The organism is Sphingomonas sp. 3-13AW (genome assembly GCF_049311085.1).
Classification (GTDB): domain Bacteria; phylum Pseudomonadota; class Alphaproteobacteria; order Sphingomonadales; family Sphingomonadaceae; genus Sphingomonas.
The window spans coordinates 113,841-161,480 of the sequence record NZ_JASNVZ010000008.1 but is presented as its reverse complement, the minus strand read 5'-3'; the positions used below and the strand labels follow the sequence as shown (position 1 = coordinate 161,480).

The following is a 47,640-nucleotide window of genomic DNA, read 5'->3' as shown; positions in this document are numbered from 1 at the left end:
CCCCCAGGGTGTCGCGGACATAATCCCCCGCCCGATCCCGCAGGATCGCCATGCCGCCATCGGGCGTGCGCACCGCGAGGTGGCGGCCGTCGCCGGTCACGAGCAGATCCGGAGCCGAGGTCGCGAGCGCCCAGAGCGCCCCGAGCGCGAACGGGGCGAAGCCCAGCAGCCGCAGCCGCGTGCGCCAGAGCGCGAGCCACAAGCCGCCTGCCACCATCAGCCCGAATGCGCCCGCCGGCATGGAGGGCAGCGCCGCGACCGATCCGGGAGCAGCTGCGGTGATCGCGGCGATCCACAGCAGCAGCCCGAGCGCCTGTTCGACCACCCACCAGGCGGGGCCGCCAAGCCCTATGGCGTCGAGCAGCAGCGCGATCGCCTCTGCAGGCATGACGATGAAGGTCGTGAGCGGAATGGCGACGATGTTGGCGAGCGCGCCATAGAGCCCGGCCTTGTGGAAGTGGAACAGGCCGATCGGCATCAGCACCGCCTCGACCGCGATGCCGGTCAGGAGCAGCGAGCCGAGGTTGCGGAGCAGCCGCAGCCCCACTCCCTCGTCCCGCGCCAGGAACCAGCTGCGCACGCGGGGGTGTTCGTGGAGCGCCACGATCGCCGTGACGGCGGCGAAGCTCAGCTGGAAGCTGGGACCGGCAAGCGACTCCGGCAGGACCAGCAGCACCAGGAACGCGCCGGTCGCGACCAGCCGCAGCGTGATCGCCTCCCGCCCCATCGCTAGCGCGGCGAGCACCAGCAGGGCAGCGACGCAGGACCGGATCGTCGGCACCTCCGCGCCCGACAGCCAGGTATAGCCGATCGCCGCCAGCGCCGCTCCGGACGCGGCCACGAGCGGCAACCGCACCCGCAACGCCAGCGCCGGCACGAGCGCGAGGAGGCGCAGCAGCAGCAACATCGTCGCGCCGACCACCGCGGTGACGTGCAGGCCGCTGATCGACAGCAGGTGGGCAAGTCCCGCGCGGCGCATCGCCTCGTCCTCCGCTGCACCGATCGCCCCGCGGTCGCCGGTCACGAACGCGGCCGCGACTCCGCCCGCGCTTCCGGGCACGCGCGACTGGATGTGCGCGGTCAGGCGGTTGCGGAGGTCGGCGCCTGCCCGGGTGGCGGGGCGCACCAATTCGACGGGCGCAAAGCCGCGCCCGGTCGCGCCGATCCCGTCGAACCAGGCGACGCGGGCAAAGTCATAGGCGCCGGGCACGGCGGCCGAGGGCGGCGGCACCAGCCGGGCGCGCAGCCGCAGCACCGCGCCTGGCGCCACGCCCTGCGGCACCGCCTCTTGCGGCAGGTTCACGCGGATCACCGGCGGAAGCTCCGGCGCGTCGAGCGGCGCCAGGCGGAGGCGGACGAGGTCGCGCGCCGGCAACTGCTCGACCCGCAGCACCCGGCCCGTGAGCGCAAAGACGCCGGGTCGCGCGAGTACCGGCGCCGCGACGCGCTCCGCCCGCCACCAGACCAGCGAGCATCCCACCGCCGCAAGCAGGCCCGCCGCCGCGATCAGACGGCCGAGCCTGCCCCCCAGCGGAAGAACGAAGCCGGCAGCCGCGACGGCCAGCGCGACCAGCAGGAACGCCACCCAGCCGGAGACGTTGGGCAACACGAACCAGGCGGCGATGCCAGCGCCCAGCCCGACCGGCATCCACAGCGGCAGTTGATCGCGCTCGGCTTCCAGCCAGCGCTCGACCATTTGCAGAAATAGCACCCGTCGGTTGATTTGAAGCCTCGGGGGGGCCGTGCTAGGGGCGGGCGCGGCTGATGTGGCCATCATTGTTCGAGCTTGGGAGCAGGCGCAGTTGCGCGCAAGTATGGATACCGGAACCTCGCCTGAAGGCGCTGTCGTCACCCGTTTTGCGCCCTCTCCCACGGGGTTCCTGCATATCGGCGGCGCGCGCACCGCGCTCTTCAACTGGCTCTATGCCCGCCACACCGGCGGCAAGTTCCTGCTGCGGATCGAGGATACCGATCGCGCGCGTTCCACCCAGCCCGCGATCGACGCGATTCTGGACGGCATGCGCTGGCTCGGCCTCGACTGGGACGGCGACGTCGTGTTCCAGTTCGCCCGCGCCGATCGGCACGCGGAGGTTGCGAACCAGCTGCTCGAGGCGGGCCACGCCTACAAATGCTACGCCACCGCCGAAGAACTGGCCGCGCTGCGCGAACAGCAGCGCGCCGAGGGCAAGCCGATCCGCTATGACGGCCGCTGGCGTGACTGCGACCCCGCAACCGCCCCGGAAGGCGCGCCCTATGTGGTGCGGCTGAAGGCGCCCAAGGAAGGCTCGGTCACGATCGCAGACCGGGTGCAGGGCGAAGTCACCGTCGCCAACGCCGAACTCGACGATTTCGTGCTGCTGCGCTCCGACGGGACGCCCACCTACATGCTGGCGGTGGTGGTCGACGACCACGACATGGGCGTGACCCATGTGATCCGCGGCGACGATCACCTCAACAACGCCTTCCGCCAGCTCGCGCTGATCCGCGCGATGAACGAGGTCGAGGGCGGCTGGCCGGACCCGGTCTATGCGCACGTCCCGCTGATCCACGGTGCGGACGGCGCGAAGCTGTCCAAGCGCCACGGTGCGCTGGGCGTCGACGCCTATCGCGACGAACTCGGCATCCTGCCCGAAGCGCTCAACAACTATCTGCTGCGCCTGGGCTGGGGCCATGGCGACGAGGAAATCATCAGCCGCGACCGCGCGGTCGAGGTGTTCGACCTCTCGGGCGTCGGCCGCTCGCCGGCGCGCTTCGACCTCAAGAAGCTCGCCCACGTCAACGGCCACTATATCCGGGAGGCCGATGACGCCCGACTCGCCGACCTCGTCGCCGCGCGCCTGCCCAAGGCACCGGATGCCGCCGGTCTCGACCTGCTGCGCCGCGCCATGCCCGCGCTGAAGCCGCGGGCCTCGGACCTCAACGAGCTTGCCGAGAACACCGCCTTCCTGTTCGCCACCCGGCCCCTTCCTATCGAGGAATCGGCAGCCCCCCTGCTGGCCGGTGACGCCCCCGCCCTCCTTTCGCAGTTGCACACGGCGCTTGACGCCGTCGAGCGGTGGGATACGGAGACGACAGAACATGCGGTACGCAGCGTGGCGGACGCAGCCGGAGTGAAGCTGGGTGCAGTCGCACAGCCGCTTCGCGCCGCACTGACCGGTCGCCGCACCTCACCGGGCATCTTCGACGTACTGGAGCTGCTCGGTCGCGAGGAAAGCCTCGGCCGCATCGCCGACCAGATGGCCGTTTCGGCCAACCACTGAACGAAAAGGACGACACCCGATGAGCGAGACCGCAAAGTTGCAGGTAGCGGGCAAGGACGGTGAATATCCGGTGCTCTCGGGCACGGTCGGGCCGGATGTCATCGACATCCGCAAGCTCTATGCACAGACCGGTGCCTTCACCTACGACCCCGGCTTCACCTCGACGGCGAGCTGCGAGTCGGCGCTGACCTACATCGACGGCGACCAGGGCGTGCTGCTCCACCGGGGCTACCCGATCGACCAGCTGGCCGAACAGTCCAGCTTCATGGAAGTCAGCTACCTGATGCTGAACGGCGAGCTGCCGAGCAAGGAAGCGCTCGACAAGTTCACCACCACCATCACGCGCCACACCATGGTGCACGAGCAGCTGGCGAACTTCTATCGCGGCTTCCGTCGCGATGCGCACCCGATGGCCATCCTGTGCGGCGTGGTCGGCGCGCTTTCCGCCTTCTACCACGACTCGACCGACATCACCGATCCGGTGCAGCGCCAGATCGCCAGCCACCGCCTGATCGCCAAGATGCCGACGATCGCGGCGATGGCGTACAAATATTCGGTGGGCCAGCCGTTCCTCTACCCGGACAACAAGCTGTCCTACACCGGCAACTTCCTGCGCATGACGTTCGGGGTTCCGGCCGAGGAATATGAAGTCGACCCGATCATCGAGTCGGCGATGGACAAGATCTTCATCCTCCACGCCGATCACGAGCAGAACGCGTCGACCTCGACCGTGCGTCTCGCCGGTTCGTCGGGCGCCAATCCGTTCGCGTGCATCGCGGCCGGCATCGCCTGCCTGTGGGGTCCGGCACATGGCGGCGCCAACGAAGCGGCGCTCAACATGCTGCGCGAGATCGGCACCCCGGATCGCATCCCCGAGTACATCGCCCGCGCGAAGAACAAGGACGATCCGTTCCGCCTGATGGGCTTCGGCCACCGCGTCTACAAGAACTTCGACCCGCGCGCGAAGGTGCTGTCGAAGGCCGCGACCGAGGTGCTCGACAAGCTGGGCATCAACGATCCGGTGCTGGATACCGCCCGCGAGCTTGAGCAGATCGCGCTCAAGGACCAGTATTTCATCGACAAGAAGCTCTATCCGAACGTCGACTTCTATTCGGGCGTCATCCTGTCGGCGATCGGCTTCCCGACCGAGATGTTCACCGTGCTGTTCGCCCTGGCCCGCACTGTCGGCTGGGTCGCGCAGTGGAACGAGATGATCTCTGACCCCGCGCAGAAGATCGGCCGTCCGCGTCAGCTCTACACCGGCCCGACGCAGCGCGACTATGTCGCGATCGGCCAGCGCTGATGCGCCTCTCCCGACGATTGCTGATGATCGCGGGCGCGATTGCGGCCTTCGTCGGGCTGTTCTGGATCGGCCAGGGGGTGGGGATCATCCGCTGGCCGTCCTCCAGCTTCATGATCGGCCAGTATGACTGGGTGCTGATCGGCACCATCACCGCAGTTGCTGGCCTTGTCGCGATCCTGATCGCGCGACGGATGCGCCGCTAGGGCATCCGAAGCCGGCCGGCGCCCTGCCCGGTCGCACTGTGGAGTTGGGCAAGGTGGCGCACCTTGCCCAAGCTCCCGTCCTTACCAGCGATAATCGCGGCGGTCGCCGCCCTGACGATAATAGCGGTCGTCACGATGGTGGCGGCCACCCCGCCAGTCGCGGCGGCTGTCGCGACGCGCCTCGGCGATCTCGCGGCGGCACTCGCGCTGCTCGCGGCGATATTCGCGGCGGCTGTCGGCCCGGCGCAATTCACGACGGCATTCCTGGATTTCCCGCCGCACCTCACGGTCGTAACGCGGAGCGTAGCGCTGCGCGGAAGCGACGCTGGGGATCAAGGTCATGGTTGCAGCAGCAGCAGCAGCCCAGACGATCAACTTACGCATGTTGCTCTCCTTCGCGTTCCTGATGAGGAGAAGCTAGGCCGCCCCGTCTGAACGAACCCAAACCGCAACATTCATCCAGTAGACAGTGTTCGAGTGAGCGAGAGCATTGTCCCGGGGGGAGAGGCCGTCTTTCTGCGATCGGCCGCCGAGTATAAGTGCTTACTTCCCAAGCCACGCGTGGGAATTACTGTCTGCCATGAAAGCAGAGTGAATACCCGCCAGATTCCGAGGCCGCCGGAGCACCGCAGAATGGGACAGTAGATGGTAACTGGAACCGAGCCGACCCCCGCCCCCCCTCCGTCCGGCTGGAGCGAACTGTGGCGCAAGGAGGATTGGTGGGCGATCTGGATCGGGCTCACAATCATCCTGGCAGCCTGCTTCCTGTTCTGGGGCGGCAGCAGCCTACGCTGGCTTGCGGTCGTGCCGCCGCGATGGAGCCATATCTCACAAGTGGCCGACGACCTTGCCCGCAACTGGGTGCGCTACCTGACATTATACCTGTTCTGGCTGGGCGCATTCTCCCTCGCGCTTTCCGCGGTCGGGCAGAAGATGCGCGCGTTCGTGCCGGCGTTCACCCTTCTCTACATCGCTGCCTATGTAATCTTCGTGATCGGCCAGTGGGAGGGCGCAGTCCGATACAATATGGAGGCACCACTCGTGGCGCTGCTGCTGGGCCTCGTCCTTGCGAACACGATCGGATTGCCGCGCCAGCTTGATGCCGGGTTCCGCGGCGAGTTCTACGTCAAGACCGGGATCGTGCTGCTCGGCGCGACGTTGCCGCTTTCGCTGATCGTGCGGGCCGGACCGGTCGCGATCCTGCAGGCGTCGGTCGTTTCCATCCTGACCTTCGGCGTCATCTACTGGACGGCGAAACGCCTGGGGCTGGACCGCCGCTTTGCAGCGACGCTGGGCGTCGGTGGTGCCGCCTGCGGGGTCTCGGCCGCGATCGCCATTGCTGGCGCCGTCGGCGGGAAGAAGGAGGATACCGCCGTCACGATTACGATCGTCGTCCTCTGGGCATTGGTGATGATCTTCGTTCTCCCGCTCGTCGGCCGGGCGCTCGAACTGCCGACCGGCGTCGCCGGTGCATGGATCGGGACGTCCGAATTTGCCGATGCAGCCGGCATCGCCGCGGCACAGGCCTATGGGGGATACGCCGGCAAGGTCCCGGGAATCACCGGCACCGCGGACCAGGCGTTGCAGGCCTTTACCCTGATGAAGGTGGTGGGGCGCGACCTGTGGATCGGCATCTGGGCCGTAGGGCTCGCCATCGTGGCGACGACTCGCTGGGAAACACAGCCGGCAGGCAGCGCCCCGGACGCGCGCGAGGTATGGCGCCGCTTTCCGAAGTTCGTGATCGGCCTGTTCGTGGCGTCCGCGATCATCACCGCGATCACGGCGTCCTACAGCCTCGAAGACTATGATCGAGTCGTCGCGCCGGGCCTGACGGGGCCGATCAAGGACCTGCGCACCTGGACCTTCATCTTCTGCTTCTTCAGCATCGGCCTCACGACTCGCTTCCGCGACCTCGCCGCCGCCGGGCCCCGGCCGCTCGGGGCGTTCACCACGGGCGTCGCGGCCAATGTGACGATCGGCTTCGTCCTCTCGGTCTATGTCTTCGGCAACTATTGGGCGACGCTGGGACAATGAGCCTATGGGCCACCCTGCGACAGGCACTCGGCACGCGCCCCGACAGCCAGCAGGGCTGCTTTCCCTGCGCGCACTTCTGTCATGATCCCGCGCATCTGGAACGCGCGCTGCCCGGGCTGACGACTTTATCCTCCGGTACGGCGTCGGTCCGCGCGCAGGACGGGCTCTGCCTGCATCACGACCGGATCATCAACGGCCGGCAGCGGTGCGCGGCGTTCGCGGCCGGCCGTACGCCCGGGAGTAGCTAGCCCTCCAGCGGCAGGGTCAAGACAAAGCGGGCGCCCTCGCCCAGCGCGCTGTCGACGACGACGTCGCCACCCATCGCCCGGGCCAGGCGGCGGGCAATGTAGAGGCCAAGGCCGCTGCCGCCCTGCTCGCTCGGGTCGACTCGCTCGAATTTCTCAAAGATCCGCGCCTGGTCTTCGGGGGCGATCCCTTTGCCCTGGTCGGCGACGATCACGCAGGCGATCTGCCCCTCGCGCTCCAGCCGCACCCAGACGGTGGCGCCGGGCGGGGAATAGCGCACGGCATTGCCGATCAGGTTGACGAGGATCTGGAGCGCGCGCCGGAATTCGCCGCGGGCGGGCAGCGTTTCCTCCGGGCCCGGCCGGTCGAGGGTGACGCCGGCACGCTCGGCCCGCACCGCGAGCAGCCCGGCGGCGCGGCGCGTGACATCGGCAAGATCCAGCGCCTCTACCTGGACGGCAAAGTCGGGCGCCTCGACCGCCTGGACATCCTCCAGGTCGTTGACGAGGCCGATCAGGTGGCGGCCGGCGGTCGCGATGTCGCCGGCATAATCGGCATAATCCTGCAGCAGCGGCCCGTCGGCCTGGGCGTTGATGCTGTCGGCATGGGCGACGATCCGGTCGAGCGGCGCGCGCAACGCCTGGCGCAGGCGGCGGCCGAGATCGGTCGGCATGCCCCCCGGCTCGTCGGGGCTCTCGGCTTCGGCCTGGGGATCGGCGGCATGGACGGCGCCGGTGAAGCCCGCGAACCGGCCCCCCGCGTCGGTGCGCGGCACGCCCGACAGGAGGAGCGCGCGGCCGCTGTCGCGCAGGGTTGCGAACTGGCCCTCGAACGGCTGTTGCGAAGCCATGGCGCCCAGCATCGGGAAGCCCCCCTCGCCATCGTCGGACAGCTGGAACAGCCAGGTGAGCGGGCGGCCGAGCACGTCGGCGGCATCGAAGCCGAAGCGCGCGCCCGCGGCCGGGGAGACATAGGTAAGGTGCAGGCCGCTGTCGGCTTCCCAGCGCCAGTCGGCGTCGAGCGCAAACAGCTCGGCGGTGTCGGCGTCGTCGTGCAGGTCGCTGCCCTCGCCCGGCATCCGCCATGCGCCGACGGTCAGCCGCAGGCCGTCGTCTTCGGGCTCGACCTGGACCCAGAGTTCGACGTCGTCGTCACCATCGGCAACGACGATCTTGCGGGCGACGTCGATGCCGAGGCGACGGCAGACGCGGACGAGTTCGGCAATGGCGGGGACGGCGAACGGCGCGCCCTGCTCGCCGCCCGCCCGGGCATTGAGCCCCGCGAGGCGCGGCTCGGCATAGCGCAGGCGGCCGTCGCGATCGAGCATCGCCGAGGCCGGCGGCTGGTGGCGATCGAAGCTGCTCATGCCGGGCGGCTTTCCGCAAAGGCGAGCAGCGCGGCGCGATAGCCGGCCGGCAGCGCCATCGCCGCCACCGCCTGCCACGCCTGTTGCAGCGGCACCGCCGCGACTTCGTCCAGCACGTCGGCGTAGTGATCCAGGTCGCGTGCCGGGTCCGCCTCACACAGCGCAAAGACGATGCGCGCAAGGGTCGCGCGTGGCAGGTCGACGGCCCGGAGCAGGATCAACAGTGGCGCGGGGTCCCGCTCCAGCACCAAGTCGCGCACGGCGCGGGGCCCGAGGCCGCCCGCGTCCGCAACCAGCGCCACCGCGAGTTCGAGGCGACGATCGGACAGCGCATGCTCGACCAGTTCCGGAAGCGTGGCCACGTCGCGCCGCAGCGCGCGCGCCAGCCGCGCCGCCGCGGGGGCGTCGGCATCCTGGCCGCGGAGTTCCTCGACGGCAGAGGTCAGGGCACGATCGAGCAACGCAATCTCTTCGGCATCGGTGGTGCGGGCGCGCAGCGCGGCGGCGATCGGCCACCAGAGCTGCTGAACCCCCGCCGCATCGGTCGTGCCGCTGCCGTGAAGCAGCAGCAGCTTGGCGGCCTCGGCGATCGTCGCATCCTCGGAATGGGCGAGCCGGGCGAGCAGGCTCGGCTGGTCGGGGTGGAAGGGCGCACGTTCCGGCAGGCCGGCGGCGAGCAGCGCCAGGCGCGTTTCCGCGAGCAGTTCGGCCAGAAGCCCTTCGTCCCACAGCGCAGGGATCGCGGTCAGCCGCTCCCACACCTGTTCGGCTTCGCGGCGCAAGCGTGCCGCAAGCGCGGGCTCGGCTGCTGCCTCGAGCCGGGCGGCGGCACGGTCGGCCAGGCGCTCCGCGCATCCCTGCACCAGCCGCTCGAGCCGGTCGGACATCGCCGCGCGGGTGCGGTCGTCGATCGGATCCTGCGGGGCGAACAGCGCCGCCGTCGGCAACGCGGCGCGCGCCTGCGCCCGCATGCCGCGTGCTGCCGCATGGGCGAGCAACGCTGCTGGAGAGCGATCGGAATGGGTCGAACCGGCGGCCATGCACCCTCGCCTAGCGTGGGGTCGTTAAGACGGGCCTAAGCCTTGTGCCGACTTGCTTCAACCGCGGCGGCCAGGCTGATGACCGCGTGCAGGGTGGCGACCGCAAGGCCGAGCGTCGCAAGGCCGACGAGGGCGAAGGGCGTCAGCAGCAGCACCTGCGACGCAGCACTCGCATACCAGGGCCGCGGCCGCACGGGCACGCGATCGGCCACGGTGTTGCTGGCCACGCCCCACAGCGCGAGCACGAACGGCGTGGCATGGCCGGCCGCGAGCGACGCGATGATCCCCAGCAGGAGCGCGGAGAGCACCGCCAGCAGCAGGATGCCCTGTTCCTGCTGCCCGGCACGGACATTGTCGCCGCGCAGCCAGCTGAGCAGCGAACCCGCCGACAGCAGGATCACCGCCAGCAGCGCGAGCAGCATTCCGCCCGCCGGATGCCCCATGCCCAGCGTCACCAGCGCGAGCAGCCCGGAGGCACCGCCCGCCACCGCGGTCGCCCAGGCCGGGACTTCGCGCCGCACGAGCTGGGGCAGGAGGACGCGGGTGATCGGGGTGAAGAACCAGCGATCGGCCCAGCCGGTGCGCTGGTTGGCGAGCGCCGCCAGCACGTCGTTGCTGCGCCCGGCAAGCACCTCCGCATCGCGCTCGACGCCGTGGCCCGACCGCCGGGCCGAGGCCGGCAGCGCGACGTGGCGGGCCCCTGCCTCCACCGCGATCCGCAACACGGTGGACTGGAAATCATATTCGCGCGGCAAGGCTGCGACTTCGGCAAGCCGCTGGGCAGACACGGTCGCGACCCCCGCCCAATATTGGCCCCGGTCGAGCCGCTCGACGGCGCCGTTCGCCTGCGCCTCCGGCGTCACCAACAGCGCGTCCGGCCCCTCGCCCGCCATCGCGAGCAGCATCGAATCGGTCGTGACCAGCCCGTCGGCGATCACGATCACGGTCGCGAGCGGATGGATCTTGGCAGATGCCTCTTCGGCGGAACGGACGATGTCGACCGTCACCTCGCGCTTGGCGATGCGGCTGACGGCGCCCAGCAGCGCGGGCGTCACCCGTCCCACCGCCACCACCATCTGTCCCACGCCGGCTGCGGCAAGCAGCCGCGCCTGGTATTCGATCAGCGTCATGCCCCCGAAAGGCAATGTCGCGGCGAGCGTGCCGGCGCGCCCCTCGGCGTCCTCGGTCGCGAAAATGAGCCCTGCAAGCATGATGCCGGGTTAGGCGGGCGCGACGCCGCTGCCAAGTGGTGGCGATCGCCCGAACGCGCCGGAAACGGCATCTTCTCGACTTCCGAGGGCGCGAGGCGCTAGGGAGGCCGCGCACACCCCATCTTGGCCGAGCGATGACCAGCTACACATCCGATCTTCTCCGCCTGCTCGACGAGCGCGGCTACATCCACCAGGTGACCGACGCCGCGGCGCTGGACGCGCTTGCCAGCAAGCAGGTCGTCCCCGGCTATATCGGCTTCGATCCGACGGCGCCCTCGCTCCATGTCGGCAGCCTGGTGCAGATCATGCTGCTGCGGCGGCTTCAGCAGACCGGCCACAAGCCGATCGTGCTGATGGGCGGCGGCACCGGCAAGATCGGCGATCCCAGCTTCAAGGACGAAGCGCGCCGGATGCTGACGCTGGACACGATCGCCAGCAACGTCGCCTCGATCAAGACGGTGTTCGAGCGGTTCCTGACATTCGGCGACGGGCCCACCGACGCGGTGATGGTCGACAATGCCGAGTGGCTCGACAAGCTGGAGTACATCCCGTTCCTGCGCGATGTCGGCCAGCATTTCTCGATCAACCGGATGCTGAGCTTCGATTCGGTGAAGCTGCGGCTCGACCGCGAGCAGTCGCTGAGCTTCCTCGAATTCAACTACATGATCCTGCAGGCGTACGACTTCCGCGAGCTGTCGCAGCGCGCGGGCTGCCGGCTGCAGATGGGCGGGTCGGACCAGTGGGGCAACATCATCAACGGCGTCGAGCTTTCGCGCCGGATGGACGGCACCGAGGTATTCGGCGTCACCACCCCCCTCATCACCACCGCCGACGGCGCCAAGATGGGCAAGACCATGGCGGGCGCGGTGTGGCTGAACGAGGATCAGCTCTCCGCCTATGATTACTGGCAGTTCTGGCGGAACACCGACGATCGCGACGTCGGCCGCTTCCTGCGCCTGTTCACCGACCTGCCGCTCGACGAGATCGCGCGGCTGGAGGCGCTGGAAGGCGCCGAGATCAACGAGGCGAAGAAGGCGTTGGCCGACGCCGCCACCGCCATGTGCCGCGGCGAGGCTGCGGCGATCGAGGCGGCCGAAACCGCACGCCGCACCTTTGAAGAGGGTGCCGCAGGCGAAGCGCTCCCCACCCATGCGGTCGCCGGCGGCAGCATCGCCGCAGTCGACGCGCTGGTCGCACTCGGCTTTGCCGCGTCGAAGGGCGAGGCGCGCCGGCTGATCAAGGGCGGCGGCGCCCGCGTCGACGGCGAAAAGATCACCGACGAGTCGGCGCAGATCGCGGTCGCGGCGCCAGTGCGCCTGTCGGCGGGCAAGAAGCACCACGGCCTGTTGCTGCCAGATGCCTGAAAAAGCTGGACTATCCGCCCGGTAAAGCAGGATCATCCTTCCGCCCCCCGACCGTTGCTGATAGACGGAGGAACGCAATAGGGGGCGTCATGGACGAGAAATTCCGGCACATCGCGCCGGGGTCGGTAGAGCCTTCCCACGTACGCGATGAGGTGCATTTCCGGGCAAGGGGCTTTGGGCCAGCCGCCGAGCCGTTGCGACTGCGCGTTCTCAACCTGTCGTCGCACGGGCTTTCCGCCCGCACCCATATGGAGCTGCACACCGGGGACCGGTTGCGGCTGATCCTGCCGGTGCTGGGCGTGATGGCGGCGGAAGTGCGCTGGTCCAAGGGCAAGCGCTTCGGCTGCATGTTCGACGTGCCGATCGATCGCGCCAGCTATTTTGAGCTGCTCGCCAAGGTGCTGGAGCCGCTGCCCCCCTCCGACCCTCAGCCCGATCGCAGCAAGCCGACCGCCGCGTCGCGCTCGAACAAGTAAAGCGCCAGCCGCGCGGCCTCCCCGCGGGGGCCGTGCAGCCCGCCGTCGCGGTCGACCAGCAGCCGCGCATCGCCATTGGCCGCCGGCATCAGGTCATCGAGCATCTCCGGCGTCGCGAGGCGGAACTGCATCTCGCCGGACTGGCGCGTGCCCAGGATCTCGCCCGCGCCGCGCAGCCGCAGGTCTTCCTCCGCGATGCGGAAGCCGTCGTTGCTCTCCCGCATCAGCGCCAGCCGCGCGCGGGAGGTTTCGCTGAGCGCATTGCCCCGCAGCAACAGGCAGACCGATCGCCCGCCGCCGCGCCCGACGCGGCCGCGCAGCTGGTGAAGCTGCGCCAGGCCGAAGCGGTCGGCGGCCTCAATCACGATCAGCGTCGCATTGGGCACGTCGACGCCGACCTCGATCACCGTGGTCGCCACCAGCACGCCGGTGCGCGCCGCCTGGAAATCGGCCATGGCGGCGTCCTTCTCCGGCGCCTTCATCCGCCCGTGGACAAGGCCGACCCGGTCGCCGAAGCGACTGCGCAAGCCTTCCGCCCGCGCCTCGGCAGCGGCAAGGTCGCTCTTCTCGCTCTCCTCGACCAGCGGGCATACCCAGTAGGCCTGGCCGCCGTTCGACAGATGGCGCGCGAGCGCGTCCACCACCTCGTCCAGCCGCTCTTCCGACAGCACGCGCGTCTCGATCGGCTCCCGCCCGGGCGGCATCTCGTCCAGCCGGCTCACGTCCATTTCGCCATATTGGGCGAGCGTCAGCGTGCGCGGGATCGGGGTGGCGGTCATCACCAACAGGTGCGGCGGGCGCTGCGCCTTGGCCTGCAGCATCATGCGCTGGGCAACGCCGAAGCGATGCTGCTCGTCCACCACCACCAGCCCCAGGTCGCGATAGCCGACGCCTTCCTGGAAGATCGCGTGGGTGCCGACCAGGATGTCGATCGACCCGTCGGCAAGGCCCATCAGCGTCGCCTCCCGCGCGCGGCCCTTGTCGCGGCCGGTCAGTACCGCGACATTGACGCCGATGGGCTGGAGCAGCCGGGTCAGCGTCTCGCCATGCTGGCGGGCCAGGATCTCGGTCGGCGCGAGCAGCGCGCCCTGCGCCCCCGCCTCCACCGCGATCAGCAGCGCCATGATCGCCACGAGCGTCTTGCCGGAGCCGACATCGCCCTGCAGCAGCCGAAGCATCGGCTGCACCTGCGCCAGATCACCCTCGATCTCCGCGATGGTGCGCGCCTGCGCCCCGGTCGGCGCATAGGGCAGCCTGAGCCGCGCGCGCACGCTGCCGTCGCCGGTCAGCGGCCGCCCGCGCTTGGCCCTCGCCTCGCCCCGCACCAGCAGCAGCGCCAGCTGGTTGGCGAACACCTCGTCATAGGCGAGCCGCTGTCGCGCCTTGGCATCGGCCGGGTCGGCATGGATGCGCGCAAGCGCCTCCCGCCACGTCGGCCAACCGCGCGTCGACAACAGGCTCGGCTCGATCCACTCGGGCAGCTCGGGTGCGCGCTCGATCGCCTGCTCGACCAGTCCCGCGACCCGGCGCGAGGTGAGCCCTTCCGACAGCGGATACACCGCCTCGCGCTCGGGCAGTCCGCTCGCTTCGTCCAGCGGCAGCACCTGGTCGGGGTGGACGATCTGGAGCGTCTGGCCATAGGTTTCGAGCTTGCCCGAAATCCGCTTGGGCTCGCCCAGCGGCAGCAGCTTCTTCACCCAGCCGGAATTGCCGCCGAAATAGACGAGGCTGACGATATTGCCGGCGGCATCCTGCGCCTGCACCCGCGTCGGCCCGCGGCCCGCGCTCACCCGGTAATCGACCGGCGTTAGCGTGATCGCGATGATTCGCCCGGCATCGGCCGCATCGAGGGTGTCGCGCGGCAGCCGGTCGACCCAGCCGCTGGGCAGGTGAAAGGCGACGTCGACGACTCGGGACAGGCCCAGCCGTTCGAGCGGCCTGGCCATGGCGGCCCCTACCCCCTTCAGGGCAGTGACCTCGGCGAACAGCGGATTGAGAAGTTGCGGGCGCATGACTATCTGCTGCCCCTAGCCCGTTTCGGCCCGTGCCGGAAAGCGGCCCCGTAACTTACCCGCCGACGGCCGTTCGCGCCTGCCGGCTTATTGCCGTTGGAGATTCCATGGACCGCGAAACCCGTCTCAAGCGCCTGCGCTTCCGCGCATGGCATCGCGGCACCAAGGAAGCCGACCTGATGATCGGCGGCTTCTTCGACGCGCATGGCGAAAGCTGGACCGACGCGGAGATCGAGTGGTTCGAGGTCTTCCTTGAAGAACAGGACGTCGACATCATGGCCTGGGCGATGGGAACGCAGCCCGTGCCGCCGCAGTTCGACGGGCCGGTGATGGCAGCGCTCAAGACCCTCACCTACGTGCCGATCGCCCGCTAAGGCCACCCGCCTTCCCAAGTCCCAGACCGAACGGAATGCCTTCGCCCGACATGCCCGATCTCCAGACCATCCTGTCCGCCAGCCGCCCGCTCACGCTTTCGGGCGTGCCGGCGGGGTTCCTGCCCAGCCTGCTCGCCGATCTGGCACGGGGAAGCACCGGCGGGGTGGTTTATGTGGCCCCGGACGAGGCGGCGATGCGGGCGGTGGCCGCGACCGCGCCGTTCTTCGCGCCCGAGCTGGAGATCCTGTCCTTCCCGGCCTGGGACTGCCTGCCCTACGACCGCGCCTCCCCGACGCTGCGCGCCATGTCGGAGCGGCTGGCGACGCTCCACGCCCTCCAGAGCCCCGGCAAGGCGCCGCGCCTGCTGGTGACCACGGTCAACGCCGTTACCCAGCGCGTGCTGACCCCGTTCCGCATCCGCCAGCTGGTGTCGCGACTGGCGCCGGGCGAGCGCATCTCGCTCGATCGCCTGGCCGAGCAGCTCCAGGGCAATGGCTATGTCCGGGTCGAAACCGTCCACGACGCCGGCGAGTTCGCGGTGCGCGGCGGGCTGGTCGATCTCTTCCCCTCGGGCTCCGAACAGGGGTTGCGACTCGACTTCTTCGGCGACGAGATCGAGAGCGTCCGCACCTTCGACCCCGCCGACCAGCGCACCAGCGGCCGCGTCGACGGCTTTACCCTGCTGCCGGCGTCCGAGGCGCTGCTCGACGAGGAGAGCGTCAAGCGCTTCCGCGCGCGCTATCGCGAGACCTTCGGCGCGACCGCCACCGGCGATCCGCTCTACCAGGCGATCTCCGACGGGCGGCGCCTGTCGGGCATGGAGCATTGGCTGCCGCTGTTCGAGGAACGGCTGGAGACGCTGTTCGAGCATCTGCCCGCCGACGCGGTGATCGTGCGCGACGCGGGCGTGCCGGGCGCGGCCGAGGCGCGGTTCGAGAGCATTGCCGACTATCACGCCAACCGCGCCCGCGCGCAGTCGGCCGACCCCGGCAGCTACCGCCCGCTGCTCCCCAACCAGCTCTACCTCAATGCCGAGGAGTGGACGAAGCGGCTGGACGCGGCGGCGGCGCATCAGGTGACGCCGTTCCACGAGCCGGAAAGCGCGACCGTGCTCGACTTCGGCGTCGACGGCCCGCGCGACTTCGCGCCGGAGCGGACCGCCGGCAACAACGTCTATGAGGCGGTGGTCGCCCACCTCGCCAAGCTCAAGCGCGAGGGGCGCAAGGCCATCCTCGCCAGCTATTCGCCGGGCGCGCGCGACCGGCTGACCGGGCTCCTCGCCGACCACGGGCTGAAGGGCGCGATTGCCGCCGACGGCTGGCAGGAGGCGCTGGGGGCTGCCGAGCGTGGACCGACGCTGATCGTTCTTCCCCTCGACCACGGCTTTACCGCGCCCGATGTGGCGGTGCTGACCGAGCAGGACATGCTGGGCGACCGGCTGGTCCGGCGGGCCAAGCGGCGCAAGAACACCGACGCGTTCCTGCAGGAGCTGGCGACGCTCTCGCCCGGCGACCTGGTGGTGCATACCGAACATGGCATCGGCCGCTACGAGGGGCTGACCCAGATCCCGGTGTCGCGCGCGCCGCACGACTGCGTCGCCCTCTCCTACGCTGGCGGCGACAAGCTCTACGTGCCGGTCGAGAACCTGGAAGTCCTCTCCCGCTACGGCGCGGGCGAGGAAGGTGCGACGCTCGACAAGCTGGGCGGCGAGGCGTGGCAGCGGCGCAAGAGCCGCATGAAGGAGCGCATCCAGGCGATCGCGGGCGAACTCATCGCCACCGCCGCCAAGCGTGCGCTGCGCCCGGCCGAAGTCGCCGAGCCCGACCACAGCGGCTATCCCGCCTTCGTCGACCGCTTCCCCTATCAGGAGACGGACGACCAGGATCGCGCGATCAGCGACGTGCTGGACGATCTCGCCGCCGGCACGCCGATGGACCGGCTGGTCGTCGGCGACGTCGGCTTCGGCAAGACCGAAGTGGCGCTGCGCGCGGCGTTCGTGGCGGCGATGGCCGGGATGCAGGTCGCAGTGGTCTGCCCCACCACGCTGCTCGCCCGCCAGCACTTCATGAACTTCACCCAGCGCTTCGAGGGTTTCCCGATCCAGATCGGCCGCCTGTCGCGGCTGGTCCCCGCGGCCGAGGCCAAGCGGGTCAAGGAGGGCCTGGCCGACGGCACCATCGATATCGTCGTTGGCACCCATGCGGTGCTGTCCAAGTCGATCGACTTCAAGCGGCTGGGCCTCGTCATCGTCGATGAGGAGCAGCGCTTCGGCGTCACGCACAAGGAGCGGCTGAAGGCGCTGAAGGCCGACGTCCACATGCTCACCCTGACGGCGACGCCGATCCCGCGCACGCTGCAGATGGCGATGTCGGGCCTGCGCGAGCTTTCGGTCATCCAGACCCCGCCGGTCGATCGCCTGGCGGTGCGGACCTATGTGATGCCTTGGGACCCGGTGGTGATTCGCGAGGCGCTGTTGCGTGAGCATTATCGCGGCGGCCAGGCCTATTTCGTGACGCCGCGCATCGCCGACCTGCCGGACATCGAGAAGTTCCTGCGCGAGGACGTGCCGGAAATCCGCTACGTCGTCGCCCACGGCCAGATGAGCCCGACCGAGGTCGAGGAGCGCATGTCCGCCTTCTACGACAAGCGCTACGATGTGCTGGTGTCGACCACCATCGTCGAAAGCGGGCTCGACATTCCGTCCGCCAACACGCTGGTCATCAACCGCGCCGACAAGTTCGGCCTGGCCCAGCTCTATCAGCTGCGCGGGCGCGTCGGCCGCGCCAAGACGCGCGCCTATGCGTACATGAACACCGCGCCGGAACGGCAGATGACCGAGGCTGCGACCAAGCGGCTGAAGGTGCTGTCGGACCTCGAATCGCTGGGCGCGGGCTTCCAGCTCGCCAGCCACGACCTCGACATCCGCGGCGCCGGCAACCTGCTTGGCGACGAGCAGTCGGGCCACATCAAGGAAGTCGGCTACGAGCTCTACCAGTCGATGCTGGAGGAGGCGATCCTCGACGCCAAGGCCGGTGGTCTGCGCGACGACAAGCCCAAGGAGTTCTCGCCGCAGATCACGGTCGACGCGCCGATCCTCATCCCCGAGGACTATGTCCCCGACCTCGACCTGCGCATGGGCCTCTATCGGCGCCTCAACGACGTGGAGGACCGCGCCGGCATCGACGCGTTCGCGGCCGAGCTCATCGACCGGTTCGGCAAACTGCCCGAGGCGACCGAGAACCTGCTCAAGCTCATCGAGACCAAGCTCAACGCCAAGCGCGCCTGCATCGCCAAGATCGACGTCGGCGCGCGCGGCGCGATCGTGACCTTCCACGAAGATAATTTCCCCAACGTCACCAATCTGCTGGCCTATGTCGACCGGCTTGGCGGCGCGGCGAAGCTGCGGCCGGACATGAAGCTCGCGATCTCGCGCGCCTGGCCCGACCCCGCCAGCCGCCTGCACGGCGCGCTCCAGCTTTCGCGGGGCCTGGCGAAGGCGGCGGGGTAAAGGTGTCGCTGCAAATCGCTTGCGTACCGATTTGACTGGCTCCTATCCTCCCCCGACGAGGTAATCTCGGGGGGATAATGGAAGCCTGGAAGATGAGTGCGATGCGCTCTTGGCTGCTCGCGGGCGGTGCCGTCGCGGGTGCGCTGATGCTGAATTCTTGCGGCAATGATGATTCCGCGCCGCCGGCATCACCACCCGCCAACAAGGCGCCCGCGTTCACGTCGGCGGCAACCGCAAACCTCGTCGAAAACAGCTCCGATTTTACCTACACGGCGGCAGCAACGGACCCGGAAGGAAGCGCACTCACCTTCACGATCTCGGGCGGGGCCGATGCCGCCGCGTTCGTCCTGTCGGGAGCCACGCTGAAGTTCGTCGCCCCGCCGAACTACGACCTTCCGGCCGATGCGAACGCCGACAATGTCTATGAGGTCCAGTTGCAAGTCAGCGACGGGCAGGCGCAAACCAGGCTTGATCTGCGCGTGACCGTTTCGAACAGCACAGAAGGCATTCGGCTGACGCGTGTTGCGACCGGCTTCGTCGATCCGGTGGCCATCGTGCCCGTCCCCGGAAGCACGATGCTGCTGGTCGCAGAACGCGGCGGGAACATCTATACGCTGGATCCTGCCAACGGAAAGAAGACGCTTTTCCTGGCACTCTCGGTCGACACCGAAGGAGACCGCGGCCTCCAAGCGATCGCGGTCTCGCCCAACTACTTGAGCGATGGACGCTTTTACGCCGTGTTCAGTGGGTGGGAGGGACGTGTCTTGATCACCGCCTGTCGCCGTCAAGGGACGTTCCTCTCACCGTCCTGCGGCGAGGCTGACCTTTCGGTAGCAGCCGAGGTGCACGAGCCGACCAACAACTATGCCGCTTCCACGGTGTTTGGACCGGATGGAAAGCTCTATGTCGTCACCTCCGACGGAGGCGGCAGTCGCGATACCGCCGGGACTGCACAAAGCGATGCATCCATTTTGGGAAAGCTTCTTCGAGTCGATAACAACCCCGACCCATACGCTGGCGCCGCGCCCAGGTACTACGTTGCAGCCAGGATCGCGAAGGGCTTCCGCAATCCCCGTGGCGCCAGCTTCACCAGCGGCCTGCTCCTCGTGGCGGATCGGGGCGAAACCGGAAAGGAAGAGATCAATCTGGTCTCGACCTCAAATGCCGGCAACTACGGCTGGCCCGCGAAGGAGGGCACGAGCGTAGTCCTCCCGCCGGCTCCCAAGGACGCGATCGATCCGGTGATCGAATACACGCGGCCGGAAGGCGGCGGCGTAGTCGGGGGCTTCGTATATCGCGGCTCCGCCGCCTCCCTGCGGGATCAGTATGTTTTCGCCGATAAAAGCGGCATCATCTTCTCGGTACCACGATCGAAGATTGTTGCCGGGATCACGCTTCGGGAGGCGGTGCTGGAACGCCGTACGGCGGACTTTGCACCGGACCAAGGCACACTTGGCCACCCCGCCCTCTTCGGTGAGGACCTGCAGGGCGAACTGTACGTGGTCGATGCTGGCGGTGACGTATTCCGCGTGAACCAGGCCGATTAGCAGGGTCTCGCGTCCACCCAAGGAAGCTACCTGGGGTGGACCCGGGATCGCATTCTACCGAACCGGGCCGATGCTCAGGCCGCGGCGATAGTTCATCGTCACCGTCGTCCGGTTCGTACCTGCGCGCAGGGGAATGACCGCCTTGGAAAAGCTCGGCTCAAGGCTGGTAAGCGACAGCTTGGGATCGCGGGAAAAACCGCCGCCGTCGTTCCAGTCGGACTTGCCGTTGCCGTTGGCGTCGTGGCGGACGGCGACGGCATAGTTACCGGGAGCGGGCACCGCGATGCAGGCGGTGACGCCATCCCGCGACGCGGGCACTTCCACCCGGCCCAACCAGCGGCCCTTCTTCATGAAGCCGGCCGCGTCGTACAGCTGGACGCGGACCTTGCCGGTGCTGTTCTTCAGTCCCTGCACGGTCACCAGCAGCTTGTTCGGCGTGTTCGCCGTGCAGGCGCCCGGATCAGGTGTCTCGGCAGCCGCGGGGGCCGCGAAGAGTGCAAGGCCGAGCAGCGTTGCGATCGTCGCGTTCATGGTTTCTCCAGTCTGAAAGGCGCGGCGCCCCCTGAAACCGCGGCCTGGATATAGAAACGGGCGCCGTTTCGGGCGCCCGCTTCCGTTGTTGCTACGAAGGATCGGGCAGGTCAGGCTGCGTCGCCGGCCTTCTGCTTTTCGGCGTAGACCCGGACCGGTTCCTTGCGGCCCTCGATCACGTCCTTGTCGATGACGACCTCGTCGACGCCGTCCATTCCGGGCAGGTCGAACATCGTGTCGAGCAGAATGCCCTCCAGGATCGAGCGGAGGCCACGGGCGCCGGTCTTGCGATCGATCGCCTTTCTGGACACCGCCACCAGCGCTTCGTCGTTGAAGCTCAGGCGCACGCCCTCCATGTCGAACAGCTTCTGGTACTGCTTGACCAGGGCGTTCTTCGGCTCGGTCAGGATCTTGACCAGCGCGTCGATGTCCAGGTCCTCGAGCGTCGCGATGACCGGCAGGCGGCCGACGAACTCGGGGATCAGGCCGAACTTGAGCAGATCCTCAGGCTCGGTCTGGCGCAGGACCTCGCCAGTGCGGCGCTCCTCGGGAGCAGCCACATAGGCGCCGAAGCCGATCGACTTGCCCTGCAGGCGGTCGCCGATGATCTTCTCGAGGCCAGAGAAGGCGCCGCCGCAGATGAAGAGGATGTTGGTCGTGTCCACCTGCAGGAATTCCTGCTGCGGATGCTTGCGGCCACCTTGCGGCGGAACGGACGCGGTGGTCCCTTCCATCAGCTTGAGCAGCGCCTGCTGCACGCCCTCGCCCGACACGTCGCGCGTGATCGACGGGTTCTCGGCCTTGCGGCTGATCTTGTCGATCTCGTCGATGTAGACGATGCCGCGCTGCGCCCGCTCGACATTATAGTCGGATGCCTGGAGCAGCTTGAGGATGATGTTCTCGACATCCTCGCCGACATAGCCGGCCTCGGTCAGCGTCGTCGCGTCCGCCATGGTGAACGGCACGTCGAGGATGCGCGCCAGCGTCTGGGCGAGCAGCGTCTTGCCGCAGCCGGTCGGGCCGACGAGCAGGATGTTGCTCTTCGCCAGTTCGACGTCGGCGCCCTTCTGGCCGTGGTTCAGGCGCTTATAGTGGTTGTGGACGGCCACCGAGAGCACGCGCTTGGCCTGCTTCTGCCCGATGACATAATCGTCGAGCACGTCGCAGATCTCCTGCGGCGTGGGGACGCCCCCGTCCTTCTTCGACACCAGGGCGGATTTGGTCTCCTCCCGGATGATGTCGTTGCACAGCTCCACGCACTCATCGCAGATGAACACGGTGGGGCCGGCGATGAGCTTGCGCACCTCATGCTGCGACTTGCCGCAGAAGGAGCAATAGAGCGTGCTCTTGGAGTCACCGCCGCTGAGCTTGGTCATTCACTTCTCTCCCGCGCACCTTGGCGCGTTACAACGCCCGACAGTCTACACTCGGGCACCGGTCCGGCAATCCATAAAAAACACATGATGTCAGCGACTTGCCCGCACCGCCGGATTCGAGTGCGGGCAATTCGCGGCCGTGGATCAGGCCGCGGGGGCTTCCTCGGTCGGGGCCGGGCGCTTGTCGAACACCTGGTCGACGAGGCCGAATGCCTTGGCTTCGTCCGCTTCGAGGAAGGTGTCGCGATCCATCGCCCGCTCGATCTCCTCCAGCGGCTTGCCGGTGTACTTGGCATAGAGATCGTTCATCCGGCGACGGATGCGCAGGATTTCCTTGGCCTGGATCTCGATGTCCGACGCCATGCCCTGGGCGCCGCCCGACGGCTGGTGGACCATGATGCGGGCGTTGGTGAGCGCGACGCGCATGCCCGGCTCACCGCTGGCGAGCAGGAACGAGCCCATCGACGCTGCCTGGCCGATGCAGACGGTGCCGACGCGCGGACGAATATACTGCATGGTGTCGTGGATCGCCATGCCGGCAGTCACCACGCCACCCGGCGAGTTGATGTACATCCAGATGTCCTTCTTCGGGTTCTCGGACTCGAGGAAGAGCAGCTGTGCGGTGATGAGCGACGCCATGTGATCCTCGACCCCGCCGGTCACGAAGATGATGCGCTCACGCAGCAATCGCGAGAAGATGTCGAAGCTGCGCTCGCCGCGGCTCGACTGTTCGATCACGATGGGGACGAGCGCGTCGTGGATGTCCTGCATTGGGTTCCCGCTTAGTGAGTTTTCGAATTACAACATCGGCGCTCGGATCGTTCGGCGCAAGGGCCGCAAGAGCGATCCGCGCCGGGGCGTTCAGTTGCCGGGGGCCGGATGCGCCAGGTACGCCAGCCGCCGCACCTCGACCCGTCCGCGCACCACCGTGTCCAGGATCAACCCCGACACGGCGCACAGCGACGCAAGGATCATGAGCCCCGTGACGAGGATCGCAGTCGGGAAGCGCGGTACCAGTCCGGTCTCTATATAGGTGACGACCAGCGGCACCGCCAGCAGCAGCGCAACCGCCGCCAGCACCAGGCCGACGGCACCATAGAACCACAGCGGCCGCTCGAAGCGGTAGAGCGTGGCGATGGTGCGCGCGATCCGCCAGCCGTCGCGATAGGTGCTGAGCTTTGAGTGCGACCCTTCCGGCCGCGCGAAATAGCTGGTCTCGACCTCGGCTACCGGCATCTTGAGCTCAAGCGCGTGGACGCTGATCTCGGTCTCGATCTCGAACCCGGCCGAAAGCGCGGGAAAGCTCTTCACGAAGCGGCGCGAAAACACGCGATAACCCGAAAAGATGTCCGTGAAGCTGCGCCCGAACAGGCGGGCGAGGATGCCGGTCATCGCGCGGTTGCCGAACCGGTGGCCGCGGCGATAGGCGGCCTGGTGCTGCTCAACGCGCGATCCGACGATCATGTCGAGCTGCTCCGTCACCAGCTGCGCGACCATCGCCGGCGCGACGCTGGCGTCATACGTCGCGTCGCCGTCGGCCATGACATAGACGTCGGCCTCGATGTCGGCGAACATGCGGCGCACGACCGCGCCCTTGCCCTGAATGCGCTCGGTGCGCACGACCGCCCCGGCCGCCTGCGCGACCGCGACCGTGCGATCGCGGCTGTTGTTGTCATAAACGTAGATGGTCGCGTCCGGCAGCGCCTCACGGAACCCCGCAATCGTCTGCGCGATGGCCGCCTCCTCATTATAGCAGGGCAGCAGGATGGCGATTTTCATGCAGGTTCCGGTAACGTCTTACTGTCCTGCGATTAGCCATCCCCCCGCCCCTCCGCCAGTAGAAAAGGTCGGCCGGTGTCCCGTCCCTGCACCTCACCCCAGCGTGCGGCGGTAGAAGTCCAGCGTCAGCGCCATCGTCTGCAGGAACAGCGCTGGATCGTAGCGGGGCCCCTCGTCGCGCAGGAAGGCGTGCTGTGCGTTCACCTCGTACCACGCATAGGTGGCGCCGACTTCCTCCAGGCGCTGGCGGATCGATTCCCGTCCCGCGAACGGCACGTGCGGATCCTGTCGGCCCCAGACGAACATCACCTCCGCCTGCAACTCGGCCATGCGCGCCAGGCTGTCGTCTGAGCGCCCTTCCCCCAGAGTCCCGGAATGGATGTCGGTAGGGTAGAAGCATGCCGCCGCCGACACCCGCGGGTCGAGCGCGGCGCGATAGGCGAGATGACCGCCCAGGCACACGCCGAACGTGCCGACCCGGCCATTGCAGGCGGGATGCTGGAGGAGCGCGGCGACGGCCGCCTGCGCATCGGCATCATAGGCAGCGACCGGCTTGGTGAACTTCAGCGCATTGCCCCGGTCGGTGCCCGCCGGATCATAGGCCAGGACCGTGCCGGCCGGCTCATATTCGTGATAGACCTCGGGCGCGGCCACGACATAGCCGTTGCCCGCGATCATCGCCGCCAGCCGCCGGATCGGCGCGGTGACCTGATAGATCTCCGAAAACAGCAGCACGCCCGGAAAGCGTCCCTCGATCGCCGGGCGAAAGAGGTGCATCCGCATGGCGCCGCCGCCGGGTACATCGACGTCCTGGGTCTCGTCGCTGCGCAAGATCATCCGTATTTCCTCATGCCGGTGCGGGGGCAAAGCTGCCCTTGCCATAAAGCCTGTTTGGGAGATGGGAACAGAGAGTGGGCGCAGCCGCCGCGGCGCGATCAATCGAAATGCTCGATCGTGTCGCCGGCAATTACGGCCCAGGGGTGGCGACGTTCTTCGTAGCCGGAGAAGGCCGGCGGCGGGAAACCGGGGTCCGCGAACGCGCCCACCGCGACCGCGATAACGCCTGGCATCGCCGTGCTGGCATAGACGACCGTAGCGCCGCAGCACGGGCAAAATCGGAAATCCGCGCGCGCACCGCTCTCGCCGACAACCGACCAGATCGTGGTCTCGCCGGTGACGGTGACGCACTCGGCGGGGAAGCGCGCCTGCGCGGCAAAGGCGCTGCCGCTACGCTTCTGACAGTCGAGGCAGTGGCAGACCGACACGCGCACCGGCTCGCCCGAACAGACGGCCTGCAGCTGCTCACAGCGACATGTGGCGATGCGTTCGACCATGATCGCTTTCTACGCTTCGCCTGTCGCCGCCACAACGACGGCAGCGCCCAACGAAAAAGGGCTGCAGGTCGTGGTCGACCTGCAGCCCTTTTCCTGATCCGGTCGGACGCGCCTTAGGCGGCGTCGTCGGCCTTCTTCTTGGCGGCCTTCTTCTTGGGCGCCGGCTCGGCAGCTGCGTCGTCGGCAGCGGCTTCCGCCTTCGGAGCCTTCTTGGTCGCAGCCTTCTTCTTCGGCGCAACAGGTGCCGCCTCGGCATCGGCAGCAGCCGGCTCGACGTCGGCCGCTTCGACCTTCTTGGCGGCCTTGCGCTTCGGCTTCACCGGCTCGGCAGCGGCTTCCTCGGTGCCGTGGTCATGGTCGTGGTCGTGCCCATGATCATGACCCTCGTGGTCGCCGTGGTCGTGGTCGTGATCATGGTTGTGGACATGGGTGCCGCTGGCGAACCCGTCCTCGCTCTCGATCGCGGCTTCCAGCTCTTCGCGGGTCACTTCGCGGTCGGTGATCTCGGCCTTGTCGAACAGGAAGTCGACGACCTTGTCCTCATACAGCGGCGCGCGCAGCTGGGCAGCCGCCATCGGCTCCTGCTGGACGTACTGGATGAAGCGCTCGCGGTCCTGCGGCGAATACTGCTGGGCAGCCTGCAGGATCAGGCGCTGCATTTCCTGCTGGCTGACCTCGACGCCGTTCGCCTGGCCGATTTCCGACAGGAGCAGGCCCAGGCGAACGCGACGGACCGCGATCGCGCGGTAATCCTCGCGCTCGTTCTCCAGCTCGGCCTTGGCGGCCTCCGGATCGGCCTCATGGGTCGCTTCGTGCTCGAGCTGCGCCCAGATCTGGTTGAACTCGGCCTCGACCATCGACGGCGGAACCTCGAAGTCGTGGTCGGCCGCCAGCTGGTCGAGCAGCTTGCGCTTCATGTGGGTGCGGGTCAGGCCGTTGAGCTCCTGGCTCGCCTGGTCCTTCAGGATGCCGCGCAGCTGCTCCAGGCTTTCCAGGCCCAGCGACTTGGCGAACTCGTCGTCGGCGACGGTCTCGCCCGCCGGCACGCGCACGTCGGTGATCTTCAGCTCGAAGGTCGCCGGCTTGCCCTTCAGCGTGTCGACGCCATAATCCTCGGGGAAGTTGACCTCGATGGTCTTTTCTTCGCCCTTCTTCACGCCGACCAGCTGGTCCTCGAAGCCCGGGATCAGACGGCCAGAGCCGATCTCGATCGACATGCCCTCGCCGGTGCCGCCTTCGAACGCGACGCCGTCGACCTTGCCCAGGAAGTCCATGATGACCAGGTCGCCGGTCTCGGCAGCGTGATCCTCGGGAGCGTCCTCGTGGCGCTTGTTCTGGCTGGCGAGCTGCTGGATGCGCTCGTCGATGGCCGATTCGTCGGCCGGAACGGTCAGCCGCTCGAGCTTCAGACCGTCGATCGCGGGAGCCGGGACGTCCGGCAGGACTTCCAGCTCAACCTTGACGACCGCGTCCTTGCCCAGCTCGAACCCGTCATCCAGCGAGACCTGCGGCTGCAGCGCGGGGCGCAGCTTCTGCTCGGAAAGCAGCGTCTGCACGCCTTCCTGGATCGAGGTGTTGAGCGCTTCCTGGGTGAGCGCAGGGCCATGCATCTTGCGGACGAGGTTCGCCGGAACCTTGCCGGGGCGGAAGCCGGGCATCTTTATCTGCGGCGACACGCGCTTCACCTCGGCATCGACCTTGGCGTCGATTTCAGCCGCGGTGATGGTGAGCGTGTAGGCCCGCTTCAAACCCTCGTTCAACGTCTCGACAGTCTGCATTCTCGACAGCTTTCGTCCAATAGGATCGGGAATCACGGTGTCCTGAGCTTCGCCAACGAGAGCGAAGCTGGTGCGGGCGAAGGGAGTCGAACCCCCACATCTTTCGATACTGGAACCTAAATCCAGCGCGTCTACCAGTTCCGCCACGCCCGCTAGCGGACACCGCCGGCACGGCGGCGTCTATAGCAGCCACAGAAACTGGGGCAAGCGTCGTGGCAACCCGCAACGTCCTTAGCGCGTTCAAGGGCGTGCAAGGAGAGACATCATGCCCGTAGAGCCGCCCATCCCTGCCGCCCCGCCAGAGGCGCCCCCCCCGCCGGGCAACCCGGGATCCCCGGACGCGCCGCAGCCAGAGACACCGCCGCAGCCGACCGAGCCGGGTCAGCCGACCGAGCCCGGCCAGCCCACGGCGCCGCCGCCCGAGATCAGCCCGCCCGGGCCCGACATCGACTATCCCAACCCCGGCACCGACCCGGCGATCACGCCGGCCCCCGGCCAGCCGATCATGTACACGTAGAGGAGAATTCCCATGAGCGACCGCGACCGCAGCCCCCATCCCGACAGCGATCCCGCAGCCGACACCGACACCCGCACCGACATCGAACAGGCCGTGCAGGCCCGCGCCGACGATGTCGAGCGGCTCGGGACCGACGTCGGCAGCACCTCGCCGCTGGACCCGCCCGGCGAGTTCGACGGCACCGCCGGGACCGGCGGCGTCGTCAAGAACCAGGACCTGAACCAGCAGTAACCGCGCGGCTGTATCGCGCTGCGATCACGCGGCGCGGTACAGCCATTCCGCCGGCAGCCCCATGCGCCGGCACGCCTGCGCGGGCGGCGCGCTGCGGATCACCAGCCGGTCCGCCATCAGGCCCGCGACCCGCACCAGCCGTGCCCCGCCGCGGGGCAGGCCAGCCTTCGGGCCCAGCTCCAGAACCTCTCGCGCGCTCGCCGGCAGCAGGTCGACCGCGGCGCGCAGCAGCAGCCGCTGGACCGGAAGCAGCGCTCGCGGGAACGCCGGCGCTGTCCGCATGATATCCAGGAACTCGTGGACCTCCGGCGCCGCTCGCAGCCTGGGCAGCATGGCCGCGAGCATCGCCTCCCAGCTCGCTTCGCTGTCGACCGCACCGGTGGCGCCGAACAGGCGCGCACCCGGCTGCGCCTCCTGCCAGAAACAATCGCGCTCGGCGGAGTCCAGCGGTCGTACGAACCGGTGATAGGCGTTCAGGAAGCCGAAGGACGCGGTCGCCTGCACCCAATCGAGCAATTCGGGATCCATCGCCTCGTACGGCTCGCCCTCACGCGTCGTGCCGCGCACCCGGGCGTGCTGGCGGCCCACCCCGGCGATCATCGCCTGGGCGACGCTGGCGGGCGCATAGACGGTGACCATGGCGGCAAGGCCGGTGCGGCGCAGGCGCTTCACCGGATCGCTGCGAAAGCTGCTGTGCTCCCACACGCCGGACCGCACGCGCGGCTCGCCGAGTTCGAGGAGGACGGCCGCGACCCCGCCGATGAACAGCGACACCGGGTTCTTGAACACCCGCCACGACACGGAGTCCGCGGGGGCCAGCGAGGGCTCGCCCGGCGGACGGGAGAAGTCGACCTGCGGCATGCCGTCGCCGCCGAACAGCGAGGCACTTTCCCGCTCGAGACGGCGCTGGAGCGGCATGGGAAGCGTGAGGGCGGCTGCGGTGGTCATGCCCCGACGACGCGCAGCGCGCTCGGAGGGTTCCGGGCAGACAGCCGGCCGCTGCCGCCGCCCCCGCGCCCCGGCAGCGCGGGGAACCGGGGCGGCGGTGGAAAGGGCGTTAGCCCAGCGTCTTCTTCAGCAGCTCGTTGACCACGGCGGGGTTCGCCTTGCCGGCCATCGCCTTCATCGTCTGGCCCACGAAGAAGCCGAACAGCTTGTCCTTGCCGCCGCGATATTCGGCGACCTTGTCGGCGTTGTTGGCCATCACCTCGGCGATCACCGCCTCGATCGCGCCCGTGTCGCTGGTCTGCTTGAGGCCGCGCTCCGCGACGATCTTGCCCGCGTCCTCGCCGGTTTCCAGCATGATCTCGAACACCTGCTTGCCCAGCGTGTTGGATATGGTGCCGTCAGCGATCAGGCCGAGCAGCTCGGCACCCTGGGCGGGGCTCACCGGGCTGTCGACGATGCTCTTGCCCAGGCGGTTGAGCGCGCCGAACAGGTCGGAAATCAGCCAGTTCGCCGTCGCCTTGGCGACCTCGCTCTCGCTCTTCTTCTGGACCAGCGCGCTTTCGGCCAGCAGCGCCTCGAACCAGCGCGCCGTCTCCGCCTCTGCCGTCAGCACCGCCGCGTTATAGGCGGACAGGCCCAGCGCCTGTTCATAGCGCTGGCGCTTCGCGTCCGGCAGCTCGGGCAGCGACTGGCGGCATTCCTCCAGGAACGCGTCGTCGAGCACCAGCGGCAACAGGTCGGGATCCGGGAAGTAGCGATAGTCGTGCGCGTCTTCCTTGGACCGCATCGAGCGGGTCTCGCCACGGTCGGGGTCGAACAGGCGGGTTTCCTGGACGATGCGGCCGCCCTCTTCCAGCACATCGACCTGGCGGCGTGCCTCATGCTCGATCGCGGCCATGACGAAGCGGACCGAGTTGACGTTCTTGGTCTCGGTACGGGTGCCGAACGGCTCGCCGGGGCGACGCACGCTGACGTTCACGTCGGCGCGCATGGAGCCTTCCTCCATGTTGCCGTCGCACGAGCCCACGTAGCGCAGGATCGTGCGCAGCTTGCGGACATAGGCCCCGGCCTCGGCGGGGGAGCGCATGTCCGGGCGGCTGACGATCTCCATCAGCGCCACGCCGGAGCGATTGAGGTCGACATAGGAGCGCGTCGGATGCTGGTCGTGCATCAGCTTGCCCGCGTCCTGCTCCACATGGATGCGCTCGATGCCGATTTCCTTGGTCTCGGCGTCGGGATCCTTCTCGTCCAGGCTGATCAGCAACCGGCCCTCGCCCACCAGCGGGTGGTAGAGCTGGCTGATCTGATAGCCCTGCGGCAGATCGGCGTAGAAATAATTCTTGCGATCGAACCGCGACCATTTGTTGATCTGCGCGTCGATCGCCATGCCGGTGCGCACCGCCTGGCGGATGCATTCCTTGTTGGGCGTCGGCAGCATGCCGGGCATGGCCGCGTCGACCAGCGACACCTGCGTATTCGGCTCCGCGCCGAACTCGGTCGCGGCGCCCGAAAAGAGCTTCGCCTTGGAGGTGACCTGGGCGTGGACCTCAAGGCCGATCACGACTTCCCAGTCGCCGGTCGCGCCACGGATGCGGTAGGTGGACTCAGTCATCTTGTTTCAATCCACGGGTTGGGCGATGCAATAGCCGGTGCTTCACCCTGGGTTCGGTACTCGTGCCCGGCCTCGGCGTCGCGCGACGCTTTGCCGGTCGATCGTCATCGCGCTTCACTGCCCGATCGGGGATCAGGCCGGCCAGATCGCCGAGCCCGTTCACCCAATCAGGAAAGCTCACCACCAAGCCTCAGGACGCGCGGTGAAGCCGGCGCGCTCCTCGATGGCGAGGCCGGCGTTCAACACGCCCTGCTCGTCGAGCGGCTTGCCGATCACTTGGAGGCCGAGCGGCAGGCCGCCCGCGTCCAGCCCGCCCGGCACGCTCATCGCCGGCAGGCCGGCGAGCGACGACGGCACGGTGAAGACGTCGTTGAGGTACATGGCGATCGGATCGTCCGACTTCTCGCCCAGCGCGAACGCCGCGGACGGCGCCGTCGGGGTGAGCAGCAAGTCGCACTGGCCCCAAGCCTTTTCGAAGTCCTGCGCGATCAGCGTCCGCACCTTCTGCGCCTGGGTATAATAGGCGTCGTAGAAGCCGGCCGACAGCACATAGGTGCCGATCATGATGCGGCGTTTCACCTCGTCGCCGAAGCCGGCGGCGCGGGTCGCAGCGTACATCTCCTGCAGGTTCGCGCCCTCGGGCAGCTCGCGCTGGCCGTAGCGCACGCCGTCATAGCGCGCGAGGTTGGACGACGCCTCTGCCGGCGCGATGATGTAATAGGCCGGCAGCGCGTATTTGGTGTGCGGCAGCGACACCTCGACGATCTCAGCGCCTGCGTCGCGCAGCCAGTCGATGCCCTGCTGCCACAGCGCCTCGATCTCGGCCGGCATATTGTCGACGCGATATTCCTTGGGGATGCCGACGCGCTTGCCCGCCAGGTTGGACGAAAGCCCCGCCTCCCACTTCGGCACGGCCAGGTCGAGCGAGGTCGAGTCCTTTACGTCGAAGCCGGACATCGCCTCCAGCATGATCGCGCAGTCGCGCACGTCGCGCGCCATCGGCCCCGCCTGGTCGAGCGACGAGGCAAAGGCGATCACGCCCCAGCGCGAGCAGCGGCCATAGGTCGGCTTGATGCCGCTGATGCCGGTGAAGGCGGCGGGCTGACGGATCGAGCCGCCGGTGTCGGTGCCGGTCGCCGCCGGGCACAGCCGCGCCGCGATCGCCGACGAGCTGCCGCCGGAGGAACCGCCGGGCGCAAGCGGGGCATTGTCGCCGCCGCCCCGCCGCCACGGCGAGATCACGTTGCCGAACGCAGAGGTCTCGTTGGACGAGCCCATCGCGAACTGGTCCATGTTGAGCTTGCCGAGCATGCCGGCGCCCGCGTCCCACAACCGCTGCGACACGGTCGATTCATAGGTCGGCGTGAAGCCTTCCAGGATGTGGCTTGCCGCGGTGGACGTCACACCCTTGGTGCAGAACAGGTCCTTCATGCCGATCGGCACGCCGGCCAGCGGCTTCAGCGTCTCGCCGGCAGCGCGCGCGTCGTCCGCCTGCTTGGCGGCGGCAAGCGCGTGCTCGGGCGTTTCCACCAGAAAGGCGTTGAGCGGCTTTGCGTTCGCAACCGCGGTCACGAACGCGTCGGCGACTTCGCGCGCGGAAAAGGCGCCGGAGCGCACGCCGTCGCGGATGCCCGCGACGGTCAGGTCGGTAAGCTCGGTCACTATTCGATCACCTTGGGCACGGCGAAGAAGCCATGTTCGGCCTGGGGGGCGTTGGCGAGCACCGCGTCGCGCATGTTGCCGTCGGTGACGACATCCTCGCGCAGGCGCAGCGTGTTCGGGATCACGGCGGTCATCGGCTCGACGGAGGAAGTATCCACCTCCCCCAGTTGCTCGATCCAGCCGAGGATGTTGCCGAGCTCGGGCGCAAGGCGCTCCGCTTCGGCATCGGTGATGGCGATGCGGGCGAGGCTCGCCACGCGCTTCACGGTTGCAGTGTCTACGGACATGGTCCGCGGCTAGCATCCCCGCACCCCCTCCACAAGCGGGCGCCAGCCTCTTGCCGGAAGCTTCCCGACGGTTGCGCAACTCGCACGCTTGTCGCAACGGGAGGACGTTGCGTCGTCCGGCGCGATGCTGCACTGCACAATGGAGAGCCCGCGTGGCCCGCAAATTCCTCTACGGAGTGGCAATCCTGGTCATGCTTGCGATCGCCGGGACTTTTGCATACCGGATGTTCGGCGCGGAAATCCTGCGCTGGAGCATGGTGCCGAGCGCCCGCTTCGCAGAACAGCCCGCCCCCGCGCCCGACGCCTATGCCCGCCCTGACATGTGGCTGGCGCGCCCCGGCACCGCCAATGATCCCGCGCGCTGGACGCCGGCGGGAACGGGCGTGCCGCAGAAGGCGGAGGCAGCGGTCTTCTTCATCCATCCCACCTCCTACCTCCGCAAGACGCAGTGGAACGCGCCGCTTGATGACGAGGAAGCGAACGCGCGCGCGGCGCTGTTCCTGCGCGGCCAGGCGAGCGCCTTCAACGCGATGGGAGAGGTCTGGGCTCCGCGCTATCGCCAGGCGACGTTCGGCGCGTTCCTGACCACTGCCGAGGATGCCGACCGTGCGCTCGACCTTGCCTATGCCGATGTGCTGCGCGCGTTCGATTCGTTCGTGGAACAGATACCGGCAGACCAGCCGATCGTGCTCGCCGGGCACAGCCAGGGTTCGCTCCACCTCACCCGCCTGCTGGCTGATCGGGTAGCGGGCAAGCCGCTCGCCCGCCGCATCGTCGCCGCCTATGTCGTCGGCTGGCCGGTGTCGCGCACCGCGGATCTCCCCGCGCTCGGCCTGCCGGAATGCACCACGGCCGACCAGCCCGGCTGCATCCTGTCGTGGCAGAGCTTTGCCGAGCCCGCCGACCCGCGCCTCGTCACCGACACCTTCGATGCGACCACCGGCCTCACCGGCGCATCGCGCAAGGGCACGCCGCTCGTCTGCACCAATCCGATCACCGGCACGCCGGGCGCCGACGCACCCGCCAGCGCCAATTTGGGCACGCTGTTCCCCAATGCCGAGATCACCGACGCGGCGCTGGAGCCCGGCCGGGTGGGCGCGCGCTGCGACGCGCGCGGCTTTCTGCTGATCGGCGACAGCCCGCCCGATGTCGGCAACTATGTGCTGCCGGGCAACAACTACCACGTATACGACTACAGCCTCTTCTGGGGCAGCGTGCGGGCCGATGCGGCGCGCCGGTTGAAGGCATGGCAGGCACGATGATCACGACCGATTCCGCCACCTTCCGGGCGGCGCTCCCCCAGGGCGGCCGCCTGCTCGGCCTCGACGTCGGTACCAAGACGATCGGCACCGCCGCCTGCGACGCCGGCTGGAGCTTCGCCAGCCCCGCCCTGCTGATCCGCCGCACCAAGTTCACCAAGGACAAGGCCGCGCTCGCCGCTCTCATCGCCGAGCGCCAGACGGTCGGCCTCGTCGTCGGCCTCCCCCTCAACCTCGACGGCAGCGACTCGCCGCGCACGCAATCGACTCGCGCCTTTGCCCGCAACCTCGACGATCTCGGCCAGCCGATCCTGCTTTGGGACGAGCGCTGGTCGACGGTCGCGGTCGAGCGCGTGCTGATCGAACAGGACATGAGCCGCGCGAAACGCGCCGAGGCAGTGGACAAAATGGCGGCGGCGCATATTTTGCAGGCCGCAATCGACGCGCTGGTGAACAGCTGACGCACGCTCGCCCCTGCGCTATGGGGCACCGGACACAGACAGGACAACAGTGATGGCAACCCGCAGCAGTTCCGCCCGCGATCTCAGCTGGCTCGTCGCGATCGACGGCGCCGCCGTGCTGGGCAGCTTCGCGCTCGCTTGCATGACGCCGTTCGCAGCGCTCGCCGCCGCCGCCGCCCTCACCCTGCCTCGCCGTGCCGGCGTCGCCGCGGTGCTGGGCGCCTGGACGATCAACCAGATCATCGGCTTCGGCTTCCTGGGCTATCCGAGCGATCCGATGACGCTGCTGCGCGGCCTCGCCATCGCGGTGAGCGCGCTCGCGGGCTTCGGCGTCGCCCATGCGGTGCGCGGCAATGCGGGCACGCTCTCGCTCGCACGCATGGTCGCGGGCCTCGCGGGCGCGTTCGTCGCCTATGAGGTCGTGACCTATGCGAGCGCGATGGTGCTGGGCGGGACCCAGAACTTCACCCCGGCGATCGTCTGGATGCTCGCCCGCAACGACGCGATGTGGTTCGCCGGCCTGATGGCGCTCTATCTCGCGCTCACCGCCGGTGCGCCGTCGGTGTTCGGCCGCCGCCCGCAGCTGCGCCTCGCCTGAACCAGTGCCGGGCACGCCTTGCGCGTGCCCGCTACGGGGATTAGGCGAACCCCTCGATGCACATTTCCGATCACAGCCCCGCCGCCCAGATCCCCGGGGGCGCCGTGTTTCCGCACCGCCACCTGACCGGCATCGAAGGCCTTCAGCCCCACGAGATCCTGTTCCTGCTCGACGAGGCGGAAAAATGGGTCGAAGCCAACCGGAGTCGCGCCACCAGCGACCGGCGGCTGGCGGGCATCACCCAGATCAACGCGTTCTTCGAAAACTCGACGCGCACGCTGCTGTCGTTCGAGATCGCGGGCAAGCGCCTGGGCGCCGATGTCGTCAACATGCACGCCGCCCAGTCGAGCGTGAAGAAGGGCGAGACGCTGATCGACACGGCGGTCACGCTGAACGCCATGCGCGCAGACGTGATCGTCATCCGCCATTCCGCCTCGGGCGCGGTCAAGCTGATCGCTGGCAAGGTCGACTGCCCCGTGCTCAACGCCGGCGACGGCTGGCACGAACATCCGACGCAGGCGCTGCTCGACGCACTCACCATCCGCCGCCGCACCGGCGCGATCGCCCATCGCAAGGTCGTGATCTGCGGCGACATCCTGCACAGCCGCGTCGCCCGCTCCAACATCCTGGCGCTGACGACGCTTGCCGCCGAAGTGCGCGTCGTCGCCCCCTCCACGCTCATGCCGGCGGAGATCGAGCGCATGGGCGTCACGCCCTTCACCGACTTCGACGCCGCGCTTGAGGGGGCCGAGGTCGTGATGATGCTGCGCCTTCAGAACGAGCGCATGAACGGCGGCTTCATTCCTTCCACCCGCGAGTATCACATGCGCTACGGCCTCACCTCCGAACGGCTGAAGCGCGCGGCGCCCGGCGCGCTGGTGATGCACCCGGGCCCGATGAACCGCGGCGTCGAGATCACCTCCGAAGTCGCCGACGACCTCGAGCGTTCGGCGATCACCGAACAGGTCGAGATGGGCGTCGCCGTCCGCATGGCCTGCCTGGACGTGCTGACCCGGCGCGAACGCGGCGTGGAGGGCTGGGCATGACCCTCGCCTTCGTCAACGCGACGCTCGCCTGCCCCGTGCATGGCGTCTCCACCGGCACGCTGCTGGTCGAGGGTGACCGCATCGCCGCCGTCGGCGACGTGGCAGTCCCCGAAGGTGCCGAGCGCGTCGATGTGCGCGGCAAGCTGCTGGCTCCCGGCATCGTCGATCTCGGCGTGTTCGCGGTCGACCCGGCCGCGTTTCGCGCGGGCGGCATCGTCCGCGTCGGCCTGATGCCCGACCAGTCGCCGGTGCTGGACGATCCCGGCATCGTCGAGCGCGCTGCCAAGGCGGGAAAGCCCGACCTGTGGATCCACCCGATCGCCGCCGCCACCCGCGGGCTGGAGGGCACCGACCTCGCCGAAATGGCGATCAACGCCAGTGCGGGCGCGCGCGCGGTCGCGACCGGCCGCCGCTGGATCAGCAACTCCGGCGTGATGCGCAAGGTCCTGCGCTATGCCCATGATTGCGGCCTGACCGTGATCGCCCATGCCGAGGACGGCGGCCTCACCGATGACGCGGTCGCCACCGCCGGAGAGACCGCGACTCGTCTCGGCCTGCCCGCGGCCCCTTCGATGGCAGAGGCGCTGGCGATCGCGCGCGACCTGATGCTGGTGGAAGAGACCGGCGCCCGCCTCCATTTCCGCCAGGTCACGACGGCGGCGGGCTTCGACCTGATCCGTCGGGCCAAGGCGCGCGGGCTGCCGGTCACCTGCGGGATCACCCCGGCGCACCTGCTGCTCTCTGACAACACGCTCAACGACTATCGCACCTTTGCCCATCTCTCGCCGCCGCTGCGGTCGGAGAGCGATCGCCAGGCGGCGCTTGCCGCGGTGCGCGATGGCACGGTGGACGTGCTCTGCTCGGGCCACGACCCGCGCGGTCCCGAACAGAAGCGCCTGCCCTTCACCGATTCGAGCGAGGGCATGGCCGGCGCCGAGACGCTGCTCGCCTTCGGTCTGGGGCTGGTGCGGGACGAACTCCTTTCGATCGAGCGCCTGTTCGCGCTGCTCGCGGTCAACCCGGCGCGTGTTCTCGGCATCGAAACCGGCACGCTGGCCGTCGGCAGCCCGGCCGACCTGCTGATCGCCGACGTCGACGCCCCCTGGCTGATCTCGGCCGAGCGCATGGCGGCCAAGGCCGGCAACACGCCGTTCGACGGCCTGCCCGTGCAGGGCAAGGCGCTTCGCGTGATGAAGGGCGGCCGCTTCCTCTAGGAAGGCGGCGCTGCTCAGCGGGCGGCGAGCTGCGTGCCGCCGCCTGCCCAGCTCGCCACGGCATCGCCCGCGTGGGTGCGCACGAAGCAGCTTCCCCCCTCTGCCTGCAGTTGTCGGCAGAGCGTTGCCGCCTGGGCCTGCGCGAACCCACCGACCGACAGCCGGTAGAGGCTCGACCCGCCGACCTGCACCTTGGCGGCAGAGGGCGTGAGCGCTGCCAGTGCCTTGTGGCGGCGCTGGGCCGTATCCCAGGCGACGCGAGCGATCGTCGCGCTCTGATGGGCGCCGAGCTGGACGTAATAGCGACCGGATGCAGCGACTACGGCGCGCGGGGTAGCGACGGCCGCCAGCGCGCGCGGCGCGATCGGCTGGACGATTTCCCGTCGCGGCGCGAACTTCACGGCACTCGCCCCAGCGGTAAGCATCACCGACGCGGTCTCAACCGGCGCCGCCGGCGTAACCGGCTCGGCCGCCTCTGCAAACGCCTGCAAGGCCGGCATGACGAGTGCCAGCGCCGCCGGCTGGCCGGGGTCGCGGACCGGCGTGATGCCCAGCAGGGTTGCGACTTGCTGCGACGACGTCACCGGCTGAACGAACCGGCGCCATTGCTGCATGCGCTGCTCGACCAGCTCCGGGGAAAGGTCCACCGCCGCCACGGCTTGCGCGTCCTGCCAATGGCCCGCGAGCGCCAGCGCCAGTGCCAAATTCTGCCGCGCGGTCGCACTGGCGGTTGGCCCGCGCGCTTCCTGCCCGATCAGCACGGCGCCCCCCAAAGGATCCCCAGCCAGCGCGAGCGCGAGGCCGCGGTCGGCCGGGCTCAGGATCTGGGCATAGGTTGTCAGCGTCGCCCGCGCCGCCGTCCAGTCGCCAAGCGCAGTCTGCGCAAGTGCCAGGTCGAGTGCCGCGCGCCGTTCCCGTGGATCGAGGCGGAGCGCGTCGGCGGCCGCCTCGGCTGCCGACGCAAAGCGCCCGGCGTGGAGATAGGCGTGGCCAAGGAGGGCCCGATAGCGGGCATCCGTCGGCGCCAGCGCCACCGCCTGTTCGGCATAGCGCACCGCCGCCGTGCCGCGGCGTTCGGCCAGCGCGACTTCGGCATTGTCGGTCAACCGGTCGACCCGCGACTGCGGGCGTGGCACCGCGGCCATTTCGTAGCGGACACCGGTGGTGCAGCCGGTCGCGACCAGCAGCGCCCCGGCACCCAGGGCAAGCACGGCGCGGGTTCTCGTCGCATCGCCCCTGACCGCCCGCACTCTCACCATTTCCCGTCCCTTGATTTGCGGGCGCAACCTCGCCTGCCTGCGATAAGATCTGGTTAATGGGCCCGACGGGCGCGTCGCGGCGCATCGTGGACTCGCGCGGTCGGCGAAGGCTGGCGCCCGCGCCTTTGCAGCGATAAGCGGGCAGCGACGCGGAAGGATGAAGACCATGCGAACCAAGCTTTTTCTCGGGACCGCAGCGCTGCTCCTGCTGGGCCAGCCGGCGTTCGCGGACGTCAAGGACGGGGTCGACGCCTGGACCCGCGGGGACTTCGCCCGCGCGGTGAAGGAATGGCGCGGACCGGCGCTGAAGGGCGACCCGGATGCCCAGTTCAACCTCGCCCAGGCCTATAAGCTCGGCCGCGGCGTGCCGGCCGACCTGGCCCAGGCAGAACAATGGTATGCCAAGGCGGCGGCCCAGGGCCATCCGCAGGCGATCACCAACTATGGCCTGGCGCTGTTCCAGAACGGCCGCCGCCAGGAAGCGGTGAAGTGGCTCGAACAGGCATCTTCCCGCGGTGAATCGCGCGCGCAGTTCGTGCTGGGCACCATGTTGTTCAACGGCGATGCCGTGACCAAGGACTGGGTGCGCGCCTATGCGCTGATGACCCGCGCCTCCAGCTCGGGCCTGCCGCAGGCGTCACAGACGCTGGCCCAGATGGACCAGTATATCTCGCTGCAGGATCGCCAGCGCGGGTTGGAGATGGCCCGCACGCTCCAGGCGCAGGCCGCCCGCACGCCGATCACCTCGGCAAATGTTGCCGCCGCGACGCCGGCACCTGTCGCGGTACCGGCCGCAGCGCCCGTCGCCGCACCGCGCCCGACGGCGGTGGCGCCGGTGCCAGCACCGGTTCGCGCTGCCGCGCCCGCCCCCGCCGCATCCAGCAGCGGCGGCGCGTGGCGCGTCCAGCTCGGCGCCTTCCGCGAGGCCGGCGGCGCGCAGACTTTATGGTCGCAGGTCCGCGGCAAGTTCCCGGGCCGCACCCCGGAATATGTGGCAAGCGGCGCCGTCACCAAGCTGCTGGTCGGCCCCTATGCCTCCAGCGCAGAGGCCACGCGCGCCTGTGCTGCGGTCAAATCCTGCCTGCCGGTCAAGCGCTGAGGCGAACGAGCGGCCTCACCCGCCCCGGCCGAAGCCGGGGCGGCGCGGCTTACGACAACACCCAGCGATCCCGCGCATAACCCTGCGCGTACAGCAGCGCAGACAGGTCATTATGATCGATCCGGGCGCCGGCGGCCGCCGCCACGATCGGCTTGGCATGGAAGGCCACGCCCAGCCCGGCACGCCGGATCATCGCCAGGTCGTTCGCGCCATCGCCCACCGCCAGCGTCGCGGCCGGGTTGAGGGAGAGCGTCGCCACGGCCTCGACCAGCGTCGCCTCCTTGGTCGCCGAATCGACGATCGGCTTGGCAACCGTCCCGTCGAGCATCCCGCCCGCGATCATCAGCCGGTTGGCGATCGCGCGGCCAAAGCCGATCTGGCGTGCGACCGGCTCGGCAAAGCGGGTGAAGCCGCCCGAGATCAGGATCGTCTCAGCCCCGTTGGCGCGCATCGTCTTCACCAGCGCCTCGGCGCCCGGGGTGATCTGCACGCGCTCCGCCAGGCAGCGCTCGATCGCGTCCTCGCCGAGCCCCTTGAGCAGCCCCACGCGCGCATCGAGCGCCGCGGCAAAGTCGAGCTCACCGCGCATCGCCCGTTCGGTCACCTCGGCGATCTGCGGCTTGATGCCGGCATAGTCGGCAAGCTCGTCGATGCACTCGACCGTGATCATGGTCGAATCCATGTCGGCGATCAGCAGCCGCTTGGCGCGCCCCTCGGCGGGCTGCACCACCACGTCGGTGCCGGGAAAGGCGCCGTCCAGCACCCCGCGCGCCAGGTCGGGCCCGTGCGCGAACGCCACGTCGGCCGCGCGTCCCTCCTCGATCCACGTGACTGCGCCGGGCGCACAGCCTGCCGCGGCCAGCCGGTCGGCCGCCGCTGAAATATCGCCTGCGCCGATCCGTTCGGCTGCTATCAGCGTCGCGATGAACATGGTGCATACCCCTCTGCCGAAGGTCGCGCTCATTGCAGGGCCGACCGCCAGCGGCAAGTCCGCGCTGGCGATCGCGGTCGCCGAACGCCACCACGGCACCGTCATCAACGCCGATTCCGCCCAGGTCTATCGCGACCTCCGCGTCCTGAGCGCCCGCCCGAGCCCTGCGGAGGAGGCACAAGTCCCCCACCGCCTGTTCGGCCACGTCGACGGCGCCGAGGACTATTCCGCCGCCCGCTGGGCCACAGAAGCCCGCGCGGCCATCGACGTGACGCTGGCGGAGGGGCGCCTGCCAGTTCTGGTCGGCGGCACCGGCCTCTATCTGCGCACGCTGCTCGACGGCATCGCCCCGGTTCCGGAAATGGACCCCGCGATCCGCGCCGAGGTCCGCGCCCTCCCCGTGGCCCAGGCCCATGCCGAACTCGCCCGCCTCGATCCCGCCGCCGCCGAGCGGCTGCGCCCCAGCGACACGACTCGCGTGGCCCGCGCGCTGGAGGTCATCCGCGCCACCGGCCGGCCGCTCAGCGAGTGGCAGGCCGCGCGCGAGGGCGGCATCGGCGACCGGATCGCGCTCGCTCCGCTGGTGCTGCTGCCCGATCGCGCCTGGCTGCTCGACCGTTGCGACCGCCGGCTGGAGGCGATGTTCTCGGGCGGCGCGATCGAGGAAGTCGCGGCGTTGCTCGCCCGCAAGGACCTGAACCCCGACGCACCGGTGCGCCGCGCCATCGGCGTGCCCCAGATTGCTGCCTGTCTCGCCGGGGAAATGACGCGGGAACAGGCACTTGCGGCGACGCGCCTGGCCACCCGTCAATATGCCAAGCGGCAATATACCTGGTTCCGCAACCAGCCGCCGGGCGATTGGCACCGCGCCTCTGAGTTGGAATCATGCGGCTTAATGACATTTTTTGAACAAAAATTATCAACATAGCCTTGCATCGCGTTATTACTGTCGGTAGGCGCCCAGCGTCCAAGAGGCTGCTGCTGCAGCTGCGAAGTAAGGAGGACATGACGTGGTCGAGAAAAGCGGAGCCGAAATCCTGGTCGAGGCGCTGGTCGATCTCGGCGTGGAGCTCGTGTTCGGCTATCCCGGCGGCGCCGTGCTCCCGATCTACGACGCGCTCTTCAAACAGTCGAAGATCCGCCACATCCTGGTCCGCCACGAACAGGCCGCGACCCATGCGGCAGAGGGCTATGCCCGCTCGACCGGAAAGCCGGGCGTCGTCCTGGTCACCTCGGGCCCGGGCGCGACCAATGCCGTCACCGGCATCACCGACGCGCTGCTCGATTCGATCCCGATGGTCGTCATCACCGGGCAGGTCCCGACCGCGCTGATCGGCACCGATGCCTTTCAGGAGGCGGATACGGTCGGCATCACCAGCCACTGCACCAAGCATAATTACCTGGTGAAGACGCCGGAGCGCCTGGGCTCGGTCGTGCACGAGGCGTTCCACATCGCCACCTCCGGCCGCCCCGGCCCGGTCGTGATCGACATTCCCAAGGACGTTCAGGTCGCGACCGCGCGCTACGAAAGCCCGGGCCCGATCCAGCACAAGACCTATCGCCCGCAGACCGAGCCCGATCTCGCCTCGATCGAGGCGGCGGTCGACATGCTGGCGGCAGCCGAGCGCCCGGTCTTCTACACCGGCGGCGGCGTCATCAACTCCGGGCCCGCCGCCTCGGCACTGCTGCGCGAGCTGGTGCAGCTCACCGGCGCGCCGGTCACATCGACGCTGATGGGCCTGGGTGCCTTCCCCGCTTCGTCCGACAAGTGGCTGGGCATGCTGGGCATGCACGGCACCTATGAGGCGAACATGGCGATGAACGAGGCGGATCTGATGATCTGCCTCGGCGCGCGCTTCGACGATCGCGTCACGGGCCGGCTGGATGCGTTCAGCCCGTTCAGCCGCAAGATCCACATCGATATCGATCGCTCGTCGGTGAACAAGAACGTCCGCGTCGACCTGCCGATCCTGGCGGACTGCGGCAGCGCGCTGGAAGCCATGATCGAGGTCTGGACCGCCCGCCAATATCCGAAGGCCGACCTGTCGGACTGGTATGCGCGGATCGAGGGCTGGCGCGCCAGGCAGTGCCTGGGCTTTGAGGATCGGCCCGACGAGATCATGCCGCAGCGGGCGATCCGCGCGTTGTACGAAGCGACCAAGGATCGCGCCCCGATCATCTCGACCGAGGTCGGGCAGCACCAGATGTGGGCCGCCCAGCACTTCGGGTTCGAGGCGCCGAACAAGTGGCTCACCTCGGGCGGTCTCGGCACGATGGGCTATGGCCTGCCCGCCGCGATCGGTGCGCAGCTGGGCGAGCCGGACGCGCTGGTCATCGACATCGCGGGCGAAGCCTCGATCCAGATGAACATCCAGGAGCTGGCGACCGCGACCCAGTACCGCCTGCCGGTCAAGATCTTCATCCTCAACAATGAATATATGGGGATGGTCCGCCAGTGGCAGGAACTGACCTATTCCGGTCGCTATTCCGAGAGTTATAGCGAAAGCCTGCCAGACTTTGTGAAGCTGGCCGAGGCCTATGGCTGGAAGGGCATCCGCATCGAACATCCCGACGATCTCGACGCCGGGATCGAGGCGATGCTCGACCATGACGGTCCGGTCATGGTCGACTGCCGGGTGTCGAAGCTCGCCAACTGCTTCCCCATGATCCCCTCGGGTGCCGCGCACACCGAGATGATCCTGTGGGCAAGCGAGGTATCGGGCGAGATGGACGACGAGGCCAAGGCGCTGGTCTGAAGCCCACGCCGCCTGCCATCTTTCCCTTCAGTTTCAACCGGATCGGCTGAACCATGCACATCAAGGAAGAAGTGCGCGAGCGCCATACGCTCGCGATCATCGTCGACAACGAGCCTGGCATCCTGGCGCGCATCGCCGGGCTGTTCACGGCCCGCGGCTATAATATCGAGAGCCTGACCGTCACCGATATCTCGGAAGACGACCTCATCAGCCGCATCACCATCGTCACCTCCGCCTCGGCGCCGGTGATGGAGCAGATCATCGCCCAGCTCGAACGGTTGGTGCCGGTGCACAAGGTGGTCGACCTGACCGCGCTTGGCCCCCATGTCGAACGCGAGCTGGCGCTGGTGAAGGTCGTCGGCAGCGGCGAGCAGCGCAGCGAGGCGCTCCGCCTGGCCGAAGTCTATCGCGCACGGGTGCTGGACGCGACCATCTCCAGCTTCGTGTTCGAGGTGACGGGCAGCAGCGGCAAGCTCGACACCTTCATCGAACTGATGCGCGAGGTCGGGCTGGTCGAAGTCGCCCGCACCGGCATCGTCGCAATCGCCCGCGGCCGCGAAGCCGCCTGATCCCACCCAAGCCCCCGCATCGTCGGGGGCCGAGAGCCAAGCCGCCCCCGCCGCGGGGCGCACAAGACAGAACCGAAAGGGAAGAACATGCGCGTTTACTATGATCGCGATGCCGATCTGAACCTGATCTCGTCCAAGAACATCGCGATCCTGGGCTATGGCTCGCAGGGCCATGCCCATGCGCAGAACCTGCGCGACAGCGGCGTCCAGAACATCGCCATCGCGCTCCGCCCCGGCTCGCCCAGCGCCAGGAAGGCCGAGGACGCCGGTTTCAAGGTGCTCCCGAACAAGGAAGCCGCCGCCTGGGCGGACATCCTGATGATCCTCGCCCCCGACGAGCATCAGGCGGCGGTCTATGACGCGGACATCAAGGGCAATCTGCGCCCGGGCGCGGCGCTCGCCTTCGCGCACGGCCTCAACGTCCACTTCGGCCTGATCGAGCCGCCGACGGACGTCGACGTCATCATGATCGCGCCCAAGGGCCCGGGCCATACCGTGCGTTCCGAATATCTGCGCGGCGGCGGCGTTCCCTGCCTGATCGCGGTCCATCAGGACGCGTCCGGCAACGCCCATGACATCGCGCTCGCCTATGCCTCCGGCGTCGGCGGCGGCCGCTCCGGGATCATCGAGACCAATTTCCGCGAGGAGTGCGAGACCGACCTGTTCGGCGAGCAGGCCGTGCTGTGCGGCGGCACCACCGCGCTGGTCCAGGCGGGGTTCGAGACGCTGGTCGAGGCGGGCTATGCTCCCGAAATGGCCTATTTCGAGTGCCTGCATGAGCTGAAGCTCATCGTCGACCTGATGTATGAGGGCGGCATCGCCAACATGCGCTACTCGATCTCGAACACTGCCGAGTACGGCGACATCAAGACCGGCCCGCGCATCATCACCGAAGAGACGAAGAAGGAAATGAAGCGCGTGCTCGCCGACATTCAGTCGGGCCGCTTCGTAAAGGACTTCGTGCTCGACAACCGCGCCGGCCAGCCGGAACTCAAGGCCAGCCGCAGCGCTGCCAAGCGTCACCAGATCGAGCAGGTCGGCAGCGAGCTGCGCGCGATGATGCCCTGGATCGGCGCCAACAAGCTGGTCGACAAGGACAAGAACTAAGCGGCTTTCCGGAGGCGCCGACCGGCGTTTCCGGCCACCGAACAAGAACGCCTACGAAACGACCTGTTTCTAATCGGCAGTTTGACAGCGAGAGGACGGCGGCAGACAAAACCGCCGTCCTTTTCTTGTTTTCGGTGGAGATTTTCTCGATGCGCATGCCCCTGATCCTTGCCGGCGCCGCCCTTGCCGTCGCCACCCCCTTGATCGCGCAGCAGATGGCGATCCCCGGCACGGCCGACGTAAGCCGCGTCACCGCCGGCACCTACAAGACCGATCCCGGCCACACGCTGGTCGGCTGGCGCGTAAACCACCTGGGCTTCAACGACTATTTCGGCATCTTCGGCGATGCCGAGGGTACGCTGGTGATCGATCCCAAGCAGCCGGCGGCCGCCAAGCTCGACGTGACGATCCCGATCGGCAAGCTCACCACCGCCAGCGCCGGGCTCACCAAGCACATGATGAGCAAGGATTTCTTCAACGCGGACGTGACGCCGTCGGCGCGCTTCACCTCCACCTCGGTGAAGGTGAACGGCACGCGCGCGACGATCACCGGCAACCTCACGCTGAACGGCGTCACCAAGCCGGTGGTCTTGAACGCCCGCTTCACCGGCGCCGGCGCGAACCCCATGTCGAAGAAGGAGACCATCGGCTTTGAGGCGGACGCCGTCATCAAGCGTTCCGACTTCAACATGACCTATGGCATTCCGGCCGTGTCCGACGACGTAAAGCTCGACATCACCGTCGCCTTCGAAAAGGCATAAGCTCTGCTGGAAAGGGGGCGCGGCCTGGCGTCCCCTTTCCTCGCCTCCTCCCGGATCGTTTCGCCCTTGCGGCAAATCGGCTGGACAAGCCCTCCCGCGCGCGCCATGACTGCGCCCGTGATCGACGCACTGCGCCTTCTTCGACTTATCCGCCCTTAGGGGCGTGTTGCGCATATGTGCGTGCCCCTAAGGGCTGCTTTCTTCCGACCAATTTGCTGAACGACGCCCGCGCTCCAACGCGCGCGGGGACTTGCCAAGAGGCTGCGATGCTGCGCGATCCTTCGACCAAATACCGTCCCTTTCCCCAGGTGGACCTGCCCGACCGTCAATGGCCGTCGCAGACGATCACCCGCGCGCCCCGCTGGCTTTCGACCGACATGCGCGACGGCAACCAGGCGCTGATCGATCCGATGGATGCGGAAAAGAAGACCCGCTTCTTCGACCTGCTCGTCAAGGTGGGCATCAAGGAGATCGAGGTCGGTTTCCCCTCTGCCGGTGCCACCGAGTTCGATTTCATCTCGGGCCTGATCCGCAACGGCCGCGTGCCCGACGACGTGACGGTCCAGGTGCTGACCCAGTCGCGGCGCGACCTGATCGAGAAGAGCTTCCAGTCGCTCGAGGGTGCGCCCACCGCGATCGTCCACCTCTACAACGCCGTCTCCCCCGCCTGGCGCCGCATCGTGTTCGGCATGAGCCGCGAGGAGGTGCGCGAGATCGCGATCACCGGCGCCAAGATCCTGCGGGACGAGGCGGGCAAGCGCCCCGATACCGACTGGCGCTTCGAATATTCGCCGGAGACCTTCTCGACCGCCGAGCTCGACTTCTCCGTGGAGGTGTGCGCGGCGGTCATGGACGTGCTGCGTCCCACCCCGGAAAGGCCGCTGATCCTCAACCTGCCGGCGACGGTCGAGGCGGCCAGCCCCAACGTCTATGCCGACCAGATCGAGTGGTTCTGCCGCAACGTGCCGAACCGCGACAGCGTCGTGATCAGCCTCCACCCCCACAACGACCGCGGCACCGGCGTCGCGGCGGCGGAGCTCGGCCTGATGGCCGGCGCGGATCGTGTCGAGGGCTGCCTGTTCGGCAATGGCGAGCGCACCGGCAACTGCGATCTCGTGACACTGGCGTTGAACATGTACACGCAAGGTGTTGATCCGGGCCTGGATTTTTCCAACATCGACGAGGTCATCAACACCGTCGAATATTGCAACCAGCTGCCCGTCCACCCGCGTCACCCCTATGCCGGCGAACTGGTGTTCACCGCCTTTTCCGGCAGCCATCAGGACGCGATCAAGAAGGGCTTTGCCGCTCAGGCGCAGCGCAACGACGGCCTGTGGGACGTGCCATACCTGCCGATCGACCCCGCCGACCTGGGCCGCGATTACGAGGCGGTGATCCGCGTCAACTCGCAGTCGGGCAAGGGCGGCGTCGCCTGGGTGCTGGAGCAGGACAAGGGGCTCAAGCTCCCCAAGCGGATGCAGGCCGACTTCAGCCGCCACGTCCAGCGTGTCGCCGACGAGACCAGCCGCGAACTGAACGCCGCCGACATCTGGGGCGCGTTCGAGGCGGCGTATCTGCCGACCGACAGCGACCGGTTCGAACTGGTCGACTATTCGGAAAGCCATGGTGCAGCCGGTCAGGCGCGGACCTTCGTCGGCGAACTGCGCCTCGATGGCGAGACTCGCTCGATCTCGGGCAAGGGCAACGGCCTGCTGTCCAGCCTGCTCTCGGCGCTGCGCGACGATTGCGGCGTCGACCTCGACGTAGTCGATTACAGCGAGCACGCGATCGGCAACGGATCGGACGCGCAGGCGGCCGCCTATCTCGAATGCACGCTGCCGGACGGCACCCGCGTGTTCGGCGCCGGCATCGACGCCGATGTGGCGACCGCAACCGTCCGCGCCGCGCTCAGCGCCGCCAACCGCGTTCCGGCCTAAGGCCTCACCCCCGTACCCCGGCCCTGCGCCGGGGTACGCCGGGCATCGACTCAGCCGAGGCCCATCAGCGCCAGCACTTCCTTGCGGCTGCGGTCGTCATCGCGGAACACGCCCATCATCCGGCTGGTCGTCATCGTCACGCCGGGCGTCCGCACGCCGCGCGCCGTCATGCAGGCATGGCTCGCCTCGATCACCACCGCCACGCCGCGCGGCGCCAGCCGGTCCCAGATGCAGTCCGCGACCTGGGCGGTCAGCCGCTCCTGCACCTGCAGGCGGCGGGCGAAGCCGTGGAGCACGCGCGCCAGCTTCGAAATCCCCACCACATGGTCCTTGGGCAGATAGGCGATGTGCGCCTTGCCGATGATCGGCGCCATGTGGTGCTCGCAATGCGACTGGAACGGGATGTCGCGCAGCAGCACGATCTCGTCATAGCCGCCGACCTCTTCGAAGGTGCGCGACAGGTGGTGGGCCGGGTCCTCGCGATAGCCCTGGCAATATTCCTTCCACGCGCGCGCGACGCGCTTGGGCGTGTCGAGCAGCCCCTCTCGATCGGGGTTGTCGCCGGCCCAGCGGATCAGCGTACGGACCGCGTCGGCGACCTCGTCGGGAACTGCCGGTTTTGCCGGGGATGCGACCAGGTCAC

Annotated in this window: 44 protein-coding genes and 1 tRNA gene (1 of these 45 cut by a window edge); 24 read left to right on the top strand and 21 right to left on the bottom strand. The window is 68.5% G+C overall.

What is annotated here, in order from left to right; all coding sequences use genetic code 11:
* Positions 1-1,696, bottom strand: a 1,696-nt coding sequence (locus tag QP045_RS11175; RefSeq protein ID WP_422515063.1) for a ComEC/Rec2 family competence protein, incomplete at its 3' end; no start/stop codon positions are given.
* Between the two features lie 118 nt (positions 1,697-1,814).
* On the opposite strand from QP045_RS11175, the gene gltX reads away from it, so the two are divergent.
* The 3 genes from gltX to QP045_RS11160 are packed head-to-tail and all read left to right on the top strand — an operon-like array spanning position 1,815 to position 4,766.
* The gene (gene gltX, locus QP045_RS11170) at positions 1,815-3,260 is read left to right on the top strand and encodes a glutamate--tRNA ligase (RefSeq protein WP_422515054.1); all 1,446 of its coding nucleotides are present in this window, start codon (positions 1,815-1,817) and stop codon (positions 3,258-3,260) included.
* 19 nt (positions 3,261-3,279) lie between these two features.
* Positions 3,280-4,563, top strand: a complete 1,284-nt coding sequence (locus QP045_RS11165; protein WP_422515053.1) for a citrate synthase — start codon at positions 3,280-3,282, stop codon at positions 4,561-4,563.
* Complete coding sequence (locus QP045_RS11160; protein WP_422515052.1) at positions 4,563-4,766, top strand: hypothetical protein; 204 nt, start codon at positions 4,563-4,565, stop codon at positions 4,764-4,766. The genes QP045_RS11165 and QP045_RS11160 overlap by 1 nt, the downstream gene beginning before the upstream one ends.
* An 81-nt stretch (positions 4,767-4,847) precedes the next feature.
* Here QP045_RS11160 and QP045_RS11155 read toward each other — a convergent pair whose 3' ends face one another.
* Positions 4,848-5,150, bottom strand: a complete 303-nt coding sequence (locus QP045_RS11155) for a hypothetical protein (RefSeq protein ID WP_422515051.1) — start codon at positions 5,148-5,150, stop codon at positions 4,848-4,850.
* A 261-nt stretch (positions 5,151-5,411) separates the two neighbouring features.
* Here QP045_RS11155 and QP045_RS11150 point away from each other — a divergent pair, with 261 nt between their 5' ends.
* Both QP045_RS11150 and QP045_RS11145 read left to right on the top strand, forming a co-directional pair.
* Entirely contained in the window at positions 5,412-6,800 is a 1,389-nt protein-coding gene (locus QP045_RS11150) for a YeiH family protein (protein WP_422515050.1), read from the top strand.
* Positions 6,797-7,048 carry a hypothetical protein gene (locus QP045_RS11145; RefSeq protein ID WP_422515049.1) on the top strand — a complete coding sequence of 84 codons (252 nt, stop codon included), beginning with the start codon at positions 6,797-6,799 and terminating at the stop codon, positions 7,046-7,048. The genes QP045_RS11150 and QP045_RS11145 overlap by 4 nt, the downstream gene beginning before the upstream one ends.
* On the opposite strand, the gene QP045_RS11140 is transcribed toward QP045_RS11145, so the two are convergent.
* From QP045_RS11140 to QP045_RS11130, 3 genes are read right to left on the bottom strand one after another with little or no spacing between them, the layout of a single operon-like run.
* Complete coding sequence (locus tag QP045_RS11140) at positions 7,045-8,412, bottom strand: PAS domain-containing sensor histidine kinase (protein ID WP_422515048.1); 1,368 nt, start codon at positions 8,410-8,412, stop codon at positions 7,045-7,047. The two genes, QP045_RS11145 and QP045_RS11140, sit on opposite strands and share 4 nt — an antisense overlap.
* Positions 8,409-9,452, bottom strand: coding sequence for a DUF2336 domain-containing protein (locus QP045_RS11135; RefSeq protein WP_422515047.1), 1,044 nt, complete (start codon positions 9,450-9,452; stop codon positions 8,409-8,411). The genes QP045_RS11140 and QP045_RS11135 overlap by 4 nt, the downstream gene beginning before the upstream one ends.
* A 35-nt stretch (positions 9,453-9,487) precedes the next feature.
* Positions 9,488-10,663, bottom strand: coding sequence for a hypothetical protein (locus QP045_RS11130; protein ID WP_422515046.1), 1,176 nt, complete (start codon positions 10,661-10,663; stop codon positions 9,488-9,490).
* Between the two features lie 134 nt (positions 10,664-10,797).
* Between QP045_RS11130 and tyrS the strand changes: the two genes are divergently transcribed.
* Together tyrS and QP045_RS11120 are read left to right on the top strand one after the other, a co-directional pair.
* Complete coding sequence (tyrS, locus tag QP045_RS11125; protein ID WP_422515045.1) at positions 10,798-12,027, top strand: tyrosine--tRNA ligase; 1,230 nt, start codon at positions 10,798-10,800, stop codon at positions 12,025-12,027.
* Positions 12,028-12,116: 89 nt separating this feature from the next.
* Positions 12,117-12,503, top strand: a complete 387-nt coding sequence (locus QP045_RS11120; RefSeq protein ID WP_422515044.1) for a PilZ domain-containing protein — start codon at positions 12,117-12,119, stop codon at positions 12,501-12,503.
* Here the strand turns inward: QP045_RS11120 and recG are convergent.
* Positions 12,455-14,515, bottom strand: a complete 2,061-nt coding sequence (gene recG, locus QP045_RS11115; protein WP_422515043.1) for an ATP-dependent DNA helicase RecG — start codon at positions 14,513-14,515, stop codon at positions 12,455-12,457. The two genes, QP045_RS11120 and recG, sit on opposite strands and share 49 nt — an antisense overlap.
* 107 nt (positions 14,516-14,622) lie before the next feature.
* Here recG and QP045_RS11110 point away from each other — a divergent pair, with 107 nt between their 5' ends.
* The 3 genes from QP045_RS11110 to QP045_RS11100 all read left to right on the top strand — a co-directional run bounded on the left by QP045_RS11110 (position 14,623) and on the right by QP045_RS11100 (position 19,945).
* A complete protein-coding gene (locus tag QP045_RS11110; protein ID WP_422515042.1) occupies positions 14,623-14,889 on the top strand; it encodes a succinate dehydrogenase assembly factor 2 in 267 nt (88 codons plus the stop codon).
* A gap of 50 nt (positions 14,890-14,939) precedes the next feature.
* On the top strand, positions 14,940-18,398 hold the full coding sequence (mfd, locus tag QP045_RS11105) for a transcription-repair coupling factor (protein WP_422515041.1): 3,459 nt from the start codon (positions 14,940-14,942) through the stop codon (positions 18,396-18,398).
* A gap of 92 nt (positions 18,399-18,490) precedes the next feature.
* A complete protein-coding gene (locus QP045_RS11100; protein ID WP_422515040.1) occupies positions 18,491-19,945 on the top strand; it encodes a PQQ-dependent sugar dehydrogenase in 1,455 nt (484 codons plus the stop codon).
* A gap of 54 nt (positions 19,946-19,999) precedes the next feature.
* Here the strand turns inward: QP045_RS11100 and QP045_RS11095 are convergent, their stop codons facing one another.
* The 8 genes from QP045_RS11095 to QP045_RS11060 form a co-directional block, all read right to left on the bottom strand.
* The gene (locus QP045_RS11095) at positions 20,000-20,476 is read right to left on the bottom strand and encodes a DUF2141 domain-containing protein (protein ID WP_422515039.1); all 477 of its coding nucleotides are present in this window, start codon (positions 20,474-20,476) and stop codon (positions 20,000-20,002) included.
* 110 nt (positions 20,477-20,586) lie between these two features.
* Positions 20,587-21,852 carry an ATP-dependent Clp protease ATP-binding subunit ClpX gene (gene clpX, locus QP045_RS11090; protein WP_422515038.1) on the bottom strand — a complete coding sequence of 422 codons (1,266 nt, stop codon included), beginning with the start codon at positions 21,850-21,852 and terminating at the stop codon, positions 20,587-20,589.
* Between the two features lie 144 nt (positions 21,853-21,996).
* Complete coding sequence (locus tag QP045_RS11085; RefSeq protein WP_422515037.1) at positions 21,997-22,623, bottom strand: ATP-dependent Clp protease proteolytic subunit; 627 nt, start codon at positions 22,621-22,623, stop codon at positions 21,997-21,999.
* Between the two features lie 90 nt (positions 22,624-22,713).
* On the bottom strand, positions 22,714-23,631 hold the full coding sequence (locus QP045_RS11080; RefSeq protein ID WP_422515036.1) for a glycosyltransferase family 2 protein: 918 nt from the start codon (positions 23,629-23,631) through the stop codon (positions 22,714-22,716).
* Between the two features lie 93 nt (positions 23,632-23,724).
* Complete coding sequence (locus tag QP045_RS11075) at positions 23,725-24,468, bottom strand: dienelactone hydrolase family protein (RefSeq protein WP_422515035.1); 744 nt, start codon at positions 24,466-24,468, stop codon at positions 23,725-23,727.
* Positions 24,469-24,566: 98 nt separating this feature from the next.
* Entirely contained in the window at positions 24,567-24,965 is a 399-nt protein-coding gene (locus QP045_RS11070; RefSeq protein ID WP_422515034.1) for a GFA family protein, read from the bottom strand.
* 113 nt (positions 24,966-25,078) lie between these two features.
* Positions 25,079-26,743 (bottom strand): trigger factor, encoded by a 1,665-nt coding sequence (gene tig, locus QP045_RS11065; RefSeq protein WP_422515033.1) that lies wholly within the window; start codon positions 26,741-26,743, stop codon positions 25,079-25,081.
* A gap of 68 nt (positions 26,744-26,811) precedes the next feature.
* A tRNA-Leu gene (locus QP045_RS11060) sits at positions 26,812-26,896 on the bottom strand.
* 112 nt (positions 26,897-27,008) lie between these two features.
* On the opposite strand from QP045_RS11060, the gene QP045_RS11055 reads away from it, so the two are divergent.
* Positions 27,009-27,260, top strand: coding sequence for a hypothetical protein (locus QP045_RS11055; protein ID WP_422515032.1), 252 nt, complete (start codon positions 27,009-27,011; stop codon positions 27,258-27,260).
* 12 nt (positions 27,261-27,272) lie between these two features.
* On the top strand, positions 27,273-27,491 hold the full coding sequence (locus QP045_RS11050; RefSeq protein WP_422515031.1) for a hypothetical protein: 219 nt from the start codon (positions 27,273-27,275) through the stop codon (positions 27,489-27,491).
* 24 nt (positions 27,492-27,515) lie between these two features.
* Here the strand turns inward: QP045_RS11050 and QP045_RS11045 are convergent, their stop codons facing one another.
* The 4 genes from QP045_RS11045 to gatC all read right to left on the bottom strand — a co-directional run bounded on the left by QP045_RS11045 (position 27,516) and on the right by gatC (position 32,000).
* Complete coding sequence (locus QP045_RS11045) at positions 27,516-28,439, bottom strand: oxygenase MpaB family protein (RefSeq protein WP_422515030.1); 924 nt, start codon at positions 28,437-28,439, stop codon at positions 27,516-27,518.
* A 109-nt stretch (positions 28,440-28,548) separates the two neighbouring features.
* Positions 28,549-30,051 (bottom strand): Asp-tRNA(Asn)/Glu-tRNA(Gln) amidotransferase subunit GatB, encoded by a 1,503-nt coding sequence (gene gatB / locus QP045_RS11040; RefSeq protein WP_422515029.1) that lies wholly within the window; start codon positions 30,049-30,051, stop codon positions 28,549-28,551.
* Between the two features lie 177 nt (positions 30,052-30,228).
* Entirely contained in the window at positions 30,229-31,713 is a 1,485-nt protein-coding gene (gatA, locus tag QP045_RS11035; protein WP_422515028.1) for an Asp-tRNA(Asn)/Glu-tRNA(Gln) amidotransferase subunit GatA, read from the bottom strand.
* The gene (gene gatC, locus QP045_RS11030; protein WP_422515027.1) at positions 31,713-32,000 is read right to left on the bottom strand and encodes an Asp-tRNA(Asn)/Glu-tRNA(Gln) amidotransferase subunit GatC; all 288 of its coding nucleotides are present in this window, start codon (positions 31,998-32,000) and stop codon (positions 31,713-31,715) included. Before gatC ends, gatA begins: the two co-directional genes overlap by 1 nt.
* Before the next feature lie 152 nt (positions 32,001-32,152).
* Between gatC and QP045_RS11025 the strand changes: the two genes are divergently transcribed.
* From QP045_RS11025 to QP045_RS11005, 5 genes are read left to right on the top strand one after another with little or no spacing between them, the layout of a single operon-like run.
* Positions 32,153-33,262 carry a DUF3089 domain-containing protein gene (locus QP045_RS11025; RefSeq protein ID WP_422515026.1) on the top strand — a complete coding sequence of 370 codons (1,110 nt, stop codon included), beginning with the start codon at positions 32,153-32,155 and terminating at the stop codon, positions 33,260-33,262.
* Positions 33,259-33,720, top strand: a complete 462-nt coding sequence (gene ruvX / locus QP045_RS11020) for a Holliday junction resolvase RuvX (RefSeq protein WP_422515025.1) — start codon at positions 33,259-33,261, stop codon at positions 33,718-33,720. Before QP045_RS11025 ends, ruvX begins: the two co-directional genes overlap by 4 nt.
* 52 nt (positions 33,721-33,772) lie before the next feature.
* Positions 33,773-34,318: a hypothetical protein gene (locus QP045_RS11015; protein WP_422515024.1), complete on the top strand. Its 546-nt coding sequence runs from the start codon at positions 33,773-33,775 to the stop codon at positions 34,316-34,318.
* A 56-nt stretch (positions 34,319-34,374) separates the two neighbouring features.
* Positions 34,375-35,364, top strand: a complete 990-nt coding sequence (locus QP045_RS11010; protein ID WP_422515023.1) for an aspartate carbamoyltransferase catalytic subunit — start codon at positions 34,375-34,377, stop codon at positions 35,362-35,364.
* Positions 35,361-36,578, top strand: coding sequence for a dihydroorotase (locus tag QP045_RS11005; protein WP_422515022.1), 1,218 nt, complete (start codon positions 35,361-35,363; stop codon positions 36,576-36,578). The genes QP045_RS11010 and QP045_RS11005 overlap by 4 nt, the downstream gene beginning before the upstream one ends.
* Positions 36,579-36,592: 14 nt before the next feature.
* Here the strand turns inward: QP045_RS11005 and QP045_RS11000 are convergent, their stop codons facing one another.
* Positions 36,593-37,828 (bottom strand): tetratricopeptide repeat protein, encoded by a 1,236-nt coding sequence (locus QP045_RS11000; protein WP_422515021.1) that lies wholly within the window; start codon positions 37,826-37,828, stop codon positions 36,593-36,595.
* 175 nt (positions 37,829-38,003) lie between these two features.
* Between QP045_RS11000 and QP045_RS10995 the strand changes: the two genes are divergently transcribed.
* Positions 38,004-38,936: an SPOR domain-containing protein gene (locus QP045_RS10995; RefSeq protein WP_422515020.1), complete on the top strand. Its 933-nt coding sequence runs from the start codon at positions 38,004-38,006 to the stop codon at positions 38,934-38,936.
* A gap of 49 nt (positions 38,937-38,985) precedes the next feature.
* Here QP045_RS10995 and serB read toward each other — a convergent pair whose 3' ends face one another.
* Complete coding sequence (gene serB, locus QP045_RS10990; RefSeq protein WP_422515019.1) at positions 38,986-39,867, bottom strand: phosphoserine phosphatase SerB; 882 nt, start codon at positions 39,865-39,867, stop codon at positions 38,986-38,988.
* Here serB and miaA point away from each other — a divergent pair.
* The 6 genes from miaA (at position 39,860) to leuA (ending at position 46,997) form a co-directional block, all read left to right on the top strand.
* On the top strand, positions 39,860-40,795 hold the full coding sequence (gene miaA, locus QP045_RS10985) for a tRNA (adenosine(37)-N6)-dimethylallyltransferase MiaA (RefSeq protein ID WP_422515018.1): 936 nt from the start codon (positions 39,860-39,862) through the stop codon (positions 40,793-40,795). The genes serB and miaA overlap by 8 nt on opposite strands.
* Positions 40,796-40,877: 82 nt before the next feature.
* Positions 40,878-42,623 (top strand): acetolactate synthase 3 large subunit, encoded by a 1,746-nt coding sequence (locus QP045_RS10980; protein WP_422515017.1) that lies wholly within the window; start codon positions 40,878-40,880, stop codon positions 42,621-42,623.
* A 53-nt stretch (positions 42,624-42,676) separates the two neighbouring features.
* On the top strand, positions 42,677-43,192 hold the full coding sequence (ilvN, locus tag QP045_RS10975; protein ID WP_422515016.1) for an acetolactate synthase small subunit: 516 nt from the start codon (positions 42,677-42,679) through the stop codon (positions 43,190-43,192).
* A gap of 87 nt (positions 43,193-43,279) precedes the next feature.
* Complete coding sequence (gene ilvC, locus QP045_RS10970; RefSeq protein ID WP_422515015.1) at positions 43,280-44,299, top strand: ketol-acid reductoisomerase; 1,020 nt, start codon at positions 43,280-43,282, stop codon at positions 44,297-44,299.
* Positions 44,300-44,448: 149 nt separating this feature from the next.
* The gene (locus QP045_RS10965) at positions 44,449-45,060 is read left to right on the top strand and encodes a YceI family protein (RefSeq protein WP_422515014.1); all 612 of its coding nucleotides are present in this window, start codon (positions 44,449-44,451) and stop codon (positions 45,058-45,060) included.
* A 266-nt stretch (positions 45,061-45,326) separates the two neighbouring features.
* Positions 45,327-46,997: a 2-isopropylmalate synthase gene (gene leuA / locus QP045_RS10960; RefSeq protein WP_422515013.1), complete on the top strand. Its 1,671-nt coding sequence runs from the start codon at positions 45,327-45,329 to the stop codon at positions 46,995-46,997.
* Between the two features lie 50 nt (positions 46,998-47,047).
* Here leuA and folE read toward each other — a convergent pair whose 3' ends face one another.
* Positions 47,048-47,640, bottom strand: partial view of a GTP cyclohydrolase I FolE gene (folE, locus tag QP045_RS10955; protein WP_422515012.1) — the 3' portion only. Its footprint extends 31 nt past the window's final position; only the last 593 of its 624 coding nucleotides appear in the window; the start codon falls outside the window, past its right edge; it ends in the stop codon at positions 47,048-47,050.

Excerpts from the sequence above, each read along its gene's own strand:
- QP045_RS11120 (WP_422515044.1), top strand. The coding sequence starts at position 12,117 with ATGGACGAGAAATTCCGGCACATCGCGCCGGGGTCGGTAGAGCCTTCC.
- leuA (WP_422515013.1), top strand. The coding sequence starts at position 45,327 with ATGCTGCGCGATCCTTCGACCAAATACCGTCCCTTTCCCCAGGTGGAC.
- QP045_RS11070 (WP_422515034.1), bottom strand. The coding sequence starts at position 24,965 with ATGGTCGAACGCATCGCCACATGTCGCTGTGAGCAGCTGCAGGCCGTC.
- mfd (WP_422515041.1), top strand. The coding sequence starts at position 14,940 with ATGCCCGATCTCCAGACCATCCTGTCCGCCAGCCGCCCGCTCACGCTT.
- QP045_RS11080 (WP_422515036.1), bottom strand. The coding sequence starts at position 23,631 with ATGAAAATCGCCATCCTGCTGCCCTGCTATAATGAGGAGGCGGCCATC.
- QP045_RS11010 (WP_422515023.1), top strand. The coding sequence starts at position 34,375 with ATGCACATTTCCGATCACAGCCCCGCCGCCCAGATCCCCGGGGGCGCC.
- gatB (WP_422515029.1), bottom strand. The coding sequence starts at position 30,051 with ATGACTGAGTCCACCTACCGCATCCGTGGCGCGACCGGCGACTGGGAA.
- gatC (WP_422515027.1), bottom strand. The coding sequence starts at position 32,000 with ATGTCCGTAGACACTGCAACCGTGAAGCGCGTGGCGAGCCTCGCCCGC.
- QP045_RS11145 (WP_422515049.1), top strand. The coding sequence starts at position 6,797 with ATGAGCCTATGGGCCACCCTGCGACAGGCACTCGGCACGCGCCCCGAC.
- QP045_RS11130 (WP_422515046.1), bottom strand. The coding sequence starts at position 10,663 with ATGCTTGCAGGGCTCATTTTCGCGACCGAGGACGCCGAGGGGCGCGCC.
- miaA (WP_422515018.1), top strand. The coding sequence starts at position 39,860 with ATGAACATGGTGCATACCCCTCTGCCGAAGGTCGCGCTCATTGCAGGG.
- QP045_RS11155 (WP_422515051.1), bottom strand. The coding sequence starts at position 5,150 with ATGCGTAAGTTGATCGTCTGGGCTGCTGCTGCTGCTGCAACCATGACC.
- QP045_RS11140 (WP_422515048.1), bottom strand. The coding sequence starts at position 8,412 with ATGAGCAGCTTCGATCGCCACCAGCCGCCGGCCTCGGCGATGCTCGAT.
- QP045_RS11100 (WP_422515040.1), top strand. The coding sequence starts at position 18,491 with ATGAGTGCGATGCGCTCTTGGCTGCTCGCGGGCGGTGCCGTCGCGGGT.
- tig (WP_422515033.1), bottom strand. The coding sequence starts at position 26,743 with ATGCAGACTGTCGAGACGTTGAACGAGGGTTTGAAGCGGGCCTACACG.
- QP045_RS11045 (WP_422515030.1), bottom strand. The coding sequence starts at position 28,439 with ATGACCACCGCAGCCGCCCTCACGCTTCCCATGCCGCTCCAGCGCCGT.
- gltX (WP_422515054.1), top strand. The coding sequence starts at position 1,815 with ATGGATACCGGAACCTCGCCTGAAGGCGCTGTCGTCACCCGTTTTGCG.
- ruvX (WP_422515025.1), top strand. The coding sequence starts at position 33,259 with ATGATCACGACCGATTCCGCCACCTTCCGGGCGGCGCTCCCCCAGGGC.
- QP045_RS11075 (WP_422515035.1), bottom strand. The coding sequence starts at position 24,468 with ATGATCTTGCGCAGCGACGAGACCCAGGACGTCGATGTACCCGGCGGC.
- QP045_RS10995 (WP_422515020.1), top strand. The coding sequence starts at position 38,004 with ATGCGAACCAAGCTTTTTCTCGGGACCGCAGCGCTGCTCCTGCTGGGC.
- QP045_RS11085 (WP_422515037.1), bottom strand. The coding sequence starts at position 22,623 with ATGCAGGACATCCACGACGCGCTCGTCCCCATCGTGATCGAACAGTCG.
- QP045_RS10965 (WP_422515014.1), top strand. The coding sequence starts at position 44,449 with ATGCGCATGCCCCTGATCCTTGCCGGCGCCGCCCTTGCCGTCGCCACC.
- QP045_RS11095 (WP_422515039.1), bottom strand. The coding sequence starts at position 20,476 with ATGAACGCGACGATCGCAACGCTGCTCGGCCTTGCACTCTTCGCGGCC.
- QP045_RS11055 (WP_422515032.1), top strand. The coding sequence starts at position 27,009 with ATGCCCGTAGAGCCGCCCATCCCTGCCGCCCCGCCAGAGGCGCCCCCC.
- QP045_RS11110 (WP_422515042.1), top strand. The coding sequence starts at position 14,623 with ATGGACCGCGAAACCCGTCTCAAGCGCCTGCGCTTCCGCGCATGGCAT.
- QP045_RS11165 (WP_422515053.1), top strand. The coding sequence starts at position 3,280 with ATGAGCGAGACCGCAAAGTTGCAGGTAGCGGGCAAGGACGGTGAATAT.
- QP045_RS11135 (WP_422515047.1), bottom strand. The coding sequence starts at position 9,452 with ATGGCCGCCGGTTCGACCCATTCCGATCGCTCTCCAGCAGCGTTGCTC.
- QP045_RS11015 (WP_422515024.1), top strand. The coding sequence starts at position 33,773 with ATGGCAACCCGCAGCAGTTCCGCCCGCGATCTCAGCTGGCTCGTCGCG.
- ilvC (WP_422515015.1), top strand. The coding sequence starts at position 43,280 with ATGCGCGTTTACTATGATCGCGATGCCGATCTGAACCTGATCTCGTCC.
- serB (WP_422515019.1), bottom strand. The coding sequence starts at position 39,867 with ATGTTCATCGCGACGCTGATAGCAGCCGAACGGATCGGCGCAGGCGAT.
- ilvN (WP_422515016.1), top strand. The coding sequence starts at position 42,677 with ATGCACATCAAGGAAGAAGTGCGCGAGCGCCATACGCTCGCGATCATC.
- clpX (WP_422515038.1), bottom strand. The coding sequence starts at position 21,852 with ATGACCAAGCTCAGCGGCGGTGACTCCAAGAGCACGCTCTATTGCTCC.
- tyrS (WP_422515045.1), top strand. The coding sequence starts at position 10,798 with ATGACCAGCTACACATCCGATCTTCTCCGCCTGCTCGACGAGCGCGGC.
- QP045_RS11050 (WP_422515031.1), top strand. The coding sequence starts at position 27,273 with ATGAGCGACCGCGACCGCAGCCCCCATCCCGACAGCGATCCCGCAGCC.
- QP045_RS11160 (WP_422515052.1), top strand. The coding sequence starts at position 4,563 with ATGCGCCTCTCCCGACGATTGCTGATGATCGCGGGCGCGATTGCGGCC.
- recG (WP_422515043.1), bottom strand. The coding sequence starts at position 14,515 with ATGCGCCCGCAACTTCTCAATCCGCTGTTCGCCGAGGTCACTGCCCTG.
- QP045_RS11005 (WP_422515022.1), top strand. The coding sequence starts at position 35,361 with ATGACCCTCGCCTTCGTCAACGCGACGCTCGCCTGCCCCGTGCATGGC.
- QP045_RS11150 (WP_422515050.1), top strand. The coding sequence starts at position 5,412 with ATGGTAACTGGAACCGAGCCGACCCCCGCCCCCCCTCCGTCCGGCTGG.